The organism is Cellulosimicrobium cellulans, from assembly GCF_042723955.1.
Classification (GTDB): domain Bacteria; phylum Actinomycetota; class Actinomycetes; order Actinomycetales; family Cellulomonadaceae; genus Cellulosimicrobium; species Cellulosimicrobium cellulans_H.
Genome location: NZ_JBHXIC010000015.1, coordinates 1 through 56,197, shown reverse-complemented (window position 1 = coordinate 56,197; position 56,197 = coordinate 1). Strand labels below are relative to the sequence as shown.

General features: G+C 74.0%; 55 protein-coding genes and 1 riboswitch (1 of these 56 cut by a window edge). Of the genes, 15 read left to right on the top strand and 40 right to left on the bottom strand.

From position 1 onward, the window contains the following. Positions 1-401, bottom strand: the 5' portion of a protein-coding gene (locus ACFWH7_RS06495; RefSeq protein ID WP_378215658.1) for a hypothetical protein. The gene continues 250 nt to the left of window position 1, outside the view; the window shows 401 of its 651 coding nt (coding positions 1-401); it begins with the start codon at positions 399-401; the stop codon falls past the left edge of the window. Between the two features lie 90 nt (positions 402-491). Next, on the bottom strand, positions 492-938 hold the full coding sequence (locus ACFWH7_RS06490; RefSeq protein WP_141388149.1) for a type II 3-dehydroquinate dehydratase: 447 nt from the start codon (positions 936-938) through the stop codon (positions 492-494). A gap of 119 nt (positions 939-1,057) precedes the next feature. On the opposite strand from ACFWH7_RS06490, the gene ACFWH7_RS06485 reads away from it, so the two are divergent. After that, positions 1,058-1,207: a hypothetical protein gene (locus tag ACFWH7_RS06485; protein ID WP_378215657.1), complete on the top strand. Its 150-nt coding sequence runs from the start codon at positions 1,058-1,060 to the stop codon at positions 1,205-1,207. Further along, positions 1,204-1,989 (top strand): glycerophosphodiester phosphodiesterase family protein, encoded by a 786-nt coding sequence (locus tag ACFWH7_RS06480; RefSeq protein ID WP_378215656.1) that lies wholly within the window; start codon positions 1,204-1,206, stop codon positions 1,987-1,989. Before ACFWH7_RS06485 ends, ACFWH7_RS06480 begins: the two co-directional genes overlap by 4 nt. Before the next feature lie 39 nt (positions 1,990-2,028). Here the strand turns inward: ACFWH7_RS06480 and aroB are convergent, their stop codons facing one another. Genes aroB through aroC form a run of 3 tightly spaced genes read right to left on the bottom strand, consistent with a single transcriptional unit; the run spans position 2,029 to position 5,026 of the window. After that, the gene (aroB, locus tag ACFWH7_RS06475) at positions 2,029-3,222 is read right to left on the bottom strand and encodes a 3-dehydroquinate synthase (protein ID WP_378215655.1); all 1,194 of its coding nucleotides are present in this window, start codon (positions 3,220-3,222) and stop codon (positions 2,029-2,031) included. Beyond that, entirely contained in the window at positions 3,219-3,809 is a 591-nt protein-coding gene (locus ACFWH7_RS06470) for a shikimate kinase (protein ID WP_378215654.1), read from the bottom strand. Before ACFWH7_RS06470 ends, aroB begins: the two co-directional genes overlap by 4 nt. Beyond that, positions 3,809-5,026 (bottom strand): chorismate synthase, encoded by a 1,218-nt coding sequence (aroC, locus tag ACFWH7_RS06465; RefSeq protein WP_378215671.1) that lies wholly within the window; start codon positions 5,024-5,026, stop codon positions 3,809-3,811. The genes ACFWH7_RS06470 and aroC overlap by 1 nt, the downstream gene beginning before the upstream one ends. A 113-nt stretch (positions 5,027-5,139) precedes the next feature. Here aroC and ACFWH7_RS06460 point away from each other — a divergent pair, with 113 nt between their 5' ends. Further along, complete coding sequence (locus ACFWH7_RS06460; protein ID WP_378215653.1) at positions 5,140-5,826, top strand: prepilin peptidase; 687 nt, start codon at positions 5,140-5,142, stop codon at positions 5,824-5,826. Positions 5,827-6,393: 567 nt separating this feature from the next. Here ACFWH7_RS06460 and ACFWH7_RS06455 read toward each other — a convergent pair. The 8 genes from ACFWH7_RS06455 to ACFWH7_RS06420 all read right to left on the bottom strand — a co-directional run bounded on the left by ACFWH7_RS06455 (position 6,394) and on the right by ACFWH7_RS06420 (position 15,042). After that, positions 6,394-7,299, bottom strand: a complete 906-nt coding sequence (locus ACFWH7_RS06455; protein WP_378215652.1) for a shikimate dehydrogenase — start codon at positions 7,297-7,299, stop codon at positions 6,394-6,396. Next, a complete protein-coding gene (gene mltG / locus ACFWH7_RS06450; protein WP_378215651.1) occupies positions 7,296-8,453 on the bottom strand; it encodes an endolytic transglycosylase MltG in 1,158 nt (385 codons plus the stop codon). The genes ACFWH7_RS06455 and mltG overlap by 4 nt, the downstream gene beginning before the upstream one ends. Beyond that, a complete protein-coding gene (ruvX, locus tag ACFWH7_RS06445; RefSeq protein ID WP_378215649.1) occupies positions 8,450-8,986 on the bottom strand; it encodes a Holliday junction resolvase RuvX in 537 nt (178 codons plus the stop codon). The genes mltG and ruvX overlap by 4 nt, the downstream gene beginning before the upstream one ends. Beyond that, positions 8,983-11,670 carry an alanine--tRNA ligase gene (alaS, locus tag ACFWH7_RS06440; protein ID WP_378215648.1) on the bottom strand — a complete coding sequence of 896 codons (2,688 nt, stop codon included), beginning with the start codon at positions 11,668-11,670 and terminating at the stop codon, positions 8,983-8,985. Before alaS ends, ruvX begins: the two co-directional genes overlap by 4 nt. Before the next feature lie 71 nt (positions 11,671-11,741). Then, the gene (locus ACFWH7_RS06435) at positions 11,742-12,101 is read right to left on the bottom strand and encodes a hypothetical protein (protein WP_378215646.1); all 360 of its coding nucleotides are present in this window, start codon (positions 12,099-12,101) and stop codon (positions 11,742-11,744) included. Then, positions 12,101-12,496, bottom strand: coding sequence for a DUF948 domain-containing protein (locus tag ACFWH7_RS06430; protein WP_087472004.1), 396 nt, complete (start codon positions 12,494-12,496; stop codon positions 12,101-12,103). Before ACFWH7_RS06430 ends, ACFWH7_RS06435 begins: the two co-directional genes overlap by 1 nt. Before the next feature lie 249 nt (positions 12,497-12,745). After that, entirely contained in the window at positions 12,746-13,372 is a 627-nt protein-coding gene (gene rpsD / locus ACFWH7_RS06425) for a 30S ribosomal protein S4 (protein ID WP_047234514.1), read from the bottom strand. A 197-nt stretch (positions 13,373-13,569) separates the two neighbouring features. Then, positions 13,570-15,042 (bottom strand): replication-associated recombination protein A, encoded by a 1,473-nt coding sequence (locus ACFWH7_RS06420; RefSeq protein ID WP_378215645.1) that lies wholly within the window; start codon positions 15,040-15,042, stop codon positions 13,570-13,572. A 126-nt stretch (positions 15,043-15,168) separates the two neighbouring features. On the opposite strand from ACFWH7_RS06420, the gene ACFWH7_RS06415 reads away from it, so the two are divergent. Both ACFWH7_RS06415 and ACFWH7_RS06410 read left to right on the top strand, forming a co-directional pair. Then, positions 15,169-17,415, top strand: a complete 2,247-nt coding sequence (locus ACFWH7_RS06415; protein WP_378215644.1) for an MMPL family transporter — start codon at positions 15,169-15,171, stop codon at positions 17,413-17,415. A gap of 104 nt (positions 17,416-17,519) precedes the next feature. After that, on the top strand, positions 17,520-18,278 hold the full coding sequence (locus tag ACFWH7_RS06410; protein WP_378215643.1) for a response regulator transcription factor: 759 nt from the start codon (positions 17,520-17,522) through the stop codon (positions 18,276-18,278). Here ACFWH7_RS06410 and ACFWH7_RS06405 read toward each other — a convergent pair. From ACFWH7_RS06405 to aspS, 3 genes are all read right to left on the bottom strand, one after another. After that, complete coding sequence (locus ACFWH7_RS06405; RefSeq protein ID WP_378215642.1) at positions 18,254-18,640, bottom strand: hypothetical protein; 387 nt, start codon at positions 18,638-18,640, stop codon at positions 18,254-18,256. The two genes, ACFWH7_RS06410 and ACFWH7_RS06405, sit on opposite strands and share 25 nt — an antisense overlap. Next, the gene (locus ACFWH7_RS06400; RefSeq protein WP_378215641.1) at positions 18,637-20,097 is read right to left on the bottom strand and encodes a glycosyltransferase family 2 protein; all 1,461 of its coding nucleotides are present in this window, start codon (positions 20,095-20,097) and stop codon (positions 18,637-18,639) included. The genes ACFWH7_RS06405 and ACFWH7_RS06400 overlap by 4 nt, the downstream gene beginning before the upstream one ends. Positions 20,098-20,298: 201 nt before the next feature. After that, positions 20,299-22,104, bottom strand: coding sequence for an aspartate--tRNA ligase (gene aspS, locus ACFWH7_RS06395; RefSeq protein WP_378215640.1), 1,806 nt, complete (start codon positions 22,102-22,104; stop codon positions 20,299-20,301). A 220-nt stretch (positions 22,105-22,324) separates the two neighbouring features. Between aspS and ACFWH7_RS06390 the strand changes: the two genes are divergently transcribed. Further along, positions 22,325-22,792 carry a PPOX class F420-dependent oxidoreductase gene (locus tag ACFWH7_RS06390; RefSeq protein WP_378215639.1) on the top strand — a complete coding sequence of 156 codons (468 nt, stop codon included), beginning with the start codon at positions 22,325-22,327 and terminating at the stop codon, positions 22,790-22,792. On the opposite strand, the gene ACFWH7_RS06385 is transcribed toward ACFWH7_RS06390, so the two are convergent. Next, complete coding sequence (locus tag ACFWH7_RS06385) at positions 22,734-23,432, bottom strand: hypothetical protein (RefSeq protein WP_378215638.1); 699 nt, start codon at positions 23,430-23,432, stop codon at positions 22,734-22,736. The genes ACFWH7_RS06390 and ACFWH7_RS06385 overlap by 59 nt on opposite strands. Before the next feature lie 91 nt (positions 23,433-23,523). Here ACFWH7_RS06385 and ACFWH7_RS06380 point away from each other — a divergent pair, with 91 nt between their 5' ends. After that, positions 23,524-23,850 (top strand): DUF1330 domain-containing protein, encoded by a 327-nt coding sequence (locus ACFWH7_RS06380; protein WP_378215637.1) that lies wholly within the window; start codon positions 23,524-23,526, stop codon positions 23,848-23,850. A gap of 42 nt (positions 23,851-23,892) precedes the next feature. Here ACFWH7_RS06380 and ACFWH7_RS06375 read toward each other — a convergent pair whose 3' ends face one another. Both ACFWH7_RS06375 and ACFWH7_RS06370 read right to left on the bottom strand, forming a co-directional pair. Next, a complete protein-coding gene (locus ACFWH7_RS06375) occupies positions 23,893-25,557 on the bottom strand; it encodes an Rv2578c family radical SAM protein (RefSeq protein ID WP_378215636.1) in 1,665 nt (554 codons plus the stop codon). Between the two features lie 58 nt (positions 25,558-25,615). Continuing rightward, positions 25,616-26,059 (bottom strand): hypothetical protein, encoded by a 444-nt coding sequence (locus ACFWH7_RS06370; RefSeq protein WP_378215635.1) that lies wholly within the window; start codon positions 26,057-26,059, stop codon positions 25,616-25,618. Positions 26,060-26,147: 88 nt separating this feature from the next. Next, positions 26,148-26,267, top strand: a riboswitch (TPP riboswitch). A 111-nt stretch (positions 26,268-26,378) separates the two neighbouring features. On the opposite strand from ACFWH7_RS06370, the gene ACFWH7_RS06365 reads away from it, so the two are divergent. The 3 genes from ACFWH7_RS06365 to ACFWH7_RS06355 are packed head-to-tail and all read left to right on the top strand — an operon-like array spanning position 26,379 to position 29,627. Continuing rightward, a complete protein-coding gene (locus ACFWH7_RS06365; RefSeq protein WP_378215634.1) occupies positions 26,379-27,059 on the top strand; it encodes an ECF transporter S component in 681 nt (226 codons plus the stop codon). Further along, entirely contained in the window at positions 27,052-28,842 is a 1,791-nt protein-coding gene (locus ACFWH7_RS06360) for an ABC transporter ATP-binding protein (protein WP_378215633.1), read from the top strand. Before ACFWH7_RS06365 ends, ACFWH7_RS06360 begins: the two co-directional genes overlap by 8 nt. Then, entirely contained in the window at positions 28,839-29,627 is a 789-nt protein-coding gene (locus ACFWH7_RS06355; protein WP_378215632.1) for an energy-coupling factor transporter transmembrane component T family protein, read from the top strand. Before ACFWH7_RS06360 ends, ACFWH7_RS06355 begins: the two co-directional genes overlap by 4 nt. Before the next feature lie 37 nt (positions 29,628-29,664). On the opposite strand, the gene ACFWH7_RS06350 is transcribed toward ACFWH7_RS06355, so the two are convergent. From ACFWH7_RS06350 to ACFWH7_RS06340, 3 genes are all read right to left on the bottom strand, one after another. Next, complete coding sequence (locus ACFWH7_RS06350; RefSeq protein WP_378215631.1) at positions 29,665-30,333, bottom strand: M23 family metallopeptidase; 669 nt, start codon at positions 30,331-30,333, stop codon at positions 29,665-29,667. A gap of 41 nt (positions 30,334-30,374) precedes the next feature. Then, positions 30,375-31,763: a histidine--tRNA ligase gene (gene hisS, locus ACFWH7_RS06345; RefSeq protein WP_378215630.1), complete on the bottom strand. Its 1,389-nt coding sequence runs from the start codon at positions 31,761-31,763 to the stop codon at positions 30,375-30,377. Positions 31,764-31,837: 74 nt separating this feature from the next. Next, on the bottom strand, positions 31,838-32,623 hold the full coding sequence (locus ACFWH7_RS06340; protein ID WP_378215629.1) for an MBL fold metallo-hydrolase: 786 nt from the start codon (positions 32,621-32,623) through the stop codon (positions 31,838-31,840). A gap of 211 nt (positions 32,624-32,834) precedes the next feature. Here ACFWH7_RS06340 and ACFWH7_RS06335 point away from each other — a divergent pair, with 211 nt between their 5' ends. The 4 genes from ACFWH7_RS06335 (at position 32,835) to ligD (ending at position 37,369) form a co-directional block, all read left to right on the top strand. Next, positions 32,835-33,593, top strand: coding sequence for a peptidylprolyl isomerase (locus ACFWH7_RS06335; RefSeq protein WP_378215628.1), 759 nt, complete (start codon positions 32,835-32,837; stop codon positions 33,591-33,593). Further along, complete coding sequence (locus ACFWH7_RS06330; protein ID WP_378215627.1) at positions 33,590-35,548, top strand: DUF349 domain-containing protein; 1,959 nt, start codon at positions 33,590-33,592, stop codon at positions 35,546-35,548. Before ACFWH7_RS06335 ends, ACFWH7_RS06330 begins: the two co-directional genes overlap by 4 nt. A gap of 107 nt (positions 35,549-35,655) precedes the next feature. Beyond that, positions 35,656-36,282, top strand: a complete 627-nt coding sequence (locus ACFWH7_RS06325; protein WP_378215626.1) for a hypothetical protein — start codon at positions 35,656-35,658, stop codon at positions 36,280-36,282. Positions 36,283-36,292: 10 nt separating this feature from the next. Next, the gene (gene ligD, locus ACFWH7_RS06320; protein WP_378215625.1) at positions 36,293-37,369 is read left to right on the top strand and encodes a non-homologous end-joining DNA ligase; all 1,077 of its coding nucleotides are present in this window, start codon (positions 36,293-36,295) and stop codon (positions 37,367-37,369) included. Between the two features lie 44 nt (positions 37,370-37,413). Here the strand turns inward: ligD and ACFWH7_RS06315 are convergent, their stop codons facing one another. The 11 genes from ACFWH7_RS06315 to pdxT all read right to left on the bottom strand — a co-directional run bounded on the left by ACFWH7_RS06315 (position 37,414) and on the right by pdxT (position 49,538). Then, positions 37,414-38,520 (bottom strand): ATP-dependent DNA ligase, encoded by a 1,107-nt coding sequence (locus ACFWH7_RS06315; RefSeq protein WP_378215624.1) that lies wholly within the window; start codon positions 38,518-38,520, stop codon positions 37,414-37,416. 91 nt (positions 38,521-38,611) lie between these two features. Continuing rightward, entirely contained in the window at positions 38,612-40,954 is a 2,343-nt protein-coding gene (locus ACFWH7_RS06310; protein ID WP_378215623.1) for a RelA/SpoT family protein, read from the bottom strand. A gap of 74 nt (positions 40,955-41,028) precedes the next feature. Then, positions 41,029-41,634: an adenine phosphoribosyltransferase gene (locus ACFWH7_RS06305; RefSeq protein ID WP_378215622.1), complete on the bottom strand. Its 606-nt coding sequence runs from the start codon at positions 41,632-41,634 to the stop codon at positions 41,029-41,031. Next, positions 41,631-42,749 carry a protein translocase subunit SecF gene (secF, locus tag ACFWH7_RS06300; RefSeq protein WP_378215621.1) on the bottom strand — a complete coding sequence of 373 codons (1,119 nt, stop codon included), beginning with the start codon at positions 42,747-42,749 and terminating at the stop codon, positions 41,631-41,633. The genes ACFWH7_RS06305 and secF overlap by 4 nt, the downstream gene beginning before the upstream one ends. Then, the gene (gene secD, locus ACFWH7_RS06295; protein WP_378215620.1) at positions 42,749-44,740 is read right to left on the bottom strand and encodes a protein translocase subunit SecD; all 1,992 of its coding nucleotides are present in this window, start codon (positions 44,738-44,740) and stop codon (positions 42,749-42,751) included. Before secD ends, secF begins: the two co-directional genes overlap by 1 nt. Positions 44,741-44,821: 81 nt before the next feature. Continuing rightward, entirely contained in the window at positions 44,822-45,274 is a 453-nt protein-coding gene (gene yajC, locus ACFWH7_RS06290; RefSeq protein ID WP_378215618.1) for a preprotein translocase subunit YajC, read from the bottom strand. Positions 45,275-45,460: 186 nt separating this feature from the next. Next, positions 45,461-46,513: a Holliday junction branch migration DNA helicase RuvB gene (gene ruvB / locus ACFWH7_RS06285; RefSeq protein WP_378215670.1), complete on the bottom strand. Its 1,053-nt coding sequence runs from the start codon at positions 46,511-46,513 to the stop codon at positions 45,461-45,463. A 26-nt stretch (positions 46,514-46,539) separates the two neighbouring features. Further along, positions 46,540-47,178 carry a Holliday junction branch migration protein RuvA gene (ruvA, locus tag ACFWH7_RS06280; protein WP_378215617.1) on the bottom strand — a complete coding sequence of 213 codons (639 nt, stop codon included), beginning with the start codon at positions 47,176-47,178 and terminating at the stop codon, positions 46,540-46,542. 164 nt (positions 47,179-47,342) lie between these two features. Then, positions 47,343-47,912 (bottom strand): crossover junction endodeoxyribonuclease RuvC, encoded by a 570-nt coding sequence (gene ruvC, locus ACFWH7_RS06275; RefSeq protein WP_378215615.1) that lies wholly within the window; start codon positions 47,910-47,912, stop codon positions 47,343-47,345. Positions 47,913-48,119: 207 nt separating this feature from the next. Further along, positions 48,120-48,881, bottom strand: a complete 762-nt coding sequence (locus ACFWH7_RS06270) for a YebC/PmpR family DNA-binding transcriptional regulator (RefSeq protein ID WP_378215614.1) — start codon at positions 48,879-48,881, stop codon at positions 48,120-48,122. A gap of 6 nt (positions 48,882-48,887) precedes the next feature. Then, positions 48,888-49,538 carry a pyridoxal 5'-phosphate synthase glutaminase subunit PdxT gene (gene pdxT / locus ACFWH7_RS06265; protein WP_378215613.1) on the bottom strand — a complete coding sequence of 217 codons (651 nt, stop codon included), beginning with the start codon at positions 49,536-49,538 and terminating at the stop codon, positions 48,888-48,890. A 64-nt stretch (positions 49,539-49,602) separates the two neighbouring features. On the opposite strand from pdxT, the gene ACFWH7_RS06260 reads away from it, so the two are divergent. After that, positions 49,603-50,292 carry a hypothetical protein gene (locus tag ACFWH7_RS06260; protein WP_378215612.1) on the top strand — a complete coding sequence of 230 codons (690 nt, stop codon included), beginning with the start codon at positions 49,603-49,605 and terminating at the stop codon, positions 50,290-50,292. Between the two features lie 40 nt (positions 50,293-50,332). On the opposite strand, the gene ACFWH7_RS06255 is transcribed toward ACFWH7_RS06260, so the two are convergent. The 7 genes from ACFWH7_RS06255 to ACFWH7_RS06225 all read right to left on the bottom strand — a co-directional run. Then, on the bottom strand, positions 50,333-50,908 hold the full coding sequence (locus ACFWH7_RS06255; RefSeq protein WP_378215611.1) for an NUDIX hydrolase: 576 nt from the start codon (positions 50,906-50,908) through the stop codon (positions 50,333-50,335). 59 nt (positions 50,909-50,967) lie between these two features. Further along, a complete protein-coding gene (gene pdxS, locus ACFWH7_RS06250) occupies positions 50,968-51,909 on the bottom strand; it encodes a pyridoxal 5'-phosphate synthase lyase subunit PdxS (protein ID WP_082379949.1) in 942 nt (313 codons plus the stop codon). A 189-nt stretch (positions 51,910-52,098) separates the two neighbouring features. Beyond that, entirely contained in the window at positions 52,099-52,749 is a 651-nt protein-coding gene (locus tag ACFWH7_RS06245) for a hypothetical protein (protein WP_378215610.1), read from the bottom strand. Continuing rightward, positions 52,746-53,951: a glycosyltransferase family 4 protein gene (locus ACFWH7_RS06240; RefSeq protein ID WP_378215669.1), complete on the bottom strand. Its 1,206-nt coding sequence runs from the start codon at positions 53,949-53,951 to the stop codon at positions 52,746-52,748. The genes ACFWH7_RS06245 and ACFWH7_RS06240 overlap by 4 nt, the downstream gene beginning before the upstream one ends. A gap of 2 nt (positions 53,952-53,953) precedes the next feature. After that, positions 53,954-54,928, bottom strand: coding sequence for a phosphatidylinositol mannoside acyltransferase (locus ACFWH7_RS06235; RefSeq protein ID WP_378215608.1), 975 nt, complete (start codon positions 54,926-54,928; stop codon positions 53,954-53,956). Next, complete coding sequence (pgsA, locus tag ACFWH7_RS06230; protein ID WP_378215606.1) at positions 54,928-55,590, bottom strand: phosphatidylinositol phosphate synthase; 663 nt, start codon at positions 55,588-55,590, stop codon at positions 54,928-54,930. Before pgsA ends, ACFWH7_RS06235 begins: the two co-directional genes overlap by 1 nt. Then, positions 55,590-56,197, bottom strand: a 608-nt coding sequence (locus ACFWH7_RS06225) for an HIT family protein (protein ID WP_378215605.1), incomplete at its 5' end; no start/stop codon positions are given. The genes pgsA and ACFWH7_RS06225, both read right to left, overlap by 1 nt.

Sequence of the window (56,197 nt, the reverse complement as noted above, 5' to 3'; positions counted from 1 at the left end):
AGCAGGCGCAGGAGCGCCTCGACCTCGGCGGCGCGCGCCGCCGGCTCGCCGCGGACGGCGACGGGCGCCGTGGCCGCGCGCGACTTGGCCTGCTCGACCGCCTCGCGCGCCCGCACGAACGCCTCCCCCGACGCCTCGCGCGAGACCGCGGGCAGCGGCTGGTCGACGGCCCCCGCGCCGACGCCGACGCTCCAGCCGCCGTCACGCAGCAGGTCGAGCACCGCGTCGACCACCGTCGCCGGGTCGTCGAGGACGCCCTGCACCTCGTCGCCCACCGTCCGGTCGAACGGGACCACGTGCCCGGGCCGACCGGCCAGGAGCACCTCGAGGCGCGCGAGCACCTCGGGCACGCGGTCGCGGTGACCGGTGCTCCCCCGCTGGTCGACGGTGAGGACGAACATGCGATCCAGGCTATATCCTTGATACGGATAGATCAAGCATGGGGGCTTGATGGGCCGCGATCAAGGCAGCCAGGTGCAGGGGACGACCGGTCAGCCACGCAGCCGAGCCGCGAGCGCCTCGAGCGCGAGCCGGTAGGAGTCGAACCCGAACCCCGCGATGGTGCCGGTCGCGACCGCCCCGACGACGGAGTGGCTGCGGAACGCCTCGCGCGCCGCGGGGTTGCTCAGGTGCACCTCGACGAGCAGGAGGCCGGAGGTCGTGACCTGCGCCGCGGCGTCGCGCACCGCGTAGGAGTAGTGCGTGAACGCGGCCGGGTTGAGCACGACGTGGGCGCGCGCGTCGACGGCCTCGTGGAGCCAGCCGACGAGCTCGGACTCGTCGTCGGTCTGCCGCACGTCGACCGTGAGGTCGAGCGCGCTCCCCCACGCGAGGGCGGACTCCTGGAGGTCGGCCATCGACGCCGAGCCGTAGATCTCCGGCTCGCGCACACCGAGCCGGCCGAGGTTGGGTCCGTTGAGGACCAGCACGCGTTCCATGGCGCCCGAGCCTAGCGGCGCCGCCTCTGCACGTGCCGCGCGGGCTCGCCTCGTGAACGCACCACGGCGTGGGGACGGCTCGACGAGCGTCGGGCGGCGCCCTCGGGCACGCTGGCGGGGTGAGCCTCTCCACCGACACCCGCGCCCGCCGGGTCCGAGACGAGCTCGCCGCGGGGCGGCGGCAGTCGCTCGGGCGGGCGGTGCAGCACGCGTACGGCGTCGTCACCGCGGACCGGTTCGACGACCGCGTCGCCCGGGTGGCGGCGTGAGCGCCACGACGGGTCGTGCCGGCAACCGCTACCTGGAGGCGCCGTTCGTCGCGCTCGCGCACCGCGGCTTCTCGCGCGACGGACTGGAGAACTCGATGGCGGCGTTCGCGGCCGCCCGCGACCTCGGGCTGCGGTACGTCGAGACGGACGCCCACGCGACGGCCGACGGCGTGGCCGTCGCGCTGCACGACGCGTCGCTGGACCGCACGACCGACGCGCGCGGGCTCGTCGCCGACCTCCCCTGGCGCACCGTGCGCGCCGCGCGGATCGGCGGGACGGAGCCCGTGCCGTCACTGGAGGACGTGCTGGGCACGTGGCCGGACCTGCGGGTGAACGTCGACGTGAAGTCGGCGGCGGCGGCCGAGCCGGTCGCCCGGGCGATCGAGCGCACGCGGGCGCACGACCGCGTGTGCGTCGCGTCGTTCGCGGCGTCGCGCCGGGAGGCGACGGTGGCCCGGCTGTCGCGTCCCGTCACGGTCTCGGGCGCGCGCGGCGCGGTGGTGGGCATGCTCCTCGCCGGTCGGGCACGGGCCGACGCGCTCGCCCGTCACGCGGCTCGGTCGGTCGACTGCCTGCAGGTGCCCGTGCGCGGGGGCTGGGTGCGCGTCGTCGACTCGGGGTTCGTCCGGGCCGCCCACCGCGCGGGTGTCGCCGTGCACGCGTGGACGGTGAACGACCGCGCGACGATGCACCGGCTGCTCGACCTCGGGGTCGACGGGATCGTCACCGACCGCGCCGACCTCCTGCGCGACGTGCTCCGCGCGCGGGGGCTGTGGGCGTGACCGGACCGGCCCCGTCGACGAGGGCTCGGGCCCGGCGCGTCAGAGCGCGACGGGGCCGCGTCCCACGGGCGCGTCGGCGGCGATCTCTGCATAGGCCGCGGCGAGGAGCGTCGGGTCCGGGCCCTCGAGCCGCGTGGGCCGCGCGACGTCGTCGAGCACGACGAACCGCAGGAGGTCACCGCGCGACTTCTTGTCGCGCCGCATGGCGGACAGGAGCTGCTCCCAGCGGTCGCCGCGGTACGTGAGCGGCAGCCCCAACGAGCCGAGGATCGCGCGGTGCCGCTCGACGACGGCGTCGTCGAGCTTCCCGGCGAGGCGCGACAGCTCGGCCGCGAACACCATGCCGACGGACACCGCGGCGCCGTGGCGCCACTGGTAGCGCTCGGTGAGCTCGACCGCGTGGCCCAGCGTGTGCCCGTAGTTGAGGATCTCGCGCAGACCGGCCTCCTTGAGGTCCTCCCCCACGACGCGTGCCTTGACCGCGATCGAGCGCTCGACGAGCTCGGCGACGACGGCCCAGGTCTCGTCCGTGGTCGGGCGCGTGCCCCAGGCGCGCAGCGCGTCCGCGTGCTCCTCGACGATCTCGAGGATGCGCTCGTCCGCGATGAAGCCCGTCTTGACGACCTCCGCCATGCCGGCGACGAAGTCCCAGCGCCCGAGGGACTCGAGCGCCGCGAGGTCGCACAGCACGCCCGCGGGCGGGTGGAACGACCCGACGAGGTTCTTCCCCTCGGCGGTGTTGATGCCCGTCTTGCCGCCGACGGCCGCGTCGACCATCGCGAGCAGCGTCGTCGGCACGTGCACCACGCGGATGCCGCGCAGCCAGGTGGCAGCGACGAACCCGCCCAGGTCGGTCGTGGCGCCGCCCCCGACCGTGACGATCGCGTCCGTGCGCGTGAAGTCCAGCTGACCGAGGACGCCCCACAGGAACGCCGCGACCTGCGCGGTCTTGGCCTCCTCGGCATCCGGAACCTCGGCGACGTAGGCCTCGTAGCCCGACGCCTTGAGGTCCTCGTGGACGACCTCGGCCGTCGCGGCGAGGGCCGCGGGGTGCACCACGAGCACGCGGCGCACCCGGTCGCCGAGCATCGTGGGGAGCTCGCCGAGCAGGTGCCGGCCCACGACGACGTCGTACGGCTGGTCCCCGGCGACCCGCACGCGCGTCGGCGCGGGGTGCTCGTCGGTCGGCCCGGCGACGGCGTCGGTGTCCGGGGCGGGGGTCGTGTCGCTCACGCGTTCTCCTGTTCGGCCGGGGTCTCGGCGGGGGCGGGCACCGTGGCGCCGTCGTCGAGGTGCGCCCGGATCTCCTGGGCGACCTGGGCGGGCGTGCGCGCGTCGGTGACCACGTGCAGCGTCGCGACCCGCTCGTAGACGGGGCGGCGCGCCTCCATGAGCGCGGCCCAGCGCGCTCGGGGGTTGCCCAGGAGCAGCGGGCGCGACTGGTTGAGCCCGACCCGCGGCGCGGCGTGCGCGAGGCTCACGTCGAGGAACACGACGGTGCCGCCTGCCGCGACGTAGGCCGCGAGGGCGGTCTGGGTGTGCTCGTCGAGGACGGCGCCGCCGCCCAGGGCGAGCACGCCGTCGTGCGTGGCGAGCGCCGTCGTCACGGCCTCGCGCTCGAGCTCGCGGAAGTGCGGCTCGCCGTGGTCGACGAAGATGTCCGCGACGGGCTTGCCCGCCGCGGTCTCGACGTCGGTGTCCGTGTCGCGCTGCGCGAGGCCCAGCAGGTCGGCCAGGTGCCGCGAGACCGTCGACTTGCCGCTGCCGGGCGGGCCGACGAGGACGACGACCGGGCGCGTGCCCGGGGGGACGGGCGTCATCAGCGCTGCAGCTCCGGGATCGCCGCGAGGTAGGCGTCGGCGTTGCGGCGGACCTCCGCGACGGAGTCGCCGCCGAACTTCTCGAGCGCCTGCTCCGCGAGCACGAGCGCGACCATCGCCTCGGCGACGACCGCCGCCGGTGGGACGGCGCACACGTCGGAGCGCTGGTGCTGGGCCTTGGCGACCTCGCCCGTCACGACGTCGACCGTCGCGAGCGCGCGCGGCACCGTCGAGATCGGCTTCATCGCAGCGCGCACGCGCACGACCTCGCCGTTCGACATCCCGCCCTCGACGCCGCCGGCCCGGTTGCTCAGGCGGTGGATGCGGCCGTCGGTGCCGCGCTCGATCTCGTCGTGCGCGGCGGACCCGCGGCGGCGCGCGGTGCGGAAGCCGTCGCCGACCTCGACGCCCTTGATCGCCTGGATGCCCATGAGCACGGCCGCGAGCCGCGCGTCGAGGCGCCGGTCGCTCTGCGCGTACGTGCCGAGGCCCGACGGGACGCCGTAGGCCAGGACCTCGACGACGCCGCCGAGCGTGTCGCCCGCCTTCTGGCACTCGTCGATCTCGGCGACCATCGCGGCGGACGTCGCGGCGTCGAAGCAGCGCACCGGGTCGGCGTCGAGCGCGGCGACGTCGTCGGGCCCGGGCACTGCCGCGTCCTCGGGCACCTCGACGGGGCCGATGCCCACGACGTGCGACACGAGCCGGACGCCCAGCGCCTGCTCGAGGAACTTCGCGGCTGCCGCGCCGAGGGCGACGCGCGTCGCCGTCTCGCGCGCCGACGCACGCTCCAGCACGGGCCGCGCGTCGTCGAAGCCATACTTGCGCATGCCCACGAGATCGGCGTGGCCGGGGCGCGGGCGCGTGAGGGGCCGGTTGCGCGCGATCTCCCGCACGTCGCCCGTGCCGGCGTCGACCAGCAGCGCCTCTGGCGGTACCGGGTCGGCGGACATGACGTCGACCCACTTGGGCCACTCGGAGTTCGCGATCTCCAGCGCGAGCGGGCCCCCCTGGGTCACGCCGTGGCGCAGGCCGCCCAGGACGCGCAGCACGTCCTGCTCGAACTTCTGGCGCGAGCCGCGCCCGTACCCGAGGCGACGACGCGCGAGAGCGGCCTTCACGTCGTCCGTCGTGAGCTCGACGCCCGCGGGCAGCCCGTCGAGGATCCCGACCAGCGCCTCACCGTGCGACTCACCCGAAGTCAACCAACGCAGCATGATCGCCATCCTCCCACGTCGGCGCGCACGTCCCGGCGGCCGCCCGCAGTGCGGACCGGAGGGCTGTGGACGACGGCGGCGCGCCCCCGCCCGGGCGCGCTACGGTGCCGCGCATGGTCCAGCAGGGGGACGGGACGGCGGTCGACGGCACGCCGTCGCGCGGCCACGCTCCGGTGGCGGCTGCACACGAGGAGGCCGACGACGCGCGGTCGTGGCTCCGGCGCCGTGGTGCGGCCCTGAGCCGGGAGCTCCGGGTGGCCGGGCCGGCCGGGGGCGTCCTCGCGCTCCTCGCGGCGGCCAGCGCGGCGTGGTGGTCGGCGACCTCCTGGGCGACGCCCGCCCTCGTGCTCGTCGCCGCGGCTGGCACGCTCGCGGCCGTGGTCGACGCGCGCACGCACCGGCTGCCCGACGTCGTCGTCCTGCCGACGTGGCTCGGGTCGGTCCTGCTCCTCGCCGTCGCCGCCCTCGGGACCGGCGACCGCGCCGCACTCGTACGGGCGCTGGTCGGGGGTGCCCTGGGCTTCGGCGCCTACGCCGCGCTCCGGATCGCGTATCCAGCGGGCCTCGGCTTCGGCGACGTCAAGCTCGCGGGGATGCTCGGCACGCCGCTCGCGTGGCTCGGGTGGGGCGAGCTGGTCACTGGACTCGTCCTGCCGTTCCTGCTCGGCGGCGTGTGGGCACTCGGGCTGGTCGTCACGCGCCGCGCGCGCCGCGACACCGCCGTCCCCTTTGGCCCCTTCATGTTCCTGGGAACCAGCCTAACTGTCGGCTTGCTCAACTACCCGTTCCCAGGCTCTTGAAATCCCGTCGAGACAGATAGAAAATACCGGCGCCATCCCCCGAAATCACGCACGGAGGATGGCGCCGGTAATCGGTCACGCACGGGCGCTAGTAGGAGTAAAGGTGGCTCCAGTAGGTGTCACCGTCTCCGAGCAATTTGAACTTGCACGGGCCGACACCGTGACCCTGCGCCGAGTGAATGACTCGCGATGCAGCGCAGTGGGCGATCGCAATCGGGCGAGTTGCCGACACGCCATACGCGGTCGATACTCCCGCAGAAGCCGAAATTGCCCCTGTTCCAGCAAGACCCACCGCCAGTGAAGCGATTGCGGCCACTCTCAAGATTTTCGACATTCACATTCCCCCTGAACTAGTTTGTCGCGAGAACCGTATCAGTCGGCCATACGGTCTGCAACCTCCAATATGGGTGAAAGAACTCTGACACCGTCGCAAGACGGCATTCAACGCCCGCTGGTCAGAGGCTGCCACCAGAACGAACACGCCGGGAAACACTTCGCCAGATGACACGCGCCAGCCGTGCACTCGAAGCCAACGCGGACGAGCGTTTCCCCCTACTGAACTCGTCGTCAACTGCTCGCGGAACCAGACGACGGAGTGTCCGTGTCCACGAGAGCTCGCCCCAGTTCCCGCGCCATCAAGAGGAGCGGCGCAACACGACCCGTCATGAGCCGCACCTGCTCGGCCGCCTGGTGCAGGAGCATGCGCTCGCCACCGATCACGGTGCCTCCCGCCGCGGCCCAGGCCGTCGAGAGCGCCGTGGGCCGGGGGTCGTAGACGACGTCGAGCAGCACGCCCGTCACGCGCACGGCCGCCTGCGCCAGCGCGTCGGCCACCGGGTCGGCCGCGCGCGACGGAAGAGTCGCGACGACCGCATCAGCCTGCCCGAGGCGGGCGACGAGCGCGGGGGACGACGGGTCGAGGATCTCGAAGCGCGGCTCGACGCCCATGCGGTGCGCAGCGCGCTGCAGCGTCCCGGTGCGCCCGAGCGAGCGCACCAGGACCGTGGGCGTGGTGCACCCGAGCTCGGCGAGCGCGGCCAGCGTGGACGCGGCGGTCGCGCCCGCGCCGAGCACGACGGCGGTCCGCGCGTCCTGCTCCCCAATTCCCTCCCGGAGCGCGGCGACGAGCCCGTGCACGTCGGTGTTCGTCCCGACGAACGTCGGGCGCCGGCCGCCCGTGGGCTGCACGACGAGCGTGTTCACGGCGCCGACGACGTTCGCGAGCGGGTCAACGTGGTCGAGCAGCGGGATCACCGCGTGCTTGAGCGGCATGGTCAGGCTGAGGCCCGCCCACGACGCGTCGAGCCCGTTGACCAGCGCCGGGAGCTGCTCCTCGGTCGTGTCGATCGCCTCGTACGTCCAGCCGTCGAGGCCGAGCGCCTCGTACGCGGCGCGGTGGAGCACCGGGGACAGCGAGTGGGCGACGGGGTGGCCGAGGACGGCCGCCCGCCGCGGCGCGCGTCTCGCGCTCACCCGCCGTTCTCCGCGAGCCACTGCTTCAGCGCCTCAACGTTCTGGTTGTGCTCGGCGAGCGTGACCGCGAAGCGCGTCTCCTTCGTGTCGTAGTTCACCGTCGTCCAGAACAGCCAGTCGCCCGGTTCGGGGTTAAGCACCGCCTGCATCGAGGGCGCACCCGGGGACGCGATAGGTCCCGGCGGGAGCCCGTTGTGCGCATAGGTGTTGTACGGGTTCGACGCGTCGCGCGTGTCCTCGGGTGTCACCTGGTACCCGGGAGGATTGCCCGTGCCGTAGGCGACCGCCGCGTCGATCTGCAACGGCATCCCGGTCTCGAGACGATTCTCGATCGCTCGCGACATCTTGGGCCGGTCCTCGTCCCGTCCGGCCTCTCGCTCGATGAGAGACGCTTTGATGAGGACGGCCTCCCTGTCCTCGGGGGCGACGCCGAGCTCGTCGAGCTTCATCAGCGTCTGGCTGATCATGCCCTGGATGATCCCGAGCGCGTTCTTGTCCTCGGGCTCGAGGACGTACGTCGTCGGGAAGAGCCAGCCCTCGTAGTTGCCGTTCGCCTCGGCGGGAAGACCGGTTGCGGCAGTGTCCGCCATCGCCGCCTCGAAGTCCGCGACGGGGATGTCGGTCACCGAGGACGCCTTCTCGAGGATCTGCGCGACTGTGCTGCCCTCGGGGATCGTGATCTTCGTCTCGACGCGCGAGTCGTTCGCGACGAGACGCGCGACGGCGTCCTTGGCGGGCATGCCGAGGAGCAGGGTGTGGGTGCCTGGCTGGATCTTCCCCGCGTTCGGGTTCTCGTCGAACGCCCTCGCGAAGGCCGCCGAGCTGGCGACGACGCCGGCCTCGGTGAGCACGGCACCCATGTCACGGCCCGTGGAGCCGGGCTCGATGACGACGTCGACGGGGTCGGTGCCCGGTCCCTCGAAGTCCTTGGCCTCGAGCGGGTTGTCGAACCCGAAGAGGTCGGAGGCGTTGTTGAGCAGCAGGTACCCGGCACCGCCCACCACGAGGAGGGAGACGAGCAGCACCACGAGGGCACGACGACGCCGGCGCTGGCGTCGCTTCTTCGCCGCCCGGCGGGCGCGCTGCTCCGAGCGCGACGAGCGCGCGGGCTGCTGCTCGCCCTGGACGGCGGGCCGTTCGAACAGGTCGGTCACGGTCGGTGGTCTCCTGTCGGGTCTACAGGTTCTCCGGCGCGCGCCCCCGCGCCCCGCTCGGCGTCGAGAGCGGATTGCAGAATGATAACGGCGGCGGCCTGGTCGACGACGCTGCGGTGCTTCTTGCCGGCGCGTCCCGACGCGTGCAGCGCCTGGTGGGCGCTGACCGTCGACATCCGCTCGTCGACGAGGTGGACCGGCACCGGTGCGACGACGCGTGCCACCCGCCCAGCGTACGCCCGCGCGCCCTGGGCGGCGGCACCCTCGCTCCCGGAGAGGTGCCGCGGGAGGCCTACGTAGACCACGCTGGCCCCGCGCTCCTCGACCTCGGCCGCGATCCGTGCGACGTCCGACGGGACCGCGGCGCCGGTGCGCGTGTCGCGCGCGAGCGTCTCGACCGGGGTCGCCACGAGCCCGTCGGGGTCGCTCGCCGCGAGCCCGACGCGCACGCTGCCCACGTCGACCGCGAGGCGCGCCCCCCGCGGGAGGGGGGCACGCTCGTCGTCACCGGGCGACGGGGGGACGCCCGTCACGCGGCGACCGCGGCGCCGTCACGCACGCCCTGGAGGGCGGCAGTCAGCGCGGACGCGTCCGTACCGCCGCCCTGGGCCATGTCGTCCTTGCCACCGCCACCACCGCCGAGCGTCTGGGCGGCGGCCTTGGCGAGCACACCGGCACGAAGGCCCGCGGCGCGGGCCGACGCGTTGGTCACGACGACCACCTGCGGGCGGTCCTTCGCGACGCCACCGACGGCCACGACGGCCGGCTCGGACTCGCCGAGGCGGCCGCGCACGTCGAGCGCGAGCGCGCGGAGGTCGTCCGCCGAGGCGACCTCACCGGCGTCGTGCACGACGACGCGCGTGCCGCCCGCGAGCTCCGCGCCCGCGGCGAGCGTGCCGGCCACGGCGAGGAGCTGGGACTGCCTGAGCTGGGCGAGCTCCTTCTCCGCGTCGCGCAGGCGCGACACGAGCGCGCCCACGCGGTCCGGCAGCTCCTCGGTCCGCACGTTGAGCAGGCCCGTGAGCTGGCCCACGAGGGCGTGCTCCTTGGCCTGGAACCCGTACGCACCGTCGCCGACGAGCGCGTCGACGCGACGCACGCCCGAGCCGATCGACGACTCGCCGAGCAGCGTCACGAGGCCGAGCTGGCCCGTCTGCTGCACGTGCGTCCCGGCGCACAGCTCGCGCGACCAGTCGCCGCCGATCGACACCACACGCACGACGTCGCCGTACTTCTCGCCGAACAGCGCCATCGCGCCCAGGGCGCGCGCCTCGGTGATCGGCATGAGCTGGTCCGTGACCTCGAGGTTCTCCTGGAGCTGGGTGTTGACCCGCTCCTCGATCTCCGACAGCGCGCCCGAGGGCACGGCCGACGAACGGCGGAAGTCGAACCGGATCCGGCTCGGCGCGTTCTCGGACCCGGCCTGGGTCGCGTCCTTGCCGAGCGACTCCTGGAGCGCCTTGTGGATCATGTGCGTCGCCGAGTGGGCGCGGCTGATCGCCTTGCGACGGTCGCGGTCGATCGTCGCGGTGCCCGGGTCGCCGAGCGCCGCGGTCCCCTCGACGAGACGGCCGCGGTGCACGGACAGGCCCTTGATCGGGCGCTGGACGTCGTCGACCTCGATGGTCGCGCCGCCGTCGAGCACGATCGTGCCGTGGTCGGCGAGCTGGCCGCCGGCCTCGGCGTAGAAGGGCGTGCGGTCGAGCACGACCTCGACGTCGGCCGGCGCGGTCGCCGCGGGCGCGGGCACGCCGTCGACGAGCAGCCCGGCCACGCGCACGGCGGCCGAGGACTCGGTGTACCCGAGGAACTCCACCGGCGCGGAGAGCTCGCCCGCGAGCGACTCGTAGGCGGCGGTGTCGACCCCGCCCGAGCGCTTGGCGAGCGCGTCGGCGCGGGCACGCTGGCGCTGCTCGGTCATGAGCGCGCGGAACGCCTTCTCGTCGACCTGGACACCCTGCTCGGCGGCCATCTCCAGCGTGAGGTCGATCGGGAAGCCGTACGTGTCGTGCAGGGCGAACGCCTGGTCGCCGCCGAGCAGCGGCACCCCGCCCGTCCCCGCGGCCGCCTTGGCCTTGGTGACGGCCGTGTCGAGGATCGTGGTCCCCGAGGTGAGGGTGCGCCGGAACGCGTCCTCCTCGGTGTAGGCGACGTTCGAGATGCGCTCGAAGTCGGTCGCGACCTCCGGGTACGACGGCGCCATCGCGTCGCGGCTCACCGGGAGCAGCGCCGGCATCGCGCGGTCCTCCACGCCCAGCAGGCGCATCGCGCGCACGGAGCGGCGCAGCAGGCGGCGCAGCACGTAGCCGCGGCCCTCGTTGGAGGGGCGCACGCCGTCGCTCATGATCATGAGCGCCGAGCGCACGTGGTCGGCCACGACGCGCATGCGCACGTCGTCCTCCTGGTTCGCGCCGTAGCGCCGGCCCGAGAGCGCCTCGGCGGCCGCGATGACGGGGAACACCTCGTCGATCTCGTAGAGGTTGTCCTTGCCCTGGAGCAGGTACGCGACGCGCTCCAGGCCCATACCCGTGTCGATGTTCTTGCGCGCGAGCTCCGAGACGATCCGGAACTCCTCCTTCGACCTCACGTCGTCGATCGCGTACTGCATGAAGACGAGGTTCCAGATCTCGAGGTAGCGGTCCTCGTCGACGACGGGGCCACCCTCCTGGCCGAACTCGGGACCGCGGTCGATGTAGATCTCCGAGCACGGGCCGGCGGGACCGGGCTGGCCGGTGGACCAGTAGTTGTCCTTCTTGCCGCGCGCCTGGATGCGCTCGTCCGGCAGGCCGGCGATGCGCTTCCAGAGCTGCCGCGCCTCGTCGTCGTCGTGGTAGACGGTCACCCAGACGGTCTCCGGGTCGAACCCGTACTTGCCCTCCTCGCGCGAACCCGTGACGAGGTCCCAGGCGTAGGTGATCGCGCCTTCCTTGAAGTAGTCACCGAAGGAGAAGTTGCCGTTCATCTGGAAGAACGTGCCGTGGCGCGTCGTCTTGCCGACCTCGTCGATGTCGAGGGTGCGCACGCACTTCTGGACGCTGGTCGCGCGGTCCCAAGGCGGGGTCTGCTCGCCCGTCATGTACGGGATGAACGGGACCATGCCCGCGATGGTGAACAGCGTGGACGGGTCCGGGGAGACGAGCGACGCCGAGGGCACGACGGTGTGGTCGCGGTCGGCGAAGTAGTCGAGCCAGCGCTTGCGGATCTCGGCGGTGCGCATGATGTCCTTCGGGGCAGTCGGTGGGTCGTGCGGAATGCTTGCTGTGGGTCGCGGTGGCCGGGCCGCGCGTCCTAGAAGGAGTAACCGAGGAGGTCCTCGACGTCGTCCGTGTCGTCGAACGGGTCGGGGTCTCCCGCGGCCGGGCGCGCGTGGCGACCGGCCGCGCGGCGCGCTCGGACGACGTCCGGGTCCTCCTGGCCCTCCGCGAGGAGCGCCGCCATGAGCTCCTGCTCGCGCGCGTCGCGCGCGAGCGTGAACTCGGTGCGGAAGTCGCGAGCGATCTCCACGACCTTCTCGCCCAGGCCGTTGACCTGCTCCGTCGCCTGGTCCACGAGCGACGCGGGCGCGTAGCGCGCGAGGATCTTCTTGCCGCGGACGACGACCACGACCGTGATCGCGACCCCGACGCCGATCCAGAAGACGCGGCGCATCAGCGCGACCCCTCGGCACGGCCGGCGCCGTCCGACGAACGGCGTCGTCCGAACGAGCGGGCGGCGGCCTGGCGCACGCCGTAGGTGAACGCGGCCACCTTGACCAGCGGTGCGCCGAACGTCGCGGCGTACAGCCCCGTGAGCGCCGAGACGTTCTCGCTCACCTGGGCGGCCGACGTCGTGATCGTGTCGACCTTGACGAGCTGGCTGTTGGTCGTGGCGACGGTCGTCGCGGCCTCGTCGAGGATCGGGACCGAGTGGTCCGTGACCTCCTTGATGCTCGCGCGCGCCTCGTCGAGCACGCGGCCGAGCTTGAGGAGCGGCACCGCGAGCAGGCCGACGAGCAGCACGAACGCGATGGCTGCGATGAGGCCGGCCACGTCTCCCAGGGACATTCTTCCTCCAGTGCCAGTCACGGTGCCTTGTGCACGGACGTCGCGCGTCGTGCGCGGGACGGTCCACCTCGTCGCGGGGTCCTGGCGGACGTGCCCACGACTTCGCGAAACACTACCCGCACCAGGGCGGGGACCGCCGTCGGGCACGACACGACGACGGCGTCGCTGCGGTGCGGCGTGCGCACCGGTCCGGACGCACGAACGCCTCGCTCGCCGACGAAGCGGTGAGCGAGGCGTCCGGAGCGAGGGTCAGCGAGCGTAGTACTCGACGACGAGCTGGACCTCGCACTGCACGGGGACCTCGGCGCGCTTCGGGCGACGCGTGAGGATCGCGCTCAGCTTCTCGAGCTGGACGTCCAGGTAGCCCGGGACGGCCGGGAGGACGTCGCGGTGCGCGCCCGCGGCAGCGACCTGGAACGGCGTCGTCGCCTGGCTCTTCGGCTTGACCTGGAGCGTCTGGCCGGGCTTCACGCGGAACGACGGGCGGTCCACGATCTTGCCGTCGACGAGGATGTGACGGTGCGTGACCGCCTGGCGCGCCTGCAGGATGGTGCGGGCGAAGCCGGCGCGCAGCACGAGCGCGTCGAGACGGGTCTCGAGGTTCTCGACGAGCGCCTCACCGGTCAGACCCTTGTCCTTGCGGGCCTCCTCGTACGCACGCGCGAGCTGCTTCTCGCGGAGCATGTACTGGGCGCGCAGACGCTGCTTCTCGCGGAGACGGACCGCGTAGTCCGACTCGGTGCGGCGGCGGGCGCGGCCGTGCTCACCCGGGGGGTACGGGCGCTTCTCGAAGTGCTTGACGGCCTTCGGGGTGAGGGCGATGCCCAGGGCGCGGCTCAGGCGGACCTGGCGGCGCGAGCGCTTGACAGACGTCACAGCGGTATCTCATTCCTGTCGTGTGTGTACTGACGTCACACCTGGTCCCGAGAGGTCGGGTCCGGGTGCGGGACCAGCCGATGGACCACGTGCCTCTCCGGCGGAGAGACGGCGGGTCGGGGCCGAGGTCCCAGGTGGTCGCCGTGAAGGCAACCTGAGAAGTCTACCGCACCCCCGGGACCGCGATCCCCGGCGGCTCAGCGCGCCGGCTCGTCCTGCGCCAGGATGTCCCGGATCCGGCCGAGGCGGTCGGCGACCTGGCGCTCGTACCCGCGGTCGGTCGGCGTGTAGTACCGCGACCCGACGAGCGTGTCGGGCAGGTGCTGCTGCGCCGCGACGCCGTGGGGCGCGTCGTGCGCGTACCGGTACCCCGTGCCGTGCCCGAGCTGCTTCGCGCCCGGGTAGTGCGCGTCGCGCAGGTGCGTCGGGACGGGCCCGGCCTTCCCGGCGCGCACGTCCGCGAGCGCCGCGTCGATCCCGAGGTAGGCGGCGTTGGACTTGGGCGCCGTCGCGAGGTGCACGACGGCCTCCGCGAGGACGATCCGCCCCTCGGGCATGCCGATGAGCTGGACGGCCTGGGCGGCGGCGACGGCGGTCTGGAGCGCGGACGGGTCGGCCATGCCGACGTCCTCCGCGGCCGCGATGACGATGCGCCGGGCGATGAAGCGCGGGTCCTCCCCCGCCGCGATCATGCGCGCGAGGTAGTGCAGGGAGGCGTCGACGTCGGAGCCGCGCATCGACTTGATGAACGCGGACACCACGTCGTAGTGCTGGTCGCCGTCGCGGTCGTAGCGCACGGCGGCGACGTCGACGGCGCGCTCGACGGCCTCGAGGTCCACGCTCACGGGTCCGGACGACGCGTGGTCCGGCCCGGGCTCGCCGTCCGCGTCGACGGCCGCGTCCTCCGAGGCCGCGGCGGGGACCGGGACCGGGGCGTCCGAGAGCGCGGCGCCGGCCGCCGCCTCGAGGACGGTGAGCGCCTTGCGCGCGTCGCCGCCCGCGAGGCGCACGAGGTGGTCCTCCGCCTCGGTGGTGAGCGCGACGAGGCCGCCGAGCCCCCGGTCGTCGGCGACGGCGCGACGCACGAGGGCACGGACGTCGTCGTCCCCGAGTGGCTGGAGCGTGAGCAGGAGCGAGCGGGAGAGCAGGGGCGAGTTCACGGAGAAGCTCGGGTTCTCGGTGGTCGCCGCGACGAGCGTGACCCAGCGGTTCTCGACGCTCGGCAGGAGCGCGTCCTGCTGGGACTTGGAGAAGCGGTGCACCTCGTCGATGAACAGGACGGTCTCGTCGCCGCCGGTCGCGAGGCGGCGGCGGGCGTCCTCGACGACGGTGCGCACGTCCTTCACGCCCGCGGTGACGGCGGAGAGCTCGACGAAGCGGCGGCCGGACGCGGTCGCGATGAGGTAGGCGAGCGTCGTCTTGCCGGTGCCGGGCGGCCCCCAGAGGATGACGGAGCCGGGCGCGGCACGGCCGCCGGACGCGTCGGACTCGATGAGCCGCCGCAGGGGCGAGCCGGGGACGAGCAGGTGCGCCTGGCCCGCGACCTCGTCGAGGGCGGCGGGGCGCATGCGCACGGCGAGCGGGGCCCCCGGTCCGGGTCGCGGCGTGCCCTGCGCGCCGGAGGTGGCGGCGCCGAAGAGGTCGCCGCCGAACAGATCACCGGTGGACATGCCCCGAGCCTACGCACCGCCGCCCACGCTCCCGGACGCCGCCGGTGTGGGGAGGTCGGGTGAACGTCGTCCACAGCGTCGCGAGGGATCTGACACGCGGCGCGGGCGGATGGGATGCTGGCGCTCGTGTTCTCGAGCCTCGGTCGTCGTGTCGCCCGCCATCCCCGCCTCACGGTCGTCGTGTGGGTCGTCCTCACCGGGCTCGGGTTCGCGCTCGCGCTGTTCGGCGTGCACGGCGAGAGCGTGTTCGACCGGGTGACGACGGGGGCGCCCTCCATCCCCGGCTCGGACAGCGAGCGCGCGACGGAGATCCTCGCCGAGAACGACGAGGGCGGCCCGGAGATCACGCTCCTGGTGAGCGAGGCCGACCCGGCGGACGCGCAGGTCGTGGAGGCCATGACCGAGGTGAACGCGGACCTCGTGGCGATCGAGGGCGTGGACACGGTCATCAACCCGTACGTGATCCCCGGCGGGGTCGAGGACCCGGCCGCCCAGTCGCTCGTCGCGAGCGACGGGGACGGGTTCCTCACCGTGGTGACGCTGCGCACCGACCTCGACGCCGAGCGCACGGACGCCGTCGCCGAGCGCGTCGTCGAGCAGCTCGAGGCGGTGCCCGGCATCCTCGCGGGGGCCGCGCCGGACGCGGCCGGGGAGGCGACGGGGCTCGTGGGCTCGAACGCGCTCATCGTCGACGCCATCACGGGCCAGGTGGAGGAGGACCTCACGACCGGTGAGAAGTTCGCCCTGCCCGTCGCGCTGCTCATCATGGTGCTGGTCTTCGGCGGGTTCCTCGCGGCCGCGATGCCGATGGCGGGGGCCGTCGCCTCCATCGGGGCGGGGCTGGGCGTGCTGCTGGGCCTCACGTACGTGCTCGACGTCGACGCGTCCGTGGTCAACGTCGTCACCCTGCTCGGGCTCGGGCTCTCGATCGACTACGGGCTGCTCGTCGTGTCGCGGTTCCGGGAGGAGCTGCACCGGCTGATCGACGCCGGCGACGACCCGGCGCTGCGGCGACGGCGCGGCGACGGCGTGGTCCACGCGGCGCTGATCCGGACGATGGAGACGGCGGGCCGCACGGTCGCGTTCTCCGCGCTCACGGTGGCGATCTCGATCGCCGGGCTCATGGTGTTCCGCCCCGACATCCTGCGGTCCGTCGGCGCCGGCGGCCTCGGCGTCGTCCTCGTCGCGGTCGCGACGGCGCTCACGCTCGTCCCCGCGCTGCTCGCGTTCTCGGGCCGCCGCCTCGCGAAGCCCGGCGTCCTCGGCCGCGTCCCCGGCCTGCGCCGCGTGCTCGCCCGGACCGCGGACGTGCAGTCCGACGAGGGCGCGTTCTCCCGCCTCGCGGCGCGCGTGCAGCGCCACCCCGTGTGGGTGCTGCTCACGACGGTCGTCGTGCTCGTCGTCCTCGCGCTGCCCGTCCTCGGCCTGCACATGCGCAACTCCGGCATCGAGCTGCTCCCCCAGGGCTCGCCGCAACGCGAGTTCGTGGACGAGCTCGCCGCGCAGTACCCGTCGAGCGAGAGCGCCCAGGTGGTGGCCGTGGTCGACGCGAGCGTCGAGGAGGCGCAGGCGTGGGCGGACGAGGTCGCCGGGCTGGACGGCGTCGCGAGCGTCGACCCCGCGGCGCCGCTCGGCGACTACGCCGTCGTGGGCGTGCACGTCGACGCGGACGACGCCGGCGGGCCCGAGGCGGTGTCCGTCGTGCGGGAGGTGCGGGCGACCGACAGCGCCTTCGACGTGTGGGTCACCGGGCAGGCGGCCGGGCAGGTCGACTTCCTCGACGCGCTCGGAGAGCGCGTGTGGTGGGCCGTCGGGATCGTCGTCGGCGCGACGCTCGTGCTGCTGTTCCTCATGACGGGCTCCGTCGTGGTGCCGGTCAAGGCGCTCCTCACGAACGCGCTCTCGCTCGCGGCCTCGCTCGGCGTGCTCGTCTGGGTGTTCCAGGACGGGCACCTCGAGGGCGTGCTCGACTTCTCCTCGGTCGGGGGGATCGAGACGTACGTGGTCGCGCTCGTCGTCGCCTTCGCGTTCGGCCTCGCCATGGACTACGAGGTGTTCCTGCTCGCGCGCGTCAAGGAGCTCTACGACGCCGGTCACCCCAACGACGAGGCGGTGCGCCTGGGGCTCCAGCGCTCCGGCCGGATCATCACGTCCGCGGCGGCGATCATCATCGTCGTCTTCGCGGGCTTCGTCTTCGGCGACCTCCTGGTCATCAAGGAGGTCGGTTTCGCGCTCGCCGTCGCCGTGCTCATCGACGCGACGATCGTCCGCCTGCTCCTCGTCCCCGCGACGATGACCCTGCTCGGACGGTTCAACTGGTGGGCGCCGCGACCGCTGCGCTGGCTGCACCGCCGGCTCGCAGTCACGCACTGAGATCACCCGCCCGGACGAGGCCCTGTCGGGTGTCGTTCGTGCGCGGGCTCCGCCACCTGCGGTTACGGTGGTCGGCAGCACACGGGTCACACGGGGGGAGACGGATGGCGGACGACAACCGCACCGCGGTCATCGTCGAGGACGACGCGGAGATCCGTGAACTCCTGCAGACGGTGCTCGGACAGGCGGGTTTCACGACCGAGGCGGCGGCGACAGGCGTCGAGGGCGTCGAGCTCGTCCGGCGTACCGACCCTGTGGTGACGACCCTCGACGTCAGCCTCCCGGACATCGACGGGTTCGAGGTCTGCCGTCGTATCCGCCGTGTGTCGGACACCTACGTGGTCATGCTCACGGCGCGCACCGACGAGATCGACACGCTCCTGGGCCTCGACGCCGGCGCGGACGACTACCAGACCAAGCCCTTCCGGCCGCGCGAGCTGCGCGCCCGCATCGAGGCGCTCCTGCGGCGGCCACGCCGCGGCCTCCCCGCGGAGGGCGTGGACCGGCCGCGCACGGCCTCGCCGCCCGACGAGCCGACTCTCGTCGGTGCGGACGGTCTCCTGCTCGACGTGCCGCGACGGACCGCCACGGTCGACGGCTCGGCGGTCCACCTCACGCGCAGCGAGTACGACATCCTCGGCGCGCTCGTCGAGGCGTCGGGCCGCGTCGTGAGCCGGAACGAGCTCGTCCGCGTCCTGTGGGGAGAGGAGTACGACGCCGGCACCTACGTCACGGACGCCGACCGCCGCAGCGTGGAGGTCCACGTGGCCAACCTCCGCCGCAAGCTCGGCGACGGTCCGACGACGCCGCGATGGATCCGCACGGTACGAGGCGTCGGCTACCGCTTCGACCCGATGGGCTGACCGAGCGTCGTCGGCGGGTCGCTCAGCAGCCAGGTCACCTCCTCGAGCACGGTGCGGGCGACGGCACGCAGTTCGTCGAGCGCCCGGCGCTCGTCCCCGACGCGCCGCGCACCGCTCCGGTCGAGCACTCGCGTGACCGCCGCGCCCACCTCCTCGGCACCCACCATGAGCGACGTGGACCGCACCGTCAGGAGCGTGCTGCGCGCCTCCCCCTCGTCACCGCGGGCGAGCGCGCCGGCCGCGGCCTCGATCCGTGGGACCAGGAGATCCCGGTAGGCGACGAAGAAGCGTCGGACCGCCTGCGCGTCCCCGTCGAGGTCGTCCGCGAGCGCCGTCCAGGCCCTGCGCAGGTCGTCCTTCACGCGACGAGTCCGTGATGGCGCCGCACCAGCCGGCGCAGCATGAAGACGGTCTGGGCGATGGTGACGATCCCGAGGACCGGCCATCCGACGGCCAGCACCGAGGACCGGGCGTCCGGCGGGAGGATCGTCCAGGCCCAGAGCACGGAGGCCAGCCCGACCAGGGCGACGAGCAAGGGGCTCAGGAACGCCCAGCCGCTTCCGCGCTCCGCCTTCGCCTGCGCCGCCCAGTTGTCCGTGCGCGACCGCGCGAGGAACTTCGCCCACGCGCGCGCGAAGTGCCCGACCCGGATCCACATGTAGAGCTCGGCGGGCACCAGGGTGGCCGCGAACAGCACGTCGCGCCACGTGCGGTCCTTGATCGAGAGGGCGGTCCGTACGTTCAGGGCCACGGCGACGACCGGCGGGACGAGCCAGACGGGCGAGAACTCGAAGGCGTGGATGCTCAGCGCCCCGGCGACGAGCAGGCCGAAGAGGAGGCGCGTGACGGCGTTGACGAGCATGCCGACGTTCTCCATCCACCGCAGGCGCAGGTTGGGATGGAAGGGCTGGCCCCGCGTGTCGCCGCGCTGCCCGGGCCACATCAGGTCGATGGCGCCGTAGTTCCACTTGACCTGCTGGCCGTCGAGCGCCCGGAGCGTGGTCATGCCGCCGACGGTGGCACGCGCGGTCGCGGAGATCTTCGTCGAGTACCCGAGGGACTTGATCTGCAGGCTCAGGAGCGAGTCCTCGACCTCTGAGTCGGAGACCCAGGGGTCGCGCTGGTGGTGGGCGCGCATCACGGCGTCGAGCGCGGACATCCGGAAGAGGGACGCCTGACCGCCGAGGACGGCCATGTTCCGGCCGCGCAGCAGGTTCTGCATGTTGAACGCCGCGAACTGGGCGCGCTGCCCGGTGAGCAGGAACCGGGCGACCGCGCCGCGCGGAGCCACGTTGTCCACGGTGTAGATCGCCGAGATCCCGCCGATGCGAGGGTCGGAGGCCATCTCGGCCTCGAGCCGCTCGACGGCGTCCTTGGCCAGCACCGTGTCGCCGTCCACGCCGAGCAGGTAGTCCGCACCCTGGACGAGGCGGAATCCGTAGTTGAGCGCGCCGACCTTCTTGTCGGGGAGGGCGCCGAGGTCGTGGACGTAGACGCGCGTCGTCTGCTCCACGCCACGGCGTCGCACGGTGTGCTCGCCGGCGAGCTTCGACGCCTTGGCGAAGGTGCGGTCGCTGGTGTTGTTGACGACCACGTGCACCACGTCCGGGACGCGGGTCTGGCGCAGGAGGCCCTTGAGGACCGCCTTGATCGTCGAACCCTCGTTGTACGCGGGGATGACGGCGCCGATCGTCGAGCGGCGCACCGGCTCGTGCACGACGAGCTCGTCCGGGGTGAAGTGGTAGCGGTCGAGCTCCGTGCCGAGCGGCGCGGGCTGGTCGACGCCGGCCGGGGGCCGGTCGGTCAGCAGTGCGGTCATCAGTGCCTCGTCTGTCGGGCGGGATCAACGAGACCGATCCTGCGCGCCCCGGCGCGAGGCAGGCGCCGCGTCGCCGCAACGAAACCTCAGGATCGGCTCAAGATCCACCCCGACGACGAGGGTCGGCCACAGCCGCCGACGGGCCCGGACGCGCCGAGGGCGTGCCCCCGGACGGGTGGCACGCCCTCGGCGCCAGCGGGGTCAGGCGTCGTCGCGCTCCTGGCCGTCGCTCGCCGGGGCTGCGGGCTTCGCGTCGACGCCGGCCTCCTTGCGCTGCTCGGGCGTGATCGGTGCGGGTGCCTGCGTGAGCGGGTCGAACCCGCCGCCCGACTTCGGGAACGCGATGACGTCGCGGATCGAGTCCGACTTCGTCAGGAGCGCGACGATGCGGTCCCAGCCGAACGCGATCCCGCCGTGGGGCGGCGCGCCGAACTTGAACGCGTCGAGGAGGAAGCCGAACTTCTCCTGCGCTTCCTCTGGCCCGATGCCCATGACCTCGAACACGCGCTCCTGCACGTCGCGGCGGTGGATACGGATCGAGCCGCCGCCGATCTCGTTGCCGTTGCAGACGATGTCGTACGCGTAGGCGAGCGCCTCGCCCGGGTTCTGCTCGAACGTGTCGACCCAGTCCGGCGTCGGAGACGTGAACGCGTGGTGCACGGCGGTCCAGGCCGAGTGGCCGAGCGCTACGTCACCGTCGTCGGCGGCATCTCCGGTCGGCTTGAACAGCGGCGCGTCGACGATCCAGACGAACGCCCACGCGTCCTCGTCGATCTGCCCCGTGCGCTTCGCGATCTCCTGGCGCGCGGCGCCGAGCAGCGCGCGCGAGTCCGACGTCTTGCCCGCGGCGAAGAACACGGCGTCGCCCGGCTGCGCGCCGGTCGCGTCGCGCAGGCCTTCGCGCTCGGCGTCGGAAAGGTTCTTGGCGACCGGGCCGGCGAGCGTCCCGTCCTCCTGGAACGTGACGTACGCGAGCCCGCGGGCGCCGCGCTGCTTGGCCCACTCCTGCCAGGCGTCGAACTGGCGGCGCGGCTGCGAGGCCCCGCCCGCCATGACGACGGCGCCCACGTACTCCGCCTGGAACACGCGGAACGGCGTGTCCTTGAAGTAGTCCGTGAGCTCGACGAGGGGGTTGCCGAAGCGCAGGTCGGGCTTGTCCGACCCGTAGAGACGCAGGGCGTCGTGGAACGTCATGCGCGGGATCGGCGTCGGGATCGTGTAGCCGATCAGCTCCCACAGCGCGACGAGGATCTTCTCCGCGAGGGCGATGACGTCGTCCTGCTCGACGAAGCTCATCTCGACGTCCAGCTGCGTGAACTCGGGCTGGCGGTCGGCGCGGAAGTCCTCGTCGCGGTAGCAGCGCGCGATCTGGTAGTAGCGCTCCATCCCCGCGACCATGAGCAGCTGCTTGAAGAGCTGCGGCGACTGGGGCAGCGCGTACCAGGAGCCGGGCGCGAGGCGCGCGGGCACGAGGAAGTCGCGCGCGCCCTCGGGCGTCGAGCGCGTGAGGGTCGGCGTCTCGATCTCGACGAACTCCTCGGCGTCGAGCACGCGGCGCGCGGCCTGGTTGACCTTGGCGCGCAGGCGGAGCGCGTGCGCGGGCGCCGGGCGGCGCAGGTCGAGGTAGCGGTGCTTGAGGCGCGCCTCCTCGCCGATCGTCTCGGTGTCCGCGAGCGCCGTGGAGACCTGGAAGGGCAGCGCCTCGGAGGTGTTGAGCACGACGACGTCGCTCGCCACGACCTCGATCCCGCCCGTGGGCAGCGCCGCGTTCTCGTTGCCGTCCGGGCGGCGCGAGACCTCGCCGGTGACCTGGAGGACGAACTCGTTGCGCAGCGGGTGCGCGACGGCCTCGTCGCGGATGACGACCTGGGCGATGCCGGAGGCGTCGCGCAGGTCGATGAAGGCGACGCCGCCGTGATCGCGCCGACGGTCGACCCAGCCCGTGAGGGTGACGGTCTGACCGGTGTGCTCGGCCCGCAGTGAGCCGGCCGTTCGGGTGCGCAGCACGGAGGTTCCTTCCAGGTGGGCGGTGGGGGTCGCGCTCCCGGGGGCGGACGCGCGTCCGGATGATTCTAGTGCGGGCGGGCGGGCGGCTCGACCGGATACCGTGGCGGTGCCGCCGCGCCACGAGGCGCCCGTCAGCCTCGTGCGTCCGGGATCCCGCCTCCGGGCCGGTGGCACCGGCGTGCGCCGACCGGCCCGCCGCCCGCACGAGGAGGGGTGACCCGTGGCACGCACCATCGCGACGAACCGGCGCGTCGAGCGCGACGAGCTCGAGCAGTTCCTGCGTTCCCGGCACGACGGCGTGCTCGTCACGACCCGCGCCGACGGGCGGCCGCAGCTCAGCCCGGTGACGTACGGGGTCGACGACGCGGGCCGGGTCGTCGTGTCCACCTACCCGGAGCGCGCGAAGGCGGTCAACGCGCGCCGCGACCCGCGGGCGTCGCTGCTCTCGCTGGGTGAGCGCTTCTCCGACCCGTGGGTGCAGGTGGACGGCGACGCGGAGGTGATCGACCTGCCCGACTCGGTCGAACCGCTGGTCGAGTACTTCCGCTCGATCAGCGGCGAGCACCCGGACTGGGACGAGTACCGCGCCGCCATGGTCACGCAGGGCAAGTCGCTCGTGCGCCTGACGATCACGCGCTGGGGCCCGGTCGCGACGGGCGGCTTCCCTGCTCGCCTCGCGGAGGGCTGACGAGCTCGTCGAGGAGCCACCGAGTCCCGACGTCGACCGCGTACCACGTGGTCGGGCGCTCGACGTCCAGCGCCGACCACGCCACGGCCGCGTGCACGACGCACTCCTCGCCGGGTTCCAGCCCGGGCAGGTCCCAGAACACTCCGCGCGCCCGGTCGAGCGCTCCTGCGGACGGGACCTGGGTCGCGTCCCGCCCCGCGGTCCACGGCGCGTACGAGGTGCGAGCCCACCAGCGCGGAAGATGATCGCCCGCGCGCGACCGCTCCCACAGCGCCTCCTCGTCCGCGCCCCCGATGGTCAGCTCTGTCGTCCCGTCGTCGACGGAGACGGCGCACAGGTGCTGCCCCTCGTCCGGCGCCGCCGTGCACGAGACGGGGACCTGGTCCAGCCCGGCGCTCAGCCGGAACGCGGAGAGCCGCCGCCGGGCGTGCACATGCCAGACCGCGCCCCAGGCGGAGTCCAGGGGCGGGTAGCCGTCGGGAACGCTCCCCTCGAACGGACCGCAGACCAGATCGACCTCGACGCCGTCGCCGACGCCGCGCACCGTGCGAGCACCGGAGGGCAGGAGCTCCGCCTTCACAGGCGCCGCGCTACGAGGCAGTCCCTCGATGCCGAGCCGGACGGCACCGAAGGGAGTCATCACCGTCGGCCACGGCACGGCCGCCGCGTCCCCGGGGCCTCGCGCGGGCGGTCGCTCGGTCTGGTCACGGCACGAGCGTAGGGTGCGGCACGTGACCGTGACCGCGAAGGTGACCTTGTGCGTCCTGTTGTGGCCCACCGAGGGCAATGCCGGCCTGTTGAGCAGGTACGAGGACGACGTCCTCGCCCTGGTTCCCGTGCACGGCGGCCGCGTGCTGTCGCGCGTGCGCGCCCTGCCCGGTCAGGACTCGACGCTGCCGACCGAGGTCCAGGTCATCGAGATGCCCGACGACGACGCGCTCGCCGCCTACATGGCGGACCCTGCGCGCATGGCGCTGGCGGGCGTGCGTGACCAGGCCGTGGCCCGGACCGACATCGTCCGGGTGAGCGCGGTACCGGAACCCGACCGTCGCCCCTGACGCGCGCCCGACGGGAGCGACCGCAGCGGCGAGGTCGTCCGGTCAGAACAGGACCTGCTCCACTCCCCCGCCGACGACGTCCAGTCCCCCGCCGTCGACCGGCATGCCCGCGAGCGCTCCGTCGTGCCCACGGTCCTCCACCGTCTCCCGGGCGCCTCGCGCCATGCTCCCGGTCGGGTACGCCCCGTCCGTCGGCGGGCCGGGGTCGCGCGGTCCGTCGCCGAGGCCCCCGAGCTCACCGCGGCGGTACCGGCCCTCGACGCCCGCGGGCCCGCGGTGCCCGGAGACCGCGAAGCCGCGCGCCTCGAGCATCGGGCGCACGCGGTCCCACAGCCACGACCGGTAGCCCTTCGAGGCGTACGTGCCGCGCGCGTAGACGCGCTCGTACCCGGGCACGAGCTGCGGGTGCTCGCGCGCGAGCCAGCCCATGTACCACTCGCGCGTGCCGGGCTTGAGGTGCAGGGGCAGCACGGTGACGCCCGTCGCACCGGCGTCCTTCACCGCGTCGAGCAGGTCGGTGAGCGCGCGGGTCGAGTCGGTCAGCCAGGGCAGGACGGGCGCGACCATGACTCCGCACGGCAGACCGGCCTCGCGGACCGCCCGGATCAGGTCGAGCCGGGCTCGGGGCGACGGTGTGCCGGGCTCCACGCTCGCCTGGAGCGCCGGGTCGAGCAGCGCGAGCGAGACGCCGATCCCGACCTCGACGCGCGAGGCGGCGTCGACGAGCAGCGGCAGGTCGCGACGCAGGAGCGTCCCCTTGGTGAGGACGGACAGCGGCGTGCCGGAGCCGGCGAGCGCGTCGATGATGCCGGGCATGAGCCGGTAGCGGCCCTCCGCGCGCTGGTAGGGGTCGGTGTTGGTCCCGAGCGCGACCGCCTCGCGGCCCCACGACCGTCGGCCGAGCTCGGCGCGCAGCACCTCGTCGACGTTGACCTTGACCACGACCTCGCGGTCGAAGTCCTCGCCGGCGTCCAGGTCCAGGTACTCGTGCGTGGGCCGCGCGAAGCAGTTGTGGCTCACGACCCCCGCGGCGACGAAGTCGCGCGTGCCGGTCGTGATGTCGACGAGCTCGGTCTCCTCCCCCGGCCCATCGAGGGCCTCGAGCGAGTCGACGCGCAGCGCGTCGCCGCCGGTGACGTCGCGCCCTTCGAGCGCGAAGCCGCCGTCCGCGAGCGCCGCGGCGCCCGGGCCGACGAGCACGTCGCCGAGCGCGAGGTGCGCGCGGCGTCCGGCGCCGCCCACGACGTGGCGCCAGCCGCGCTCCGTGAGGAACCGGTGGTCGCCGCTCGCGACGAGCCGCGTGCCGTCGGCGAGGGTGACGCGGTAGGCGCGCTTGCGGGTCGTCCACCGGTCGAGGACGCGCGTGCGCACGTACCGCCGGTACGCCCCGTGCGGTGCCGTCCCCACGATCTCGTCCCCGGCCCGCAGGTCGCCGATCGCCCGCTGGGTGCCGTCGGCCAGGAGCACGGGGGTGGACGGGACGAGGCAGTACGAGCATGCGTGGCTGCATCCCCGGTACGGGTTGACCGTCCAGCGGAACGGCATGCGCGACATCGCGGGGACCTTGGACAGCGCGCTCTTGGCGGTCACCTCGTGGAAGGTGATCCCGGCGAACTCGGGCGTGCGCACGCTGCGCACGAGTCCCACGCGCTCCAGCCCGGGGAGCGCGCCGTCGTCCGCGCCGAGCGTCTGTCCGTCCCACCTCACCCAGGTATTCGAACAGGTGTTCGACCGCGAGTCAAGGTGCCGAGGACGGGTGCGGTGCTCAGCCGGCGTCCGCGGCGGCCCACGCCTTGAGCAGGCCCAGGTTCCCGATCGGGACGTGGTGGCCGATCCGTGGGTAGTCGAGCGTGACGCCGACGACGCCGGCCCCACCGAACGAGGCGACGTAGTCGATCGCGTCCGGCACCGGGACCCCCAGCAGCGGCACGGTCTCGTCGTCCGCGGCGACCAGGTCGAGGGCACGTGCGGCGTCCTTCGCCCGGTCGGCGCTGCTGTAGAGGCAGACCATCGGACCCTGCGCCGCGCCCACGGCGTAGGGGCGGGGTCGGTCGGCCGGACCGCGGGCGATGAAGAACCACGTCTCGAGCCGGGTCGTCTGCCGCCACAGCGCGATCTGCGCCGTCGTGTCTCCGGCGGGTGCCGCCCGGACCGCCTCGTCCAGGCGGTCCAGCTCCGCGACCGCCTCGGGATCGTTGTCTCGCGTCATGGCGCCACGTTCTCACGCGCCCCGCCGAGCGTCCCGCTGCGTGAGACGCCGGGATTGTCCGGGCGGTGCGGAGGGCCTAGGGTCGGGCCGAACGCCTCCGGGGAGCGCACGAGCGCTGAGAGTGCAGGCCGGACACCCGTCCCCCCTGCAGACCCGTGGAACCTGATCTGGTTCGTACCAGCGAAGGGAGCAGGGCCGACGTCACCGTCCCCTGCGCGCTCGTGCCCGCGCGTCGCCGCGCCCGGGCCGGGCGCGCGGGCCGGGCAGTGGCGCGCCGTCGTGCACCCCTCGCCCCGGTGGCCTGACGGAGGGAACCCGCATGACCGCACCCCGCACCACCTCGACACGGCCGGACGACGCCACCGCCGCGCGGCCCGTCCTGGCGCCGGACCGCGCGAGGCCGCCGTCGTCCCCGCGCCCGTCCCGGCGTCGCGGCCTCACCCTGCACGAGACGGTGCTGATCGCCGTCCTCGGTGTCGTCTTCGGGTTCGTCTACTGGGCGTTCGTGCAGCTCTGGGCTCCGCTCCAGCTCGCGATGGGACCCCTCGCGGACCTCGCCGCGAACGTCCTCGCCGGGGCCTGGATCGTCGTGGGGCCGCTCGCCACGTACGTCGTGCGCAAGCCGGGCGTCGGCATCCTGGCGGAGACCCTGGCCGCCCTCGTCGAGGTCGTCTTCCTCGCCTCGCCGGCCGGGCCTCTGCTGCTCGTCGTGGGCCTGGTCCAGGGCGCCGGCGCCGAGCTGCCGTTCGCCCTCACGCGCTACCGCCGGTTCGGCTGGTGGGTGTTCGCCGCGTCCGGCGTGAGCGCGGCGCTCGTCACGTTCGCCTTCAACGCGGTGCGCTTCGGCTGGCTCGGGCAGGACTACGCGATGCTCCGGCTCGGCATCCAGGTCGTCTCGTGCGTCGTGCTGTGCGGCCTCGCCGCCCGCCTCCTCGGCGACGCGCTCGCGCGCACCGGCGCCCTCGACGCCTTCGCGATCGGCGCGGCCCGCCGTGGCTGAGCGCGCCGCCTCGTGCGAGCCCGACGCCGTCACGGCCGGCGGCGTGACCGTGACCCTCGGGCACCACGACGCGCGGGTGCTCGACGCCGTCGACGTCACCGTCCCGGCCGGGACGAGCCTCCTCGTCCTCGGCCCGTCCGGGTGCGGCAAGTCCACGCTCCTTCGCGCCCTCGTCGGCGTCGTCCCGCACACGCTTCCCGGCACCGTCACGGGCCTCCTGCGCGTGACCGACGTCGACCCGCGGGACGTGCCTCCACCCGTGCTCGCCGCGCGCGTCGGCCTGGTCCAGCAGCGCCCCGGGGACCAGCTGTGCCTGGCCGGTGTGGACGAGGAGCTGCGGTTCGCGCTCGAGAACCGCGGCGCCGACCCTCGCACCATGGACGATCGCGCAGCCGCCGCGCTCTCCGCCGTCGGCGCCGCGCACCTGCACGACCGCGCGGCCCACGAGCTGTCGGGGGGCGAGGCGCAGCGGGTCGCCCTCGCCGCCGCGCTCGTCGCCGACCCCGAGCTCGTCGTCCTCGACGAGCCCACCGCACTCCTCGACCCCGCCGCGGCCCACGACGTCGGGACGCTGATCGTCGGGCTCGCGCAACGCCCCCGGCCCACCGCCGACGACGGACGTGACGCAGCACCGCGGCAGCGCTCGGTCGTGCTCGTCGAGCACCGCCTGGACGACCTCGGCGCGCTGCCCGGAGCGACCCTCGTGCTCGATCGCGAGGGTCGGGTCCTCGCGCACGGACCCACGGACCGCGTCCTGCGCGAGCACGCGCACGCCCTCGCCAGCCTCGGCTGCTGGCTGCCGCTCGCGGTCCGCCTCGAGCAGGCGGGGGCCCCGGCACCGCTCGGCACCTCCGGGACCGACGCATGGCTGGTCGGCCTCGCGCGCTCCGTCCCGGCGCGACCTGCGCCCCCGCGCGGGCGGCCCGTCGCGCTGCGGGCACGGGGCCTCACGGTCTACCGCGGCGGCCTGCGCCCGGGACGTGCCCGCCGCGACGCCCCGCCCGTCGTGCGCGAGGTCGACCTCGACGTCCGCGCCGGCGAGGTGCTCGCCGTCGTCGGGCCGAACGGCGGCGGCAAGTCGACGCTCCTGCGCGGGCTGGCGGGCCTGGAACGCACCACGGGCGAGGTCGCGACCGCGACCGGCGATCCCGTCGCGATGGTGTTCCAGGACCCGGAGCACCAGCTCGTCGCCCGCACGGTGCGCGAGGAGGTCGCGTGGTCGGCACGGCTGGCACGCCTCGACGACGTGGAGGAGCGCGTCGACCGGACGCTCGACGCGTTCGGTCTCGCCCACCTCGCCGACGCGAACCCGTACCGGCTCTCGGGCGGGGAGCAGCGGCGCCTGTCCCTCGCGACCGCGACCGTGCTCGACCCGCCGGTCCTCCTGGCCGACGAGCCGACGTTCGGGCTGGACCGTGCCCAGGCCGCCGCGGCCGCCCGCGTGCTCCGCGGACGCGCCGACGCGGGCGGTGCCGTGATCGTCGTCTCGCACGACCTCTCGCTCGTCGCGGCCGTCGCCGACCGCGTGGCCGTGGTCGTGGACGGCGCGCTCGTCGCGGTCGCAGCTCCGTCGACGGTGCTCGCCGACGACGCGCTGTGCGCGCTCGCCGGCCTGCGCCGCCCCCCGCTGCTCGACTGGTGGGCACGGACGGGGCGCGGTCGCGGCGTCGACCCGGGCGCGCTCGTGCGGGCGCTCGACCTCGTGTGCGATTCCGTCGGGGGCGCCGGGGTGACGGGCGAGCCCGGACCCGGGACCGTCGCTCACGCGGAGGCCGCCTCGTGAGCGCGCCCCGTCCGACGGTCCTGCAGCGCTGGAACCCGACGGTGAAGCTCGCGACCGTGCTCCTCCTGTCGACGGCCGCGCTGCTCGTGACCGACCAGGTCACCCCCGCGACGGGCTGGCTGCTGACCGTCGCCGCCCTGCTCGCGCTCGGCCGCGTGCCGGTGCGCACGCTCGCGCTGGCCCACGTCCCGTTCGTGGTCTTCGCGACGAGCCTCCTCGTCGTCAACGTCGTCACCCGGCCCGGGGGCGACGCCGTCGCGCTGGGACCCCTCACCGTCGGTGCGGACGGGCTGACGCTGGGCGCCGCGCTCGCGCTGCGCACGCTGTTCGTCGGGGCGCTGTCGCTCACGCTCGTCCTCACGACCGACCCCGTGCGGCTCATGACGAGCCTGCACCAGCACGCCCGCCTGCCGGCGACCTGGACGTTCGCCGTCCTCGCCGCCCACCGGCTCCTCGTCGAGCTCCCCGACGCCTGGCACACGATCCGCTGCGCCCAGGCGGTGCGCGACCCCCGGCGACGTCCCGGCCGGCTCCCCCGCTCGCCGCGCTCGCTCGGTGCTGCGGCTTTCGCCCTCCTCGTCGGGGCGGTGCGGCGGTCCGAGCGGCTGACGGTCGCGCTCGAGTCGCGCGGCCTGGGCTCCGGCCCCCGGACGACGTCGCGCCCCGTCCCGCTGGGCGCCCCCGACGTCGTCGCGGCGGGCGCGGTGCTCTCCCTCGCCGGGGCGCTCGTCGCGGTCGGGATGCTGGCGGGGTGGGTCACGGGGATCGGTGCGCTCACCGCGTGAGACGAGCCCGCCACGGGTGGAACCGGGCAGCGCGCCCTCAGGCGGGCTCGACCACCGTCCCCTCCGCCGGTACCCCGAGGCCGACCGCGGTGGTCCGACCGTCGCGCCCGTGCTCGCGGTAGGTGCGGAACGCCAGCGGCACGCCGCGCGCGACGTGGGCGTCGGGACCGTCCATGGCCTGGACGTGCACGTGCGGCTGCGTCGAGTTCCCCGAGTTCCCGCACCGGCCCACGAGCGCTCCGGTCGTCACCCGCTGCCCCGGGCGGACCGCGACCGACCCGCGCCGCAGGTGGGCGAGGACCACGAAGACGGCCGGCGCGTCGAGCGCGAGCACCACGTGGTTCCCCGCGAGCGCCGCGCCCCCCGCGCGCGCCCGGGACACCTGGGTCAGCGCGTACCCGAGCAGCGCGGACGGCGAGCGCCGGGCCTCGTGGTCGGGCTCGCCGTCGTGCACCGCGACGACGGTGCCGGGGGCGGGGGCGAGGACGGGCAGGCCGAACGCGAGGAAACGCTCCGGCGGCTCGGTGCCGAGCACGGTGCGCCAGTCCCGCACGTCCGCGGTGCGGCGGCCACGCACCGCGACGAAGTCGATCGCGTACGTCGTGGCGAACAGGTGCGTCCCGTGGCTCGGGACGCGCTGCGCCGGGCTGTTCTGCACGAGCCAGGTCCCGGCGAAGGGCAGCGCGAGCTCGACCGGTCCCGTCACGTCGCCTCCCCTCGCGTCCGGCGAGCGCGGTTGCCGGTCGGTCAGCCGGCCGCCGGCACCACGCGCGGGAGACGGTCCTCGGCGGGCGGCTCCCACGTCGCGGGGTCGGCGTCCACCTGCTCGCCCGAGCGGATGTCCTTCACCTGGTCCGGCGAGCGTGTCCCGTCCTCCTCGAGACGCCCCGGGAACCAGACGAACGGGATCCCGCGCCGGTCGGCGTAGCGGATCTGCTTGCCGAACTTGGCGGCGGCCGGCGCGACCTCGACCGGGACGCCTCGTGACCGCAGGGCGGCTGCGACGGCGTCGGACGCACCGCGCGTCTCCTCGCTCGTCACCGCGACGACGACGGCGCTCGGCACGGAGCGCGTCGCCCGGACCAGGCCCGCGGACAGCAGGCGCGAGACGAGGCGGGACACGCCGATCGACAGGCCGACGCCGGGGTAGGTGTTCGCGCCGTCGGACGCGAGCGTGTCGTACCGGCCGCCCGAGCAGATCGACCCGAGCTGCTCGTGGCCCACGAGCACGGTCTCGTACACCGAGCCCGTGTAGTAGTCGAGGCCGCGCGCGATCTTGAGGTCGGCGACGACGACGCCCGGGGCCCGGACGCTCGCGGCCTCGATCAGCGCACCGAGCTCGCCGAGCCCGGTCTCGAGCAGGTCGCTCTCCACGCCGTGCTGGGCCGCGAGAGCCCGCACACGGTCGACGACGTCCGTGTCGCTCCCGCTGATCGCGGCGAGGGAGAGGCAGGCCTCGGCCTGCTCGGTCGTGGTGCCCGCCTCCGAGACGAGGAGCGCCGCCACCTTCTCGGGGCCGATCTTGTCGAGCTTGTCGATCTGGCGCAGCACCTCGTCCACGGCGTCGATCCCCAGGCCGCGGTAGAAGCCCTCGGCGACGCGGCGGTTGTTGACCAGGACGCGGACCTCGGGCACACCGATGTCGCGCAGCGCGCCGAGCGCCTCCGCCGTGACGAGCGGCAGCTCGACCTCGTAGTGGTAGGGCAGCTCGCCCGCGCCGACGACGTCGATGTCCGCCTGGGTGAACTCCCGGAAGCGCCCGTCCTGGGGACGCTCGCCACGCCACACCTTCTGGATCTGGTAGCGCTTGAAGGGGAAGGCGAGGTGCCCGGCGTTCTCGAGCACGTAGCGCGCGAACGGGACGGTGAGGTCGAAGTGCAGGCCGAGCTGCTTGTCGCCCTTGCTCGCGCCCTCCGCCTCGCCGGCCTCCTCCTGGAGGCGGCGCAGGACGTACACCTCCTTGGAGGTCTCGCCCTTGCGCAGGAGCTGGTCCAGCGGCTCGACCGCGCGCGTCTCGATCCCGCCGAACCCGTGCAGCTCGAACACCCGGCGCAGGGTGTCGAGGACGTGCTGCTCGACGATCCGACCGTCGGGGAGCCATTCGGGGAAACCGGAGAGGGGTGTGGGCCTGGCCATGGGTCAGATCTTCCCAGACACGGGCACCGTCGTCCGCATCGTCCCGCCCGACGGACGCGCGCGGACGGGGCGTGTCAGCCCGCGAGGAACGGGTTGGTCGCGAGCTCGCGCGCGACGGTGGTCGCGGGTCCGTGGCCCGGCAGCACGTCCCACGAGGGGTCGAGGCGCCCGACGACGTCGCGCAGCGTGCGTGCCATCGTCGCGCCGTCCCCGCCCGGCAGGTCGGCGCGACCGACGGACCCCGCGAAGAGGACGTCACCGCTGAGCACGACCCCAGCTCCCGGCTCGCCCACGAGGTAGAGGGTCGACCCCTCGGTGTGGCCCGGTGCACCGACCGCGCGCAGCACGAGGTCGCCCCAGCGCAGCTCCCGCTCCTCGCCCGCGGCGAGGTCGAACGTCTCCACGCGTGCGGGCTCGCGGTAGTCCCCCGGACGGGCTCCGGCCGCGGCGAGCGCCGCGCCGAGCGGACCGGAGACGAGCGAGCGCTCGCCCTGGTCTCCGGTGCGCGAGCCGTGCTCGAGGCTGCCGAACGGGTCGGCGAGGCGGTACGCGTCCGCGACGTGCAGGACGACGGGCACGTCGAACCGGTCCGCGAGCACCGCCGCGTCCCAGGTGTGGTCCACGTGCCCGTGCGTCGCCAGCACGGCCCGCGGCACGAGGCCGGCCGAGGCCACGTGCGCGACGACGGCCTCCGCGACCCCCGCGCCCGCGTCGACGACCACGCAGTCGCCGCCCAGGGCGCTCACCACCGTGCAGCTGGTCCCGAAGACGGGCGCGACGACGACGTGCAGCGTCACCGCGGGGGCGCCCGACGCGTCGTCGGGCGGGGGCGGCGGCGTCGCGCCGGGGGGTCGGTCCACGCGCCCGAGGGTAGCCCGCGGGGCGTCACCGGGTCGCCGTCCGCGGGCTCGGGACCTGCGCAGCACCCGGTCGGTCGATACCGGACCGTGACCTGCGCACGGCAAATCCACCCGCCACCAGGGCGCTCGGTGCCTAGACTGTCCCCTACCGACCGCGGCCGCACCGGGGTCGACCGTGCGCGCCACGACGGCGCCGGACGAAGGAGCTGGGGTGTCGACGAAGAGTCGCGAGCGCGAGCAGGCGCGCCGTCGTGAGGAGAAGTGGGATCGTCACGTGGCCCAGCTCCGCGCGAAGCGCCAGCGGACCTGGTCGATCGTCGGCGTCGTCGCAGCGCTCGTGGTCATCGGCGTCGCCGTGTGGTGGGCTCTCTCCGCGACCCAGGCGCCGGGGACCGACGCGGGCGGCGACGACGACGGGACAGTGCCCTCTGCCTCCGGCGAGCACACGCTGCCTCCCGCGTCGGCGGCCGAGGGGCGCGACTGGACCTCGACGCTCACCACGAGCGCCGGCGACCTCACGCTCACGCTCGACGGCGCTGCCGCGCCGCAGGCCGTCGCGAGCTTCGTGTCCCTCGCAGAGGCCGGGTACTTCGACGGCACGTCGTGCCACCGCCTCACCACGTCGGGAATCTACGTGCTCCAGTGCGGCGACCCGACCGGCACGGGAACCGGCGGCCCGGGCTACTCGTTCGGTCCCATCGAGAACCCCCCGTCCGACGACGTGTACCCCGCGGGGACCGTCGCCATGGCGCGCCAGGGCGGGAACGCCGAGTCGATGGGCTCCCAGTTCTTCCTCGTCTACGAGGACTCGACCATCCCGTCCGACGCGGCGGGTGGCTACACGGTGTTCGGCACCATCACGTCCGGCCTGGACGTCGTCCAGGCAGTCGCTGACGCGGGGACGCAGGACGGATCCGGCGACGGGTCCCCCGCCACCCCGGTCACCATCGAAGGAGTTGAGACCCAGTGAGCGATCCCGCCCAGGACCAGGCGAGCACGCCGGCACCGGAGCCCGCGGAGGCGAGCGAGACCGCACGGGTCGACGCGACAGACGTGGAGCCCACGGACGCCCCCGCCGCCACCGACGCGGCCGCCGAGGCAGCCGACGCGACCGAGACCCCGGCGCCCGCCGCAGAGCAGCCCGCGGACGAGCCCGCCGCCGAGCAGCAGCCCGACGCCCCGGCCGAGCAGGCGACGGACGAGACGCCGACGGACACCGCGACGAGCGCGGAGGAGACCACCCCGGGCGCCTCCGAGCCCGTGAGCGAGCCGGTGACCGACGTCGCGCCGGCCGAGCCGACGGACGCATCGACCGCCGCGGCGCAGGACTCCGAGACGCCTGCGACCGAGGACCCGGCACCCACGGCCGTCGCCGAGACCGAAGCGGTCGCCGAGCAGGCCGTCGCCGAGGAGACCGTCGTCGAAGAGGCCGTCGTCGAAGAGGCCGTCGTCGAGACTCAGGCTGCCCCCGAGACCGTGGCCGCCGCCGGGACCGAGGCCGCGGCAGCGCCGAAGCCCGCCGCTCCGCGACCGGGCCCCCGCCCCAAGCCGTCCGCCGTGCCCCACCCGCCGCGCAAGCCCGCTCCGGCGGCAGCGGGCGCCCCGGCCGCTCCGGCGGCCGTGCCCGAGGTGCCCGCGGTCCCGGCGCTCGCCGACGACTCGGCGGCCGCGAAGGCCGCGGCCGAGTTCGGTCGCGTCGACGAGGACGGCACCGTCTACGTCCGTGAGAGCGCGGGCGAGCGCTCCGTGGGTCAGTTCCCCGGGGTCGACGCCGAGGAGGCGCTCGCGCTGTACGTGCGGCGCTACCTCGACCTCCAGGCGAAGGTCGCGCTCTTCGAGGCGCGCCTGACGAGCACCGACCTGTCGGTCAAGGAGATCGACCAGACGATCGCCCGGCTCACCGAGGAGACCGCCGAGCCGTCCGCGGTCGGCGACCTCGACGGCCTGCGCGCGCAGGTCGAGTCGCTGCGCGGTGCCGCGGCCGAGCGCCGCGGCCAGCTCGAGGCGGAGCGCGCCGCCGCCAAGGCGGCCGCTCTCGAGGCCCGGACCGAGATCATCGAGGCGGCCGAGAAGATCGCCGCGACTGACCCGAGCCGCATGCAGTGGCGGCCCGCCGGCGAGGATCTGCGCGGCCTGCTCGACCGCTGGAAGGAGGCGCAGCGCTCCGGACCGCGCATCGACCGGGCGAGCGAGGAGGCGCTCTGGAAGCGGTTCAGCCACGCACGGACCGCGTTCGACCGCGAGCGCCGGCACTACTTCGCCGAGCTCGAGCAGCGCAACGCCTCCGCGAAGGCGGCCAAGGAGAAGCTCGTCGCCGAGGCCGAGGCGCTGTCGTCCAGCACCGACTGGGGTCCGACGGCGGGCGCGTACCGCGACCTCATGGCGCGGTGGAAGGCCGCCGGTCGCGCGAGCCGCAAGGACGACGACGCGCTGTGGGCCCGGTTCCGCGCCGCGCAGGACACGTTCTTCCAGGCCCGTGACGCGGTGAACTCGGCGACCGACGCCGAGTACGCCGCGAACCTCGAGGTCAAGGAGGCGCTGCTGACCGAGGCGGAGAAGCTCGTCCCGGTCAAGGACCTCGGTGCGGCGAAGGCCGCGCTGCGCGACCTCCAGGAGCGCTGGGAGGAGGCCGGCCGCGTGCCGCGCGGCGACCTCCAGCGCGTCGAGGGCCGCCTGCGCGCCGTCGAGAACGCCGTCCGCGACGCCGAGCAGGCGCAGTGGACGCGGACCAACCCCGAGACGCGGGCGCGCGCCGAGGGCGCCGCGGCGCAGCTCGAGTCCGCGATCGAGGGGCTCGAGGCGGACCTCGCGGCCGCACAGGGCCGCGGCGACGCGCGCGCGGTCAAGGACCTCGAGACCGCGCTGACCGCGCGTCGTGCCTGGCTCGAGCAGGTCGTGCGCGCGGCGGAGGACTCGCGCGGCTGACGCCGCCGTCCGTCAGCATCTGCGCAGGGCCCGGAGGGGCCGGCACTCGTCCACAGGCGAGCGCCGGCCCCTTCCGCGTACCCGGGCCGATGCGGCACGGTGTGCGCATGCTGCCCGCCCCCCGCACTGCCTCACCCGCACCCGTCGCGGCACTGAGGCGGCTCCTCGCGCCCCGCGTCACGGACGTGGGACTTCTCGTCGTGCCGACGGACGTCGGCGGGCACGCCGCCTTCCAGGTCCTCGTGCGGTCAGGAGCGCTGCGCCGCCTCTGGGGTGACGTCGCCGCGCCCGCGCTCGTCCCTGACACGCCGACCCTCCGTGCGCTCGCCGTCCGTGACCTGGTCCCGGAGGGAACGGTCCTCGCCGGGAGCGCCGCGGCCTGGGTGCTGTGCGGATCGCCGGCGCCCCGCTCGCTCGACGTCGTGTACCCGCCCGGTCGGCACCGTCCCGCACCACTCGCGGGCCGGGCGCCGCGCCAGTCGCACGTGCTGCGCGACGACCGGACCCTGGTCGCGGGAGTGCTGGTGACGTCGGTCGTGCGGACCGCCCTCGACGTCGCGACGCGGTGCGAGCCCGACGAGGCACTGAGGACCCTCCGCCGGCTGCGGGACGTGTGCGGGCTCGATCCCCGGCTCGCGGCCCGGTCGCTCGAGCTGCGCCACCGGTGGGCCGAGCGGCCGCGGACGCGGCGCACCCTCGCGCTCCTGCTCGCCGGGGAGGACGACCCGGTCTAGGTTGGTCGGCATGGCCGCAGCCACGACACCTCCCGTGGAGCTCGACGTCCGTGGCCGGACCGTGCGCGTCACGAGCCCGGACCGCGTCGTCTTCCCCGCGCGCGGGGTGACCAAGCTCGACGTCGTGCAGTACTTCCTCAGTGTCGGGGACGGGATCCTCGGCGCCCTGGTCGACCGCCCGACCACGCTCGAACGCTGGCCCAAGGGCGTGTTCGAGGGGGCACGGATGAGCACGCGCACCGACAACACCGGCGACGCGTTCTACCAGAAGCGCATCCCCAAGGGCGCGCCCGACTACGTGCGCACCGCACGCATCGCCTTCCCGAGCGGGCGGACCGCCGACGAGGTGTGCCCGACCGAGCTCGCCGTCGTCGCGTGGGCCGCGAACCTGGGGACCCTGACGTTCCACCCGTGGCCCGTGCGAGGCGAGGACGTCGAGGCAGTGGACCAGCTCCGCATCGACCTCGACCCCCAGCCCGGGACCGACTTCGACGACGCCGTGCGCGTCGCGCCGCTCCTGCGCGAGGTGCTCGACGAGCTGGGCCTCCCCGGGTACCCGAAGACGTCGGGCGGGCGCGGCATCCACGTCTTCGTGCCGATCGCGCCCGAGTGGGACTTCGTCGCGGCACGCCGCGCGACGATCGCGATCGGCCGCGAGCTCGAGCGCCGCCTCCCCGAGCAGGTCACCACCAAGTGGTGGAAGGAGGAGCGCGGCGCCAAGATCTTCGTCGACTACAACCAGATGGCGCGCGACCGCACCATCGCGTCGGCGTACTCGATCCGCTCCAACCAGCGGGCGACGGTGTCCGCTCCCCTGCGCTGGGAGGAGCTCGGTGACGTCCACCCGGACGACTTCGACGTGCTGTCGATGCCCGCGCGCTTCGCCGAGGTCGGCGACCTCTTCGCCCCGCTGCGCGCCGACCGTGACGACCCGGGCGCGTCGCTCGAGCCCGCGCTGGAGCTGTCCCGGCGCGACGAGGCCGAGCACGGGCTCGGCGACCTGCCCTATCCCCCGGAGTACCCGAAGATGCCGGGCGAACCCAAGCGGGTGCAGCCGAGCAAGGACCGCGACCGGCCCCGCGCCTAGCGGCGGGCGTCCGCGCGGCGCCCGGCCGCAGCGCGCCCCGCGCGTCAGACGACGCCGGGAGCGCCCGGCAGGATGTCGGTCAGGTCGTAGCGCACCGGCTCCTCGAGCTGGTCGTAGGTGCACGACGACGGGTCGCGGTCGTCGCGCCAGCGCCGGAACTGCGCCGTGTGCCGGAACCGCGTGCCCTCCATGTGGTCGTAGGCGACCTCGAGGACGCGCTCGACGCGGAGCGGCGTGAAGGAGAGGTCCTTGCCCGAGCTCCAGCGTGACACCGCACCCGGCATCCGATCGCCCGCGGGGTTCTCCCACCCGGACCACGGGTGCGCGTCGGCCTCCGGCGTGCCCGGCTCGACGACCAGCGGCGCGAGCTCGGTCACGAGCGCCGCGCGCCGCGCCGCGGGGAACGAGGCCGCCACGCCGACGAACTGGAGCTCCCCCGCGTCGTCGTACAGCCCGAGCAGGAGCGAGCCGAGCAGCGGCTTCGCTGGTGTCGACGTCTTGTGCAGCCGGTACCCCGCGAGCACGACGTCCGCCTCGCGCCCGTGCTTGATCTTGAGCATCGCGCGCTTGTTCGGCTGGTACGCCCCGGCGAGCGGCTTGGCGACGACGCCGTCGAGGCCCGCGCCCTCGAAGGTGTCGAACCACTCCCGCGCGACGGCGACGTCCCGGGTGCGCGGGGTGGCGTGCACGGCGGGACCGTCGAGGCCGAGCGAGTCCAGCACCTCCTGACGGTGAGCGAGCGGCTCGCCCGTGAGGTCGTCGTCGCCCAGCGCGAGCACGTCGAACACGACGAGCGCGGCGGGCGTCTGCTCGGCGAGCAGGCGGACCCGCGAGGCCGCGGGGTGGATCCGCTGCTGCAGCACCTCGAACTCCAGGCGCCCGTCCCGGGCGACGACGATCTCGCCGTCGACCACGCACCGGGGTGGGATTGCCGCGCGCACCGCGTCGACGACCTCCGGGAAGTAGCGCTCCATCGGCCGCGCGTTGCGGCTGTCGAGGCGCACCTCGTCGCCGTCGCGGTACACGATCGCGCGGAACCCGTCCCACTTGGGCTCGTACACGTACCCGCCGTCCACGGCGTCCGGCTCGGGCACGTCGGGCACGGACTTCGCGAGCATGGGCAGCACGGGGGGCATGACGGGCAGGTCCATGTGCCGATGCTGCCACCGGCCGCTGCGCGCGGCACGACGACACGTCCGGCGGCACCGACCCGCTGTCGCCCCGGCGCGCGTGCGCGACGGCTCAGGCCGGGAGCTGCGCCTCGGCGGCCTTCGTCCCGGTGATGCGGTAGACGTCGAACACGCCGTCGACCTTGCGGACCGCGCTCAGCACCTGGGCGAGGTGCGCCGGCTCGGCCATCTCGAAGACGAAGCGGGACAGCGCGACGCGGTCGTTCGACGTCGACACGGTGGCCGAGAGGATGTTCACGTGGTTGTCCGACAGGACGCGCGTGACGTCGGACAGCAGGCGCGCGCGGTCGAGCGCCTCGACCTGGATCTGCACGAGGAACATCGCGTTGCTCCCCGTCGTCCACGAGACGTCGACGATGCGCTCGGGCTGGCTGCGCAGCCCGACGACGTTGCCGCAGTCCGCTCGGTGGACGCTCACGCCCTGGCCGCGCGTGATGAAGCCGATGATCTCGTCGCCGGGGACGGGAGTGCAGCACTTGGCGAGCTTGACCCAGATGTCGTCGACGCCCTTGACCATGACGCCCGGGTCGCCCGTGCGCACGCGCCGCGCGGTGTGCCCGGGGCGCGCCGTCTCCGCGACGTCCTCGACCGTGCCCTCCTCGCCGCCCATCGCCTGGACGAGCTTGGAGACGACGTTCGCCGCCGACACCTGACCCTCGCCGATCGCGGCGTACAGCGCCGTGACGTCGGCGAAGCGGAGCTCGTTGGCGAGCGCGACGAGCGACTCGTGCGACAACAGGCGCTGGATCGGAAGGTTCTGCTTGCGCATCGCCTTGGCGATCGCATCCTTGCCGTGCTCGACGGCCTCCTCGCGGCGCTCCTTGGAGAACCACTGCCGGATCTTGTTGCGGGCGCGGGGGCTCTTGACGAACGCGAGCCAGTCGCGGCTCGGTCCCGCGTTCTCGGACTTCGAGGTGAGGACGTCGACCGAGTCGCCGTTCTCCAGCGTCGAGTCGAGCGGCACGAGGCGCCCGTTGACGCGCGCGCCCATGGTCCGGTGCCCGACCTCGGTGTGCACGGCGTAGGCGAAGTCGACCGGGGTCGAGCCCGCGGGCAGCGCCATGACGTCGCCCTTGGGCGTGAAGACGTAGACCTCCGCGCCGCCGATCTCGAACCGCAACGAGTCGAGGAACTCCGCGGGGTCCGCCGTCTCGCGCTGCCAGTCGACGAGCTGGCGCAGCCAGCGCATGTCACTCGCCGCGGTGTCGTCCTTCGCGGTCTTCCCGCCCGACCTCGCGGTCTCCTTGTACTTCCAGTGCGCCGCGACGCCGTACTCCGCGCGCCGGTGCATCTCGTGCGTGCGGATCTGGATCTCGACGGGCTTGCCGCCGGGCCCGATGACCGTCGTGTGCAGCGACTGGTACATGTTGAACTTCGGCATCGCGATGTAGTCCTTGAACCGCCCGGGCACGGGGTTCCACCGCGCGTGCAGCGCGCCGAGCGCCGCGTAGCAGTCCCGGACGCTGTCCACGAGGACGCGCGCACCGACGAGGTCGTAGATCTCCGCGAAGTCGTGCCCACGCACGATCATCTTCTGGTAGATCGAGTAGTAGTGCTTGGGCCGCCCGGTCACCGTCGCCTTGATCTTCGCGCTGCGCAGGTCGGCCGTGACCTGCTCGCGCACGACCGCGAGGTACTCCTCGCGCGCGGGTGCCCGCTCGGCCACGAGGTGCACGATCTCGTCGTAGACCTTGGGGTACAGGGCCTGGAACGAGAGGTCCTCGAGCTCCCACTTGATCGTGTTCATGCCGAGGCGGTGCGCGAGCGGCGCGTAGATCTCGAGCGTCTCGCGCGCCTTGCGACCCGCCGACGACGACGAGACGTACTTCCAGGTGCGCGCGTTGTGCAACCGGTCGGCGAGCTTGATGACGAGCACGCGGATGTCGCGGGCCATCGCGACGACCATCTTGCGCACGGTCTCGGCCTGCGCGGCGTCCCCGTACGTCACCTTGTCGAGCTTGGTCACGCCGTCGACGAGCATGGCGATCTCCTCGCCGTACTCCTCGGTGAGCTGCGCGAGCGAGTAGTCGGTGTCCTCGACCGTGTCGTGCAGCAGCGCGGCGGCGAGCGTCGACCCGTCGAAGCCGAGCTCGGCGAGGATCGTCGCGACGGCGACCGGGTGCGTGATGTACGGGTCGCCGCTCTTGCGCAGCTGCCCGCGGTGCGCGCGCTCCGCCGTCTCGTAGGCGCGCTCGATGACCGTGAGGTCGGTCCGGGGGTGGTTGGTGCGGACGGCCTGGAGAACCGGCTCGAGCGCGGGGCTGCCGGCGTTCGGCCGGGCGCCGAAGCGCACGAGGCGCGACCGCACCCCGCGCCCGCCGGAACCGCCCGGCCCGGGGCCAGGCTGCGACCCCGGCTTCTCCGGGGCGCGCGAGGTCCGGGTGTTCTCGCTCATGCGCGCCTCCTTCCGCAGGGCGGCGGTCGCCGACACCGCGCCGACGACCAGCCGAGACGACCGGAGTGGCAATCCTACGACTCGACGTGGACCAGCGTGGTCACGTCGCGGCCCGCGAGCCGCTCACGGCCGCCCAGGCCCTCGAGCTCCATGAGGAACGCGAGGCCGACGACGACGCCTCCCCCGCGCTCGACGAGCTCGGCGCCCGCGGCCGCCGTGCCCCCGGTCGCGAGCACGTCGTCCACCACGAGAACACGCGCACCGGTCGGCAGTGTTCCCGAGCGCAGCTCGATGGTCGCGGTGCCGTACTCGAGGTCGTACGTCACGGCGTCGGTGGGCGGCGGCAGCTTGCCCGCCTTGCGCAGCGGCACGAAGCCGACGCCCAGGTGCGTCGCGAGCGGCGCGCCGATGAGGAACCCGCGCGCCTCCATGCCCGCGACGAGGTCGATCCCGCCCGCCGCGCGCGCGACGTCGCCGAGCGCCTCGACGACGTGACCGAAGGCCTCGCCGTCGGCGAGGAGACCGGTGATGTCGCGGAACGTGATGCCGGGCCCCGGGTAGTCGGGCACGGCGCGGACGAGCTCGAGCACGCGGGAGGCCCGCTGCGCGCCGAGACCGGCGAGGCCGACGGCCCGCAGGCCGTCCACCTCGCCGGTCGGCGGGTGGTGCGCGTCGGTCATCGTGGCCGACGGCGGCGCGGCTGCGCCTTGTTGCCCAGGTGCTCCCCCGGCTGGAGCTGGCGCTGACCCGCCCCGACGCCGGCCGCCGCGAGCGCGGCGTCCTCGTCGTCGCCCGCCGTCTCGACGCGCTCGGCACGCAGCGCGAGCACCTTCGCGGTGTGGTCCCGGATCGGCTTCTCGCGCTCGCGCAGGGTGACCTCGAGCGGCGTCGCGAGGTAGACCGACGAGTACGCGCCCACGCCCATGCCGACGAACAGCGCGAGCGCGATGTCGCGCAGCGTGCCCGCGCCGAGGAGGAACGCACCGATGAAGAGGATGCCCGCGACCGGGAGGAGCGCGACGACCGAGGTGTTGATCGAGCGCACCAGCGTCTGGTTGATCGCCAGGTTCGCCCGCTCGGCGTACGTGCTGCGCGTCTGGTCGAGGATGCCCGTCGTGTTCTCCCGCACCTTGTCGAACACCACGACCGTGTCGTAGATCGAGTACGCGAGGATCGTCAGGAGCCCGATCACGGTCGCCGGGGTGATCTCCCACCCGATCAGCGCGTAGATGCCGACCGTGACGACCAGGTCGTGGAACAGCGCGATCACCGCGGCGAGCGCCATGCGCCAGTTCCGGAAGTAGATCGTCATGACCAGGCTGACGAGGAGCAGGAAGACGACGAGACCGACGACGGCCTTCTGCGAGACGTCCTTGCCCCAGGTCGGGCCGATGTAGGAGCTCGTCACCTCGCCCGTCGCCACGCCGTAGGCGTCAGCGAGCTCGGTGGCGACCTGCTCGACCTGCTCGTTGCTGAGCTGGGCGGTCTGGACCCGGACCGTGCTCGAGCCCACCGAGGTGACGCGCGGCACCTCCTCGGGCGCGACCGCTGCGACGGCGTCGAGCGCCGGCTGCTGCGACGTGTCCGACACGCCGGAGACCGTGAACTCGGACCCGCCACGGAACTCGATCCCGAGGTTGAGGCCGTCACCCGCCATCCGGATGCCGATGACCCCGAGCGAGAGGACGACCAGGACGACCGCCACCAGGAAGTAGACCCGTCGCTTCGCGACGATGGCGTAGGACCGGCGGCCCGTGTACAGGTCGTTGCCCCACTGGGCGAAACCGCTGGCCATCAGTGCTTCTCCTCGTTCTCGTCGCCCGTCGCTTCAGCGGCGGGAGACCCCTCGTCGCCGGGCGCCGCGGCGGCACGCCGCTCGGCAGCCCGGCGTTCGGCGATGGTCATGCGCGGCCCGTCGGCGCGGCCCACGCCGGCGCCGACGGTCTCCCGTACCGGCGCCGCGCGCGTGGGCTCCGGGGCGTCCGTCACCGGCGCGTCCTCGGGATCCGCTGCGGTCTCCGGCACGGACTCCGTGGCGGTCGCGCCGACGACGCGACCACGGCCCGCGTAGCGTGCGGCCCGCACGCCCAGGCGCCGAGGATCGAGCCCCGAGGCCGGGTGCCCGTTCGCGAAGAACTTCGTCCTGGCGAGCAGCTGCATCAGCGGGTGCGTGAAGAGGAACACCACGACGAGGTCGACGAGCGTCGTCAGACCGAGCGTGAAGGCGAACCCTCGCACGCCACCGACCGCCAGGTAGTACAGGACGATCGCGGCGACGAAGTTCACGGCGTCCGAGGCGAGGATCGTGCGGCGCGCACGCTGCCAGCCCTTCTCGACCGCCGAGTTCAGCGTCCGGCCGTCGCGCAGCTCGTCGCGGATGCGTTCGAAGTACACGATGAACGAGTCCGCGGTGATACCGATCGCGACGATGAGCCCCGCGACGCCGGCGAGCGACAGCCGGTACCCGATCGTCCACGACAGGACCGAGATGACGCCGAACGTGATGATGGCCGCGATGCCGAGCGACGCGACGGTCACGAGCCCCAGCGTCCGGTACTGGAAGAGCGAGTAGATGACGACCAGGAGCATGCCGATCGCGCCGGCGAGGAGGCCCTTCTCGAGCTGCTCGGACCCGAGCGTCGCGGAGATCTGCTCCTGGCTCTGCACCTCGAACGTGAGGGGCAGCGAACCGAAGTTGAGCTGGTTGGCGAGCGTCGCGGCGCTGTCGCGCGTGAAGTTGCCCGAGATCTCTGCCTTGCCGTCGGGGATGACGACCTGCGAGACGGGCGCAGAGATGACGAGCCCGTCGAGCACCATCGCGAACTGGTTCTGCGGGGACGGCAGCGACGTGAGACGCGTCGTGACCTCGCGGAACTCCTGCGTGCCAGCGGAGTCGAACTCGATGTTGACGACCCACTCGTTGGTGACGACGCCGTTCTGTCCGACGCGCAGACCCGAGTTCGCGTTGGAGATGTCCGTGCCCTCGACCTCGACCGGGCCGAGGATGTACTTGGCCGAGCCGTCGTCGGCACACGCGACGAACGCACTGTCGGTCGGACCGCTGTCTCCGCCGACGAGGTTCTCCGGGAGCGTGCAGTCGAGCGCGTCGAACTGCTCCTGCAGCTCGGGCGTGATCTGGGCAAGGTCGCTCGGGTTCTCCGGACGCGTCGCCTCCTCGGCTGGCTCGGTCGTGGCGTCGTCCGCCGGAGCGTCCGTCGCCTCGTCGGCGGCCGGGTCTCCCGACTCCTCGGAGGTCGCGTCCGCGCCCTCGGTGGCGTCGGCGGACTCCGTCGCGTCGGGCGCCTCCTCGGCCGCGACGTCGTCGCCCGCAGCCGCGTCGGTCGCCTCGTCGGCCGGGGTCGCGGTCGGCATGCCCACCGTGAGCACCGGCCGGAACCGCATCTGTGCGGAGGTGCTGACGAGGTCGATCGTCTCCTGGGACGGCTGCCCGGGGATCCCGACGACGATGTTGTTCTGTCCCTGGCTCGTGATCTCCGCCTCGGACACGCCCTGCGCGTCGATGCGCTGGCGGATGACGTTGATCGCCTGGTTGATGTCCTCGGCCGTCGGCTGCGAGCCGTCGGTGGTGACCGGCTGCAGGATGATCTGCGTGCCACCCTCGAGATCGAGCGCGAGGCCCGGGGTCAGGCTCGCCCCGCCCGGGTTGTCCTCGGTCTTCGGGTCGAGCTTCGTGCCCGCGAAGAGGGACCCGAAGAGGACGACGATGAGGATTCCCAGGGTGACGAGGGTCCGTACGGGCCTCGCTCGTGTGCTGCTGGTGGCCAACTGTCCGTCTCTTCTCGTGCGTGTGCGGTGGGCCTCGCGGCCCACCGCGTCAGGCCGGGCGCGGCAGCGACCGGCATAGGGTCACTTGATGTCGGTGCCGTCGTCCCGGCGTCCGCGGTCCTTCTCGGACCGGTCGTCGGTCAGACCGGAGAGGTCGTCGGGCACGACGAGGTCGTCGACGTCGCCCTTCGTGGTCCCGGTGTCGGCACCTGCGGTGCCGTACTCGGCCGCGTCCTCGGGTGCGTCGTCCGCCGTCTCCTCGGTCTCCTCGACCGGGGGCTCGACGAGCTTCGCGATCGCGGCGCGCAGCCACCGGGACTGGTTGCCCGGCGTCGACTCGATGGTGACGACGTCGGCCTCCTCGTCGACGTCGACGATCGTGCCGAACATGCCCGAGCCCGTCATCACCTCCTGCCCGGGGGCGAGGTTCGCCCGGAAGTTCTGGGCCTCGCGCTGCTGCTTGCGGGTGCGGCTGGTCATGAGGAACATCGCACCCGCCGCGAGGGCGAGGATGAGGATGAAGCTGATATCCATGACGGAGTCTCGTGTCCTGTTCTGTGCGGGATCTGCGCGCAGTCTAGGCGTGCGCGCACGGTTCACCAACGAGCCGTCTCGCCGCGGAGTTCCGCCCGCTCGGGTCCCGACCATTCTAGGACCACGTTCGGAGCGCCTGTGACCGCCGTCACGAGGACGTGCGCAGACCGTCGCCGCCCGCGCCCCTCAGGCGTCGAACAGGGTGCCGCCCTCGCGCGGCGGGGTGAGGCCCAGGTGGGCCCACGCGGCCGGCGTCGCGACGCGTCCGCGGGGCGTCCGCCCGATCAGCCCCTCGCGCACGAGGTACGGCTCGGCGACCGTCTCGACCGTCTCGGCTTCCTCGCCCACCGTCACGGCGAGCGTCGTCAGCCCGACCGGCCCGCCGTTGAACCGCGTGCACAGCGCGGTGAGGACCGCGCGGTCGAGCCGGTCCAGACCGATCGGGTCGACCTCGTACACCTCGAGCGCCGCACGCGCGGCGGCGAGGTCCATGCTCCCGTCGCCGCGGACCTGGGCCCAGTCGCGCACGCGCCGCAGCAGGCGGTTGGCGATGCGCGGCGTGCCGCGCGAGCGGCCGGCGATCTCGCGCGCGGCGTCCGGGTCGAGCGTCACGCCGAGCAGCCCCGCGGACCGGGAGAGCACGCGCTCGAGCTCCTCGCTCGAGTAGAAGTCGAGGTGCCCCGTGAACCCGAACCGGTCGCGCAGCGGGGCGGGCAGGAGGCCGGCGCGCGTCGTGGCACCGACCGCCGTGAAGGGCGGCAGCGAGAGCGGGATCGCGCTCGCCCCCGCTCCCTTGCCCACGACGACGTCGACCCGGAAGTCCTCCATGGCCATGTAGAGGAGCTCCTCCGCCGGGCGGGCGAGGCGGTGGATCTCGTCGATGAACAGCACCTCGCCCTCCTCGAGCGAGGACAGGACGGCGGCGAGGTCTCCCGCGTGCTGGATCGCCGGGCCGGACGTCACGCGCAGCGACGTGCCGAGCTCGGCCGCGATGATCATGGCGAGCGTCGTCTTGCCCAGCCCGGGGGGCCCCGACAGGAGCACGTGGTCGGGTGAGCTCCCCCGCGCGAGCGCGGCCTGGAGCACGAGGGAGAGCTGGTCGCGCACCACGGCCTGCCCGACGAACTCCTCGAGCCGTCGGGGGCGCAGCGCCGCCTCGGCGGCCCGCTCCAGGTCGTCCGCGCCGGCCGCGACGATGCGCTCGGACGAGAACGTCCCGTCCCCAGAGAACCCGTCCACGCCCACCTGGTCGAAGTTCGCCACGGTCAGCCCCTCGGTCCGCCGAGGACGCGCAGCGCGGCGCGCAGCGCGCCGGCCACGTCGGGCGCCTCGACGACGTCGACGCCCGCCTCGGCGAGCACGGTGGAGACGGCGTCGTCCGCGGCCTTGAGGTTCCAGCCGAGGCCCACGAGCGCCTCGACCACCTGGTCGCGTCGGTCGTCGACCTGACGCGGCCCGGTCCCGACGGCGCTCGCGCCGGCCTCGGGCGCGTCGGCACCGGTGGGCGGCCCGAGCTTGTCGCCCAGCTCGAGCGCGATCCGCTGCGCGCCCTTGTTCCCGATGCCGGGGACGCGCACGAGGGCCGCGATGTCGGCGCCGGCCACGGCGCGGCGCAACGCGTCAGGCGTGTGCACGGCGAGCATCGCGAGCGCGAGCCGCGGCCCGACGCCACTGACGGTCTGGACGGTCTCGAAGACGATCCGCTCGTCGTCGTCGGCGAACCCGTAGAGGGTGAACGAGTCCTCGCGGACCACGAGGCTCGTCGCGAGCCGGGCGTCCTCCCCGACGCGCAGGCCCGCGAGCGTGGCCGGCGTGGCGTGCACGAGGTAACCCACTCCCCCGACCTCGAGCACGGTGCGGTCGAGCTGGACGCTCGCCACGACTCCGCTCAGCGACGCGATCACCCAGGCTCCTCTCCTGGTCGGCAGCAGCCGACCTGGTCCGATGGTCCGCCAGGCCCGGCGACCGGTGTCGGACGACACGTCCGAGCAGTGCGTCGAACACCCGTACGACCGCGGTCACTCTAGCAAGGTGCGCCCACGCCCCGGTCGACCGACACGGGGGGCCGTCAGCGCGGTGCCCGCCGGCCCTTCGCCGCGTGCTCCGCTGCGGCCCAGGCGCGCTGCGCCGGGGTCAGCTCGTTCCGCTCGCCGCCCTGGAGCGCACCCGACGGGCGCCACAGGTGGCAGATGGCGAGCGCGAGCGCGTCGGCGGCGTCGGCGGGCCTCGGCGGCTCGGCGAGGCCCAGGATGCTCGCGACCATGCGCTGGACCTGCTCCTTGCCCGCGCGCCCGCTCCCGGTGACCGCGGCCTTGACCTCGGACGGCGTGTGCAGCGCGACGGGGACGCCCCGCTTCGCCGCCCCGACCATCGCGATCCCCGCGGCCTGCGCGGTGCCCATGACCGTCCCGACGTTGTGCTGCGCGAACACCCGCTCGACCGCGACGACGTCGGGCACGTGCTCGTCGAGCCACGCGTCGAGCCGCTCCGCGACCCGCAGCAGCCGCAGGTCCACGCTCAGCTCCGGGTCCGTCCGGATCACGCCGACGGCCACGAGCTCGGCCCGCCGCCCCCGCGCGGAGTCCACCACCCCGACACCGCACCGGGTCAGACCAGGATCCACTCCGAGAACGCGCACCCCCCGACCCTTTCACGTGAACGGCACGGACCGGCCGTGCCACGCGGGCCGGCGACGGACCAGCCAGCGGTGGGGCCGGGAGGTCGGTGCGCGGTCGTGGCGGGCCTGGCGGGAGCGGCGCGAGGCACGAGCGCCGCGGATGGTAGACCGCGCACCGACCTCCCGGCCGCACCGCGACCCGACCACCCGGACGCGAGCTGCGCCGGATCAGTCGTCGTTCTCGAGCTCCGCCATGACCTCGTCCGACGCGTCGAAGTTCGCGTAGACGTTCTGCACGTCGTCGCTGTCCTCGAGCGCGTCGATGAGGCGCAGGATCTTGCGCGCCCCGTCGGCGTCGACCTCGACCTCCATCGACGGGTGCCAGATCGAGTCGGCGGAGTCGTACTCGAGGCCCGCCTCCTGGATCGCGGTGCGCACGGCGACGAGGTCGCTCGCCTCGGACAGCACCTCGATGACCTCGCCGGAGTCGGTGACCTCCTCGGCGCCCGCCTCGAGCGCGGCGAGCATGACGTCGTCCTCGGTCACGCCGTCCGCCTTCGGCACGACGACGAGGCCCTTGCGCGAGAAGAGGTACGACACCGAGCCCGGGTCGGCGAGGTTGCCGCCGTTGCGGCTGAACGCGAGGCGGACCTCGGAGGCCGCCCGGTTCTTGTTGTCGGTGAGGCACTCGACGAGGACCGCGATGCCGTTGGGGCCGTAGCCCTCGTACATGATCGTCTGGTAGTCGACGGCGTCGGCACCCGTGCCGGACCCGCGCTTGACGGCGCGGTCGATGTTGTCGTTGGGGACCGACGACTTCTTCGCCTTCTGGATGGCGTCGAACAGCGTCGGGTTGCCCGCGGGATCACCGCCGCCCGTGCGCGCCGCGACCTCGATGTTCTTGATGAGCTTCGCGAAGAGCTTGCCGCGCTTGGCGTCGATGGCCGCCTTCTTGTGCTTGGTCGTGGCCCACTTGGAATGCCCTGACATGCGTTCCTACCCCTTCGCGATTCTGACGAACAGCTCGTGCACGCGCGCGTCCCCGGAGATCTCCGGGTGGAACGAGGTGGCGAGCAGCGATCCCTGCTGGACTGCGACGATCCTACCGGCGGCGGCCGCGGGGATGCCGGGCGCCTCGTGGTCGGGAATGCGTGCGAGCACCTCGACCCCCGGTCCGACCTCCTCGACCCACGGCGCGCGGATGAACACCGCGTGCACGGCGCCCGCCCTCTCGGCCCCGGTGCGACCGCCGTCCTGCGCGGCCAGGCCGGCGAACGCGAGGTCGGTCTCGAACGAGTCGACCTGCCGGCCGAACGCGTTGCGCCGGACCGTCACGTCGAGCCCGCCGAGGGTCCGCTGGTCCGCGGTACCGCCGAGGATGCGGTCGGCCAGCAGGATCATGCCGGCGCACGAGCCGTAGACCGGCAGGCCCTCGGCGATGCGGGCGCGCAGCGGCTCGTCGAGCTCGAAGATGCGCAGGAGCTTGTCGATGGTGGTCGACTCGCCCCCGGGGAGCACCAGCCCGTCGACCGCGGCGAGCTCCTCGGGACGCCGTACGCCGACCGTGCGGGCACCCGCCGCCTCGAGCGCGGCGCGATGCTCGCGCACGTCGCCCTGCAGGGCCAGGACTCCGATCGTGATCGTCACGAACGGGAATGATACGTCCGTCTGCGCCCGCGGCTTGTCCCGGGCTGTTGCTAGCCTCGCCGTCGTGACCACTCCGCCCGGCACCGGACCCACACCGTCCTACCCCGCGCGGCCGCCGTCCGGGTACCCCGGGCCCTCGACCCCGTACCCCGGCCTCCCGCCCCGTCCGCCGCGGAGCACGCGCGGCGCGACGGTCCTGATCGTGGTCGGCGCGGTCCTGCTCGTGGTCGCGCTCGTCGCGGGCGTCCTCGGTGTCACGACCTTCGTGCGGGCGCTGCCCACGGGCGTGGTCGACGGGACCGGCGCCCCCGGCTCGGCCGCCCTCGCCTCCGGCGACGTCCCGGGCGAGGCGGACGTCACGCTGTCGGACGGCCAGCCGTACAGCGTGTGGGCGGTCGTGCCGATCGGCGCCGAGGGCTTCGAGACGGGCGACGTCACCGTCTCGTGCCCGGACGGCGACCTCGAGGTACGCGCGCCGTCCGTCTCGGGGAGCTCCGGCTTCGGCTCGCACGAGGCGACGACCGTGGCCGAGGTGACCTCGGCGTCGGCCCAGACCTGCACGGTGACCGTCGCGCAGGGCGACGCCTCGCCCGGGGCGACGTTCGTCGTCACGGAGGGGTGGAGGTTCGGCGAGTTCTTCGCGACCGTCGGCGGCACGATCCTGCTGTGGTTCGTCGCGATCGGCGGGGTGATCCTCGGGCTGGGGCTCCTCGTCGGCGGGATCGTGTGGCGCGTCGTCGCCCGCCGGCCGTAGGCGCGGCCGCGCCCGTCCGCGCAGGACGAGCCGCGCCGGCTCAGTCCTCGCGCGCGATCCCCAGGTGGTGCGTCACGCCGTCCCATCCCGCGAGCAGCGGCGCGACCAGGTCGGGCAGTCCCTCGGGGAAGACCTCGATCTCGACACCGCGCAGGTCGTCGAGCGACCACCAGCGCATCTCGTCGACGACGTCGAGCTCGACGTCGGTCCACCCGTCCCTGCTCAGGGCGGCGGCGTCCCCGCGACCGCCTGCGGCGTCGTCGACGCGCGCGAGGAAGAGCACCTCGTCCTGGCGGCAGTGCTGGCGGTAGAAGTCGAAGATCGCGCTGCGCGTGTAGACCGGCCCGACGAGCGCGCCCGGGTCGAGCCGGATCCCGGTCTCCTCGCGGACCTCGCGCAGCGCGGCGTCACGGTCGCTCTCACCGGGGTCGACGCCACCGCCGATGGTGAACCACCACGAGCGGTCGGGCTGGTCGACGTCGTGCCCGCGGGCGAGGAGGATCCGGTCGGCGTCGTCCAGGAGCAGGACGCGCGCGCCCCGGCGGAAGTAGAGACCGTCGTCCCCGAGGACCCAGTCGGGGCCCAGGGACGACGGCGCTCCGGCGGCCTCGGTCACGACGGCTCAGCCGTCCGTCGCCGGCACGACGACGGACGGCTGTGCCGAGGGACGCTCTGTCACCAGCCGCGCTCAGCGAGGCGGTGCGGTACGGGGATGTCGTCGACGTTGATGCCGACCATCGCCTCGCCCAGGCCGCGCGAGACCTTCGCGATCACGTCGGGGTCGTCGTAGAACGTCGTCGCCTTGACGATCGCGGCGGCGCGCTGCTCCGGGTTGCCGGACTTGAAGATGCCCGAGCCGACGAACACGCCCTCGGCACCGAGCTGCATCATCATCGCGGCGTCGGCCGGCGTCGCGATGCCGCCGGCGGTGAACATGACGACGGGAAGCTTGCCCGTCGCGGCGATCTCCTTGACGAGCTCGTACGGCGCCTGGAGCTCCTTGGCCGCGACGAACAGCTCGTCCTCCGGGAGCGAGGTGAGGCGGCGGATCTCGGCGCGGATGGTGCGCATGTGCGTCGTGGCGTTGGAGACGTCGCCCGTGCCGGCCTCGCCCTTCGAGCGGATCATCGCTGCGCCCTCGGTGATGCGGCGCAGCGCCTCGCCGAGGTTGGTCGCCCCGCACACGAACGGGACGGTGAACTGCCACTTGTCGATGTGGTTGGCGTAGTCGGCCGGCGTGAGCACCTCGGACTCGTCGACGTAGTCCACGCCGAGCGACTGGAGCACCTGCGCCTCGACGAAGTGGCCGATGCGGGCCTTCGCCATCACGGGGATCGAGACGGCCTCGATGATCCCGTCGATCATGTCGGGGTCGGACATGCGCGAGACGCCGCCCTGGGCGCGGATGTCCGCGGGCACGCGCTCGAGGGCCATGACCGCGACCGCGCCGGCGTCCTCGGCGATCTTCGCCTGCTCGGGCGTGACGACGTCCATGATGACGCCGCCCTTGAGCATCTCGGCCATCCCGCGCTTGACCTTGGCGGTGCCGACGGCGCCGGCGCCCTCCGCGGTCGCGGCGCCCGGGGCGCTCTCGGCAGGGACGTTCTGGTCGGCCACGTTGGTCACCGGTACCTCACACCTTCAGGTCAGGGGAACGTCGCGCGCACGCGCACGGGACGCCGTCGAACAGGCTCGACGGCACATGCTCCCACGCGCTCCCATCCTATCGCCGGGGCGTCCACCCGACCCCGGCCCCGAGCCTGCCCCGAGCCCGCGCGCAGAGCGCCGCCGGCGGCCCGCAGAGCGTCAGTCCGGCGTGCCCGCCGACGCGGCGGGGCGCACGAGGACGTCAGGCGCGGCGTCGTCGAGCTCGACCGTCGCGGGCATCGGCGCGTGCCCGGCGAGGTGGAACAGCCGCACCCACCACTTGCGCCGCACGCGCTGCGCCTGGGCGACGGCCTCGTTGTGGAACCGGCGCGCGAGCTGCGCGCGGTACCAGGCGGCGGAGAGCGAGCCGAGCAGCTCGTCGCCGGCGGACCCGGACCGCAGCTCGGCGATGTCGTCGGCGTCCTCGAGGGCCGAGCGGAGCGTGGCCGTGAGGTCGCTCTCGGCGAGGGCGCGCGACTCGGCCATGCCGCCGAGGAGCCGCCGGGGGCGCGGCCCCTCGGCCCCTGCGAGACCGGGCACCTGGTCGGCGAGCCGGCTCGTGTCGTCGTCGTCGTCGAGGACGGCGTGCGCCGCCTCGGCGACGAGGATCGAGCTGGCCGGGTCGAGCTCGCCGGAGGCCGCCAGGTCGACGGCGGCCGACGCGCGGCGCACGAGCTGCGCGTCGAGCGCCAGGCGCGAGGCCATCACCTTGCGGTGCAGCCGGTCGAGCCGCGACGCGGCGACCCACAGGAGCCACGCCACCAGCGCCGCGACCACGAGGACGAGGACGGTGATCTCGGACCAGGTCACGGGCGGCCTCCCTCGTCGTCACGCGCTCGGCCCAGGAGGCGTCCGCCCCGGCGCGAGCGCGGGTCCTCGTGGACCGGGATGACCGCCTCGGACGCCGCGAGCACGGTCTCGTAGACGGCGAGCACCTGGGCGGTCACGGCGGACCAGTCGAAGCGGCGGACGAACTCGCTCGCCCGGGCCCGGTAGGCGTCGCGCCGCGTCGGGTCGGCGAGCACGTCGAGCACGGCGGCGGCGAGCGCGTCCGGGTCGCCCACCGCGAACAGCGCCCCGGCCGCGCCGTCGTCGAGCACACGCCGGAACGCGCCGAGGTCGCTCGCGACCACGCACGCGCCGGCGCTCATCGCCTCGACGAGCACGATGCCGAAGCTCTCGCCCCCGGTCTGCGGCGCGATGTAGAGGTCGACGGACGCGAGCATGCTCGCCTTGTCCTCGTCGCTCACGCCGCCGAGGAACTCGACCGACGCGGCGTGCTCCCCCAGCGCCTCGATCGCGGCCTCGCGGCCGTCGTCGCCGCGGCCCGCGACGAGGAACCGTGCGCCGGGGACCTTCGCGAGGATCGCCGGGATCGCCGCGGCGAGCACCGGCAAGCCCTTGCGCGGCTCGTCCAGGCGGCCGAGGAAGCCGATGGTCGGCGCGTAGGGCGTGCCCTGCCACGCGGGGTTCGCGGGCGCGGACTCGAACGTGTCGACGTACACCCCGTTGGGGATGACGACGGCGTCCCCACCGAGGTGGTCGACGAGCGTGCGCCGCGCGTCCTCCGAGACGGCGATGCGGGCGTCGATCTTCTCCAGGCTCTGCCGGACGAGCGGGTACGCGACCTGGAGCGCGCGCGAGCGCACGATCGAGGTGTGGAACGTCCCGACGATCGGGCCCTGGGCGATCCACAGCGCGACCATGCTCAGCGACGGGTTCACGGGCTCGTGGATGTGGAGCACGTCGAACCGGCCCGCCTCGAGCCAGCGCCGGACCCGGCCTGCGGTGCGCGGACCGAACGTCACGCGCGCGACCGAGCCGTTGTACCGGACCGGGACCGCGCCCCCGGCGGGCGTCAGATAGTCCGGCACGGGCGTGTCGTCGTCGGCCGGGGCGAGGACGGAGACCTCGTGGCCCTGGGCCATGAGCGCCTCGGCCAGGTCGCGCACGTGGAACTGGACCCCGCCCGGGGCGTCGAAGGAGTAGGGGCACACGATGCCCACGCGCAGGCTCATACGGCACGCTCCGCGCCCGGCTCGCCCGCGGCGGCCCGGGTCCGGGCGTAGCGCGCGGGGTCGAGGTCGTCGACGAACACCTTCTGGAGCATGTGCCAGTCCTCGGGGCGCTCGCGGATCGCGACGCTCAGCGCGTCCACCCAGCCCTGGGTCGCCCGCGCGACCTGCTCGGAGCGCGGGACGTCCTGCGCGATCTCCACGCGGGGGAAGAAGCGGATGACGAGGCCCCACGGCGAGCCCGCCGCGCGGCGTCGTGCGCCCCGCAGCCGCTCGTAGTAGATCCCGGCCGGGACCAGCGGCGTCCCGGTGCTCACGGCGAGCGCCGCGGGCCCCGCCGCGACGCGGGCGCGGTGGCCGAACAGGTCGACCTCCACGCCGCGGTGGGTGAGGTCGCGGTCGGCGAGCAGCGGGATGATCTTGCCCGGCCGGCTCGCGCCGCGGACGAGGTCGCGGAAGACGTCGCCGTCGCCGAGCGCGAGGATCTCCAGGCCGATCGAGTTCCGGAACGCGAGGAACTCCTCGAACACCTCGTCAGGCTTCAGCCGCTCCGCGACGGTGAGCACGGGCGCGATGTTCGGCGTCGCGTACGCACCGGCGAGGTCCCAGTTGCCCTGGTGCGACAGCGCGAGCACCGGGCTCCGGTCGCCGTCGAGGTGGCGCGCGAGGTTGTCGAGCCCGACGACCCGCACCCGGGCTCGGACGCGCTCGGGGGTCCAGGCGGGCAGCGTGAAGGCCTCGCGGTAGTAGCGCATGTAGGAGCGCATCCCGGCGCGCGACAGGCGTCGCAGGGCGCGCGGGGAGAGGTCGGGACGCACGCGCGCGAGGTTGCGCTCGAGCTGGCGCACTCCCCCGCCGTGCAGGAGCCACGTCACGTCGGCGATCGCGCTGAACAACCCGCGCAGGACCGGTTGGGGGACCTTGCGCGCGTTGCGCCAGGCGAACGTGAACGCCTTGCCGGCGTCGAGGGCCATCAGCGACCGTCCTCCTTCTCCTCGGGGTGCGTGGCCACGAGCGCGAGCGCCTGGCGGCGCACGGTGGCCACGCGCTGCACGACCGTGACCGCGCTCGCGAGGGCGAGCACCCCCAGGACGACGACGAGCACGACGGGCGGCACCCCCAGCCCCACGATCCCGGCGGCGACGAGCGCGGCGACGAGCCGGTCGGCGCGCTCGGCGATCCCGACCTGCGCGGTCATGCCGACGCTCTCGGCCCGGGCGCGCGCGTAGGGCACGACCGCGCCGAGCGCGAGGCACGCGAGCGCGACGCCGGTCCCCCAGGCGGCGAGGTCCGGCGTCAGGCGCGGGTCGTCGGCGCGCACGAACCACAGCGTGAGACCCACGAACACGGCGGCGTCGGCGAGCCGGTCGAGCGTCGAGTCGAGGAACGCGCCCCACGGGCCGGACCGGCCGGCGCGGCGCGCCATGACGCCGTCGAGCACGTCGGCGAAGGCGCAGACCATGACGACCATGACCCCGGCGAACAGGTGGCCCGTCGGGAAGAGCCACAGGGCGCCGACGACGACGCCGAGGGTACCGGCGACCGTCACCGCGTCCGGGCTCACGCCGAGGCGGAGCAGCAGCGCGGCGAGCGGGGTGAACAGGCGCGTGGTGAGCGCGCGCAGACGGCCGAACATCAGGCGGTTCCCTCCGCGGGGACGTCGGGTCGGGCGGACGGCCACGCCGCGGCGAGCCGCGCCCGCGTGTCCGCGAGGAGCTCGGGCACGGCCTTGGTCTGCGCGACGATCGGCAGGAAGTTCGCGTCGCCCGACCAGCGCGGCACGACGTGCTGGTGCAGGTGGGCGGCGATGCCGGCCCCGGCGACCGCGCCCTGGTTCATGCCGAGGTTGAACCCGTCCGGCGCCGACACGGCGCGCACGACGCGCATCGCGGTCTGCGTGAGGTGCGCGACCTCGACCGTCTCCGCCTCCGTGAGGTCCGTGTAGTCGGACACGTGGCGGTAGGGCACGACCATGAGGTGGCCCGGGTTGTACGGGTAGAGGTTGAGCACGACGTACGCGGTCTCGCCGCGCGCGACGATCAGGCCGTCCTCGTCCGACCGGTCCGGGATGCGGCAGAACGGGCACTGACCGCGCGAGTCGTCGGCGGGCTTGTCCTGGCCGCCGATGTACACCATCCGGTGCGGCGTCCAGAGCCGGTCGAGGCCGTCGTCGAACCGCGGATGGGCGTCCGGGAGCTCGACGGCCGGCCTGTGGTCGGGGTCGCCGCCCGGCGCGGCCGCGT

Coding starts and splice junctions, on each gene's coding strand:
- ACFWH7_RS06490 (WP_141388149.1), bottom strand. CDS start 938: ATGGAACGCGTGCTGGTCCTCAACGGACCCAACCTCGGCCGGCTCGGT.
- ACFWH7_RS06470 (WP_378215654.1), bottom strand. CDS start 3,809: ATGACGCCCGTCCCCCCGGGCACGCGCCCGGTCGTCGTCCTCGTCGGC.
- aroC (WP_378215671.1), bottom strand. CDS start 5,026: ATGCTGCGTTGGTTGACTTCGGGTGAGTCGCACGGTGAGGCGCTGGTC.
- ACFWH7_RS06460 (WP_378215653.1), top strand. CDS start 5,140: ATGGTCCAGCAGGGGGACGGGACGGCGGTCGACGGCACGCCGTCGCGC.
- alaS (WP_378215648.1), bottom strand. CDS start 11,670: ATGCGCACCGCCGAGATCCGCAAGCGCTGGCTCGACTACTTCGCCGAC.
- ACFWH7_RS06435 (WP_378215646.1), bottom strand. CDS start 12,101: ATGCGCCGCGTCTTCTGGATCGGCGTCGGGGTCGCGATCACGGTCGTG.
- ACFWH7_RS06430 (WP_087472004.1), bottom strand. CDS start 12,496: ATGTCCCTGGGAGACGTGGCCGGCCTCATCGCAGCCATCGCGTTCGTG.
- ACFWH7_RS06420 (WP_378215645.1), bottom strand. CDS start 15,042: ATGTCCACCGGTGATCTGTTCGGCGGCGACCTCTTCGGCGCCGCCACC.
- ACFWH7_RS06410 (WP_378215643.1), top strand. CDS start 17,520: ATGGCGGACGACAACCGCACCGCGGTCATCGTCGAGGACGACGCGGAG.
- ACFWH7_RS06400 (WP_378215641.1), bottom strand. CDS start 20,097: ATGACCGCACTGCTGACCGACCGGCCCCCGGCCGGCGTCGACCAGCCC.
- ACFWH7_RS06385 (WP_378215638.1), bottom strand. CDS start 23,432: ATGACTCCCTTCGGTGCCGTCCGGCTCGGCATCGAGGGACTGCCTCGT.
- ACFWH7_RS06370 (WP_378215635.1), bottom strand. CDS start 26,059: ATGACGCGAGACAACGATCCCGAGGCGGTCGCGGAGCTGGACCGCCTG.
- ACFWH7_RS06365 (WP_378215634.1), top strand. CDS start 26,379: ATGACCGCACCCCGCACCACCTCGACACGGCCGGACGACGCCACCGCC.
- hisS (WP_378215630.1), bottom strand. CDS start 31,763: ATGGCCAGGCCCACACCCCTCTCCGGTTTCCCCGAATGGCTCCCCGAC.
- ACFWH7_RS06325 (WP_378215626.1), top strand. CDS start 35,656: ATGCTGCCCGCCCCCCGCACTGCCTCACCCGCACCCGTCGCGGCACTG.
- ligD (WP_378215625.1), top strand. CDS start 36,293: ATGGCCGCAGCCACGACACCTCCCGTGGAGCTCGACGTCCGTGGCCGG.
- ACFWH7_RS06315 (WP_378215624.1), bottom strand. CDS start 38,520: ATGGACCTGCCCGTCATGCCCCCCGTGCTGCCCATGCTCGCGAAGTCC.
- ACFWH7_RS06310 (WP_378215623.1), bottom strand. CDS start 40,954: ATGAGCGAGAACACCCGGACCTCGCGCGCCCCGGAGAAGCCGGGGTCG.
- ACFWH7_RS06305 (WP_378215622.1), bottom strand. CDS start 41,634: ATGACCGACGCGCACCACCCGCCGACCGGCGAGGTGGACGGCCTGCGG.
- secF (WP_378215621.1), bottom strand. CDS start 42,749: ATGGCCAGCGGTTTCGCCCAGTGGGGCAACGACCTGTACACGGGCCGC.
- yajC (WP_378215618.1), bottom strand. CDS start 45,274: ATGGATATCAGCTTCATCCTCATCCTCGCCCTCGCGGCGGGTGCGATG.
- ACFWH7_RS06270 (WP_378215614.1), bottom strand. CDS start 48,881: ATGTCAGGGCATTCCAAGTGGGCCACGACCAAGCACAAGAAGGCGGCC.
- ACFWH7_RS06235 (WP_378215608.1), bottom strand. CDS start 54,928: ATGGCCCTCGACGCCGGCAAGGCGTTCACGTTCGCCTGGCGCAACGCG.
- pgsA (WP_378215606.1), bottom strand. CDS start 55,590: ATGTTCGGCCGTCTGCGCGCGCTCACCACGCGCCTGTTCACCCCGCTC.